This window comes from Leptospira perolatii, assembly GCF_002811875.1.
In the GTDB taxonomy this organism is placed as follows: domain Bacteria; phylum Spirochaetota; class Leptospiria; order Leptospirales; family Leptospiraceae; genus Leptospira_B; species Leptospira_B perolatii.
This window is the reverse complement of the sequence record NZ_NPDZ01000014.1, coordinates 1-57,671: the sequence shown is the minus strand read 5'-3', so window position 1 is coordinate 57,671 and position 57,671 is coordinate 1. Positions and strand designations below refer to the sequence as shown.

50 protein-coding genes and 1 tRNA gene (1 of these 51 running past the window's edge) are annotated in these 57,671 nt (G+C 42.7%); 11 read left to right on the top strand and 40 right to left on the bottom strand.

Annotated elements, in window-relative coordinates:
* The 14 genes from priA to rfaE1 all read right to left on the bottom strand — a co-directional run.
* A protein-coding gene (gene priA / locus CH373_RS16455; RefSeq protein WP_100714097.1) for a replication restart helicase PriA crosses the window boundary here: on the bottom strand, window positions 1-323 show its 5' end (the start). It extends 1,621 nt beyond the left edge of the window; only the first 323 of its 1,944 coding nucleotides appear in the window; the start codon lies at window positions 321-323; its stop codon lies beyond the left edge, outside the window.
* Complete coding sequence (locus CH373_RS16450) at window positions 320-1,168, bottom strand: hypothetical protein (RefSeq protein WP_100714124.1); 849 nt, start codon at window positions 1,166-1,168, stop codon at window positions 320-322. Before CH373_RS16450 ends, priA begins: the two co-directional genes overlap by 4 nt.
* Entirely contained in the window at window positions 1,161-2,504 is a 1,344-nt protein-coding gene (locus CH373_RS16445; RefSeq protein WP_100714096.1) for a sigma-54-dependent transcriptional regulator, read from the bottom strand. The genes CH373_RS16450 and CH373_RS16445 overlap by 8 nt, the downstream gene beginning before the upstream one ends.
* Before the next feature lie 6 nt (window positions 2,505-2,510).
* Window positions 2,511-4,304 (bottom strand): LIC_11548 family sensor histidine kinase, encoded by a 1,794-nt coding sequence (locus tag CH373_RS16440; protein WP_100714095.1) that lies wholly within the window; start codon window positions 4,302-4,304, stop codon window positions 2,511-2,513.
* Complete coding sequence (locus tag CH373_RS16435; protein ID WP_100714094.1) at window positions 4,301-4,567, bottom strand: HPr family phosphocarrier protein; 267 nt, start codon at window positions 4,565-4,567, stop codon at window positions 4,301-4,303. The genes CH373_RS16440 and CH373_RS16435 overlap by 4 nt, the downstream gene beginning before the upstream one ends.
* On the bottom strand, window positions 4,542-5,504 hold the full coding sequence (hprK, locus tag CH373_RS16430) for an HPr(Ser) kinase/phosphatase (RefSeq protein WP_100714093.1): 963 nt from the start codon (window positions 5,502-5,504) through the stop codon (window positions 4,542-4,544). The genes CH373_RS16435 and hprK overlap by 26 nt, the downstream gene beginning before the upstream one ends.
* Before the next feature lie 4 nt (window positions 5,505-5,508).
* On the bottom strand, window positions 5,509-6,939 hold the full coding sequence (rpoN, locus tag CH373_RS16425; RefSeq protein WP_100714092.1) for an RNA polymerase factor sigma-54: 1,431 nt from the start codon (window positions 6,937-6,939) through the stop codon (window positions 5,509-5,511).
* Window positions 6,936-7,661 (bottom strand): LPS export ABC transporter ATP-binding protein, encoded by a 726-nt coding sequence (lptB, locus tag CH373_RS16420; protein ID WP_100714091.1) that lies wholly within the window; start codon window positions 7,659-7,661, stop codon window positions 6,936-6,938. The genes rpoN and lptB overlap by 4 nt, the downstream gene beginning before the upstream one ends.
* 6 nt (window positions 7,662-7,667) lie before the next feature.
* Entirely contained in the window at window positions 7,668-9,047 is a 1,380-nt protein-coding gene (locus tag CH373_RS16415) for an LptA/OstA family protein (protein ID WP_100714090.1), read from the bottom strand.
* 5 nt (window positions 9,048-9,052) lie between these two features.
* Entirely contained in the window at window positions 9,053-9,697 is a 645-nt protein-coding gene (lptC, locus tag CH373_RS16410) for an LPS export ABC transporter periplasmic protein LptC (protein ID WP_100714089.1), read from the bottom strand.
* Window positions 9,698-9,704: 7 nt separating this feature from the next.
* Window positions 9,705-10,559 (bottom strand): 3-deoxy-8-phosphooctulonate synthase, encoded by an 855-nt coding sequence (gene kdsA / locus CH373_RS16405; RefSeq protein ID WP_100714088.1) that lies wholly within the window; start codon window positions 10,557-10,559, stop codon window positions 9,705-9,707.
* Window positions 10,556-12,175, bottom strand: a complete 1,620-nt coding sequence (locus CH373_RS16400; RefSeq protein WP_100714123.1) for a CTP synthase — start codon at window positions 12,173-12,175, stop codon at window positions 10,556-10,558. The genes kdsA and CH373_RS16400 overlap by 4 nt, the downstream gene beginning before the upstream one ends.
* Before the next feature lie 70 nt (window positions 12,176-12,245).
* Complete coding sequence (gene rfaE2, locus CH373_RS16395) at window positions 12,246-12,725, bottom strand: D-glycero-beta-D-manno-heptose 1-phosphate adenylyltransferase (protein WP_100714122.1); 480 nt, start codon at window positions 12,723-12,725, stop codon at window positions 12,246-12,248.
* Between the two features lie 23 nt (window positions 12,726-12,748).
* Window positions 12,749-13,759: a D-glycero-beta-D-manno-heptose-7-phosphate kinase gene (gene rfaE1 / locus CH373_RS16390; protein ID WP_100714087.1), complete on the bottom strand. Its 1,011-nt coding sequence runs from the start codon at window positions 13,757-13,759 to the stop codon at window positions 12,749-12,751.
* Between the two features lie 53 nt (window positions 13,760-13,812).
* Here rfaE1 and CH373_RS16385 point away from each other — a divergent pair, with 53 nt between their 5' ends.
* On the top strand, window positions 13,813-14,436 hold the full coding sequence (locus tag CH373_RS16385; protein WP_207761474.1) for an LON peptidase substrate-binding domain-containing protein: 624 nt from the start codon (window positions 13,813-13,815) through the stop codon (window positions 14,434-14,436).
* 28 nt (window positions 14,437-14,464) lie between these two features.
* Here CH373_RS16385 and CH373_RS16380 read toward each other — a convergent pair whose 3' ends face one another.
* From CH373_RS16380 to CH373_RS16370, 3 genes are read right to left on the bottom strand one after another with little or no spacing between them, the layout of a single operon-like run.
* Window positions 14,465-15,736 (bottom strand): C40 family peptidase, encoded by a 1,272-nt coding sequence (locus tag CH373_RS16380; RefSeq protein ID WP_100714085.1) that lies wholly within the window; start codon window positions 15,734-15,736, stop codon window positions 14,465-14,467.
* Entirely contained in the window at window positions 15,733-17,025 is a 1,293-nt protein-coding gene (locus tag CH373_RS16375) for a peptide MFS transporter (protein ID WP_100714084.1), read from the bottom strand. Before CH373_RS16375 ends, CH373_RS16380 begins: the two co-directional genes overlap by 4 nt.
* On the bottom strand, window positions 16,998-17,555 hold the full coding sequence (locus tag CH373_RS16370) for a cob(I)yrinic acid a,c-diamide adenosyltransferase (protein ID WP_100714083.1): 558 nt from the start codon (window positions 17,553-17,555) through the stop codon (window positions 16,998-17,000). The genes CH373_RS16375 and CH373_RS16370 overlap by 28 nt, the downstream gene beginning before the upstream one ends.
* 317 nt (window positions 17,556-17,872) lie before the next feature.
* Here CH373_RS16370 and CH373_RS16360 point away from each other — a divergent pair, with 317 nt between their 5' ends.
* A complete protein-coding gene (locus CH373_RS16360; RefSeq protein WP_100714081.1) occupies window positions 17,873-18,724 on the top strand; it encodes a flagellin N-terminal helical domain-containing protein in 852 nt (283 codons plus the stop codon).
* Between the two features lie 97 nt (window positions 18,725-18,821).
* Here the strand turns inward: CH373_RS16360 and CH373_RS16355 are convergent, their stop codons facing one another.
* Window positions 18,822-19,130: a hypothetical protein gene (locus CH373_RS16355; protein ID WP_100714080.1), complete on the bottom strand. Its 309-nt coding sequence runs from the start codon at window positions 19,128-19,130 to the stop codon at window positions 18,822-18,824.
* Window positions 19,131-19,235: 105 nt separating this feature from the next.
* Window positions 19,236-20,330, bottom strand: a complete 1,095-nt coding sequence (locus CH373_RS16350; RefSeq protein ID WP_243393448.1) for a CehA/McbA family metallohydrolase domain-containing protein — start codon at window positions 20,328-20,330, stop codon at window positions 19,236-19,238.
* A 234-nt stretch (window positions 20,331-20,564) separates the two neighbouring features.
* Between CH373_RS16350 and CH373_RS16345 the strand changes: the two genes are divergently transcribed.
* Window positions 20,565-21,509: a glycosyltransferase family 2 protein gene (locus tag CH373_RS16345; RefSeq protein WP_100714078.1), complete on the top strand. Its 945-nt coding sequence runs from the start codon at window positions 20,565-20,567 to the stop codon at window positions 21,507-21,509.
* Window positions 21,510-21,596: 87 nt separating this feature from the next.
* Here CH373_RS16345 and CH373_RS16340 read toward each other — a convergent pair whose 3' ends face one another.
* Together CH373_RS16340 and CH373_RS16335 are read right to left on the bottom strand one after the other, a co-directional pair.
* Window positions 21,597-23,261: an ArnT family glycosyltransferase gene (locus CH373_RS16340; RefSeq protein ID WP_243393447.1), complete on the bottom strand. Its 1,665-nt coding sequence runs from the start codon at window positions 23,259-23,261 to the stop codon at window positions 21,597-21,599.
* Between the two features lie 319 nt (window positions 23,262-23,580).
* Window positions 23,581-24,429 (bottom strand): flagellin N-terminal helical domain-containing protein, encoded by an 849-nt coding sequence (locus CH373_RS16335; protein ID WP_100714077.1) that lies wholly within the window; start codon window positions 24,427-24,429, stop codon window positions 23,581-23,583.
* 254 nt (window positions 24,430-24,683) lie between these two features.
* Between CH373_RS16335 and ispH the strand changes: the two genes are divergently transcribed.
* Window positions 24,684-25,622 carry a 4-hydroxy-3-methylbut-2-enyl diphosphate reductase gene (ispH, locus tag CH373_RS16325; RefSeq protein ID WP_100714075.1) on the top strand — a complete coding sequence of 313 codons (939 nt, stop codon included), beginning with the start codon at window positions 24,684-24,686 and terminating at the stop codon, window positions 25,620-25,622.
* 292 nt (window positions 25,623-25,914) lie between these two features.
* The gene (locus CH373_RS16320) at window positions 25,915-26,274 is read left to right on the top strand and encodes an STAS domain-containing protein (protein WP_100714074.1); all 360 of its coding nucleotides are present in this window, start codon (window positions 25,915-25,917) and stop codon (window positions 26,272-26,274) included.
* Window positions 26,275-26,357: 83 nt separating this feature from the next.
* On the opposite strand, the gene CH373_RS16315 is transcribed toward CH373_RS16320, so the two are convergent.
* The 5 genes from CH373_RS16315 to CH373_RS16295 all read right to left on the bottom strand — a co-directional run bounded on the left by CH373_RS16315 (window position 26,358) and on the right by CH373_RS16295 (window position 34,305).
* On the bottom strand, window positions 26,358-29,102 hold the full coding sequence (locus CH373_RS16315; RefSeq protein WP_100714073.1) for an ATP-binding protein: 2,745 nt from the start codon (window positions 29,100-29,102) through the stop codon (window positions 26,358-26,360).
* A 5-nt stretch (window positions 29,103-29,107) separates the two neighbouring features.
* Window positions 29,108-30,760, bottom strand: coding sequence for an acyl-CoA carboxylase subunit beta (locus CH373_RS16310; RefSeq protein ID WP_100714072.1), 1,653 nt, complete (start codon window positions 30,758-30,760; stop codon window positions 29,108-29,110).
* A 120-nt stretch (window positions 30,761-30,880) separates the two neighbouring features.
* On the bottom strand, window positions 30,881-31,210 hold the full coding sequence (locus CH373_RS16305; protein WP_100714071.1) for an STAS domain-containing protein: 330 nt from the start codon (window positions 31,208-31,210) through the stop codon (window positions 30,881-30,883).
* A 17-nt stretch (window positions 31,211-31,227) separates the two neighbouring features.
* On the bottom strand, window positions 31,228-33,900 hold the full coding sequence (locus CH373_RS16300; protein ID WP_423789820.1) for a SpoIIE family protein phosphatase: 2,673 nt from the start codon (window positions 33,898-33,900) through the stop codon (window positions 31,228-31,230).
* Between the two features lie 96 nt (window positions 33,901-33,996).
* Window positions 33,997-34,305 (bottom strand): hypothetical protein, encoded by a 309-nt coding sequence (locus tag CH373_RS16295; protein ID WP_100714069.1) that lies wholly within the window; start codon window positions 34,303-34,305, stop codon window positions 33,997-33,999.
* A 65-nt stretch (window positions 34,306-34,370) separates the two neighbouring features.
* On the opposite strand from CH373_RS16295, the gene CH373_RS16290 reads away from it, so the two are divergent.
* The 4 genes from CH373_RS16290 (at window position 34,371) to CH373_RS16275 (ending at window position 39,091) form a co-directional block, all read left to right on the top strand.
* A tRNA-Ala gene (locus CH373_RS16290) sits at window positions 34,371-34,443 on the top strand.
* A gap of 65 nt (window positions 34,444-34,508) precedes the next feature.
* Window positions 34,509-35,174, top strand: a complete 666-nt coding sequence (locus CH373_RS16285; RefSeq protein WP_100714068.1) for a hypothetical protein — start codon at window positions 34,509-34,511, stop codon at window positions 35,172-35,174.
* A gap of 8 nt (window positions 35,175-35,182) precedes the next feature.
* Window positions 35,183-35,719, top strand: a complete 537-nt coding sequence (gene def / locus CH373_RS16280; protein ID WP_100714120.1) for a peptide deformylase — start codon at window positions 35,183-35,185, stop codon at window positions 35,717-35,719.
* A 39-nt stretch (window positions 35,720-35,758) separates the two neighbouring features.
* Window positions 35,759-39,091 (top strand): efflux RND transporter permease subunit, encoded by a 3,333-nt coding sequence (locus tag CH373_RS16275; RefSeq protein WP_100714067.1) that lies wholly within the window; start codon window positions 35,759-35,761, stop codon window positions 39,089-39,091.
* Between the two features lie 3 nt (window positions 39,092-39,094).
* Here the strand turns inward: CH373_RS16275 and CH373_RS16270 are convergent, their stop codons facing one another.
* Both CH373_RS16270 and tyrS read right to left on the bottom strand, forming a co-directional pair.
* Window positions 39,095-40,294 (bottom strand): polysaccharide deacetylase family protein, encoded by a 1,200-nt coding sequence (locus CH373_RS16270; RefSeq protein ID WP_100714066.1) that lies wholly within the window; start codon window positions 40,292-40,294, stop codon window positions 39,095-39,097.
* A 22-nt stretch (window positions 40,295-40,316) separates the two neighbouring features.
* Window positions 40,317-41,534: a tyrosine--tRNA ligase gene (gene tyrS / locus CH373_RS16265; protein ID WP_100714065.1), complete on the bottom strand. Its 1,218-nt coding sequence runs from the start codon at window positions 41,532-41,534 to the stop codon at window positions 40,317-40,319.
* Between the two features lie 175 nt (window positions 41,535-41,709).
* Here tyrS and CH373_RS16260 point away from each other — a divergent pair, with 175 nt between their 5' ends.
* Entirely contained in the window at window positions 41,710-43,323 is a 1,614-nt protein-coding gene (locus tag CH373_RS16260; RefSeq protein WP_100714064.1) for a glycerol-3-phosphate dehydrogenase/oxidase, read from the top strand.
* Window positions 43,324-43,362: 39 nt separating this feature from the next.
* Here the strand turns inward: CH373_RS16260 and rpoD are convergent, their stop codons facing one another.
* The 7 genes from rpoD to CH373_RS16225 form a co-directional block, all read right to left on the bottom strand.
* Window positions 43,363-45,126, bottom strand: a complete 1,764-nt coding sequence (gene rpoD / locus CH373_RS16255) for an RNA polymerase sigma factor RpoD (RefSeq protein WP_100714063.1) — start codon at window positions 45,124-45,126, stop codon at window positions 43,363-43,365.
* 10 nt (window positions 45,127-45,136) lie between these two features.
* Window positions 45,137-46,924 carry a DNA primase gene (gene dnaG / locus CH373_RS16250; protein WP_100714062.1) on the bottom strand — a complete coding sequence of 596 codons (1,788 nt, stop codon included), beginning with the start codon at window positions 46,922-46,924 and terminating at the stop codon, window positions 45,137-45,139.
* 13 nt (window positions 46,925-46,937) lie between these two features.
* The gene (locus CH373_RS16245) at window positions 46,938-47,387 is read right to left on the bottom strand and encodes a GatB/YqeY domain-containing protein (RefSeq protein ID WP_100714061.1); all 450 of its coding nucleotides are present in this window, start codon (window positions 47,385-47,387) and stop codon (window positions 46,938-46,940) included.
* Between the two features lie 43 nt (window positions 47,388-47,430).
* On the bottom strand, window positions 47,431-47,640 hold the full coding sequence (gene rpsU, locus CH373_RS16240) for a 30S ribosomal protein S21 (protein WP_008591132.1): 210 nt from the start codon (window positions 47,638-47,640) through the stop codon (window positions 47,431-47,433).
* A gap of 359 nt (window positions 47,641-47,999) precedes the next feature.
* The gene (locus CH373_RS16235) at window positions 48,000-48,467 is read right to left on the bottom strand and encodes a DUF6789 family protein (protein WP_100714060.1); all 468 of its coding nucleotides are present in this window, start codon (window positions 48,465-48,467) and stop codon (window positions 48,000-48,002) included.
* Window positions 48,468-48,566: 99 nt separating this feature from the next.
* Window positions 48,567-48,782, bottom strand: a complete 216-nt coding sequence (locus CH373_RS16230) for a hypothetical protein (protein ID WP_100714059.1) — start codon at window positions 48,780-48,782, stop codon at window positions 48,567-48,569.
* Window positions 48,783-48,845: 63 nt separating this feature from the next.
* The gene (locus tag CH373_RS16225; protein WP_100714058.1) at window positions 48,846-49,256 is read right to left on the bottom strand and encodes a hypothetical protein; all 411 of its coding nucleotides are present in this window, start codon (window positions 49,254-49,256) and stop codon (window positions 48,846-48,848) included.
* 273 nt (window positions 49,257-49,529) lie between these two features.
* Here CH373_RS16225 and fbp point away from each other — a divergent pair, with 273 nt between their 5' ends.
* On the top strand, window positions 49,530-50,552 hold the full coding sequence (gene fbp, locus CH373_RS16220) for a class 1 fructose-bisphosphatase (RefSeq protein WP_100714057.1): 1,023 nt from the start codon (window positions 49,530-49,532) through the stop codon (window positions 50,550-50,552).
* A gap of 60 nt (window positions 50,553-50,612) precedes the next feature.
* On the opposite strand, the gene CH373_RS16215 is transcribed toward fbp, so the two are convergent.
* From CH373_RS16215 to CH373_RS16195, 5 genes are all read right to left on the bottom strand, one after another.
* On the bottom strand, window positions 50,613-51,083 hold the full coding sequence (locus tag CH373_RS16215; protein ID WP_100714056.1) for a cupin domain-containing protein: 471 nt from the start codon (window positions 51,081-51,083) through the stop codon (window positions 50,613-50,615).
* A gap of 118 nt (window positions 51,084-51,201) precedes the next feature.
* A complete protein-coding gene (locus CH373_RS16210; protein WP_100714055.1) occupies window positions 51,202-51,951 on the bottom strand; it encodes a response regulator in 750 nt (249 codons plus the stop codon).
* Entirely contained in the window at window positions 51,945-52,442 is a 498-nt protein-coding gene (locus tag CH373_RS16205; protein ID WP_100714054.1) for a response regulator, read from the bottom strand. Before CH373_RS16205 ends, CH373_RS16210 begins: the two co-directional genes overlap by 7 nt.
* A complete protein-coding gene (locus tag CH373_RS16200; RefSeq protein ID WP_207761473.1) occupies window positions 52,439-53,611 on the bottom strand; it encodes a histidine kinase dimerization/phosphoacceptor domain -containing protein in 1,173 nt (390 codons plus the stop codon). The genes CH373_RS16205 and CH373_RS16200 overlap by 4 nt, the downstream gene beginning before the upstream one ends.
* Window positions 53,595-57,671, bottom strand: a 4,077-nt coding sequence (locus CH373_RS16195; protein ID WP_100734107.1) for a HAMP domain-containing protein, incomplete at its 5' end; no start/stop codon positions are given. The genes CH373_RS16195 and CH373_RS16200, both read right to left, overlap by 17 nt.

The window sequence follows — 57,671 nt, the reverse complement described above, 5'->3', positions numbered from 1 at the left end:
GGAAGTGACTGCACATGTCTTTTTCCGCTCGGAACCATTTTGTGCACGCATTCACCCAAGGACGCGAGGTAATGTTCCTTCATCCATTTTGCGAGTTGGATCTGTTCCGGGGTAAGAATCGGAAATTTGTCTATGATCTTTTCTACAGGAAGAACTTCGTAGGTAGGTTCGTTCGAGTGTACGGAGAGAACAATTCCTTCTTCTTTTCTTCCCCGAAGTGAAACTTTGACTCGAACACCGACTTGAGTTTCGGGTGGAACTTCATAGGTAAAAGTATCCTCCAATAGGGGAAGATCTAGTGCGATTTCGCCATAACGGATCAAATCCGATCTTTCACCGATTCGTGAAAGATTTTAAGCTGGGAGAGTACGCCTTCCTTCACTTCTATTTCTTTTTGCTTTGCTTCCAAAAATTCGCTGGATTCGTTTTTTCCGGAAAGCGACTTTCTTTTTTGCTCGGAAGCTAAAATTGCCTCCGGGGATCGCAAAACTATCATTGGAATTCCGGGTAAAAATTCGAAAGTCTTGCCCATTCTTTTGGAGGCTTCCTCTTTTCCATACACCAAGGCTGCACTGGTTCCTAAAAGTACGATTCCTTGGATTCCTTCTTTCTCGATCGTATCTTTTACCTGTACTTCGCAATTCTCAACTCTAGTTTTCCAATCTGCAGTCGAAGATCTGTCCTGAGAAAAAATACAAGCCGGATATTCCTGGTAGTAAAACTCTCTCATGGAAAATCCGAATTCTTTTTGGATCATTCTATCGAATAGATCTTCTGCTTCTGCAGTTCTAAAGATTCTTTGCGGAGATGTTTTTACATAGGCCGGCTTTCCTGTTTGAGTTTCTCCGGTGTAGTGAAGTACCAGAACTTTCTTTCTTCCCTTGATTAGAAAATGCCGAATTGCGCTCAATCGGTCCGAGCATAATTTACATATAAAATTTCGGTCTTGTTCTTTCGGCGCAGTTCGCACTGGAGCATTCTCTTCTTTTTTGCCCCCTGTGAGTTGTTTTTGGCCCCAATTCCAGTTTTCTTTCCAGACCAAATCTAATTCATGGGGCTCCGGTTCTCCCTGGTATTTTAGAATCTGGAAGGAGTTCCTCTGTAACAAGAATCGAAAATCTTGAAGGATTCCTTTTAGCTCTTTGAGAATTTCAGTTCTATCAATCATGGATCTCATCCACTTGAATTCCCAAGCCTTTCATTTTTCTATAAAGGTGGGATCTTTCTATTCCTAAGGCCTTGGAAGTTTTGGAAACATTTCCCTCGTTCATCTGCAACGTTTTTATAATATACTGTCTTTCGAATTCTTCTTTTGCTCTTTTGAAGTCTCCCTTCTCGACCAAATCGTTTGCGTTTCTAAAACCAGTAAGCGAATCTTTCACATCTTGGGCGCGAATCGTTTCTCCGATCGTCATAATGCATAGCCTTTCGATTACGTTTTTTAGCTCACGAATATTTCCGGGCCAAAAATGGTTTTCTAACAAAGCCAAGGCCTCGTTCTCGATCGTTTTCGGCGGAAGATTGTTCTCTGATTGAGTCAATCGTACATAATGATCAACAAGAAGAGGTATATCCGACTTTCTATCTCTGAGTGGCGGAATAATGATCGGGATTACATTCAATCTGTAATACAGATCTTCTCTGAACTTTCCTTCCTTGATTGCGTCTTCTACAGGGATATTTGTAGCAGCAATAATGCGAACATCTACAGAAATCGTTTCCGTGCTTCCTAGTTTTTCGAATCTTTGCTCCTGCAGAATTCTCAGTACTTTTGCCTGCGTGGACAAGGACATATCGCATATTTCGTCCAGAAATAGTGTACCAAAATTCGCGGCCTCGAACTTTCCGATCCTAGTCTCAGTAGCTCCAGTAAAAGCTCCCTTTGCGTAACCGAAAAGTTCTGATTCGATCAATTCTTCCGGAATTGCAGCACAGTTCACTTCTACGAAAGGCTGATCTTTCCGTTTGGAATTTTTGTAGATCGTTCGCGCGACTAGTTCTTTTCCAGTGCCATTTTCTCCATAGATAAAGACTCTCGCGTTGGTGGCCGCAGCCTGAGCGATCGCGAACTTTACTTTTTGGATGGCTGGAGAATTTCCAAGAATATCATCATATTCTAATTTTACATCCGGAATTTCCGGTTTTGCAGTTTGCGCAATCGCTGATTCAATTGCCTCTAGGACTTTTTCGATCGAAAGCGGTTTTTCTAGAAAATCCACTGCGCCTTTTTTTGTCGCCTGAACCGCGAGCTCTATGGTTCCGTGTCCGGAGATCATTAGAACCGGAACAGTCGGATACAATTTCTTGCATTCGTTTAATATCGAAAGACCGTCTTCCTTTCCCAGCCATACATCTAACAATACCAATCCCGGTCTTTCCTGTTTGAGTTGCTTTAAAAAGGATTTTCCGTTGGCAAAATGTTCCACCTCATAATTTTCATCTTCCAAAATATCCTTTAAGGACTTCCGGATTTCCGGTTCGTCGTCAACGATGAAAATTTTCATGGGTCTTTAAGCTACAGGGAGTTCGATGCGGAACTTACATCCGCCTAATTCCGAAGAATCTACTGAAATATGCCCATTATGGTCAATCACACTTTTTTGTACGATAGAAAGGCCGATCCCGGAAGTGTGCTCATCCTTTGTGGAGAAATACGGTTCGAACACCTTTGTTCTGTAATCTTTCGAAATTCCGGTCCCATTGTCCTCTATTGTAAGTACGATGGACTTCCTCATAATTCTCCTTTCTAAACGAGTGGATACTTGAACCTTTCCTACGTAATTCGTTAACTTTTCCTTTGTTTTTTTTCGCTCTATGGCTTCTACCGCATTTTTTAGCAAATTGCTCATGATCCCTAAGAACAATTTCTTATCCAGAAATATCTCCGGGAGATTTTTTGTTAAGTGTAGTTCGAATTGTATTCCAGGAGTATTTTCATAAAGTTTAATGCTTTCTTGTAGAATCGGTTCCAGATGCTGGTTGATCAGTTTCGGAGCGGGCATTCTTGCAAATTCAGAAAACTCGTTCACAAGATGTTCCAGGATTTTTACCTGGCCTACGATTGTTTCAGTTCCTTTGGTTACGATTTCCTTAAATTGTTCTGAATTACTGGATTCTAATTTTCTACGGATTCTTTCCGCAGAAAGTTGGATAGGAGTTAAAGGATTCTTGATTTCGTGCGCCATTCTCTGTGCGACCTCTTTCCAGGCGGCGATCCTTTGAGAATGCATCAGTTCTGCATTTTTGGATTTGAGATCCTTTACCATTTGGTTAAAAGAATCGATTAAGGCTCCAATTTCTCCGGTTTCCTTGATCGGCAAATTAATATCTGTATCTCCTAGCGACACTTTATGAGTCGCGTTGGCCAACTCTATGATCGGTCTAGAAATTTTTCGAGCAAAGACTAAGGAAAAGAAAATGGATAACAAAAATACAAAAATAGTCAGCAAGCTGATTGTTAAGCGAAGTTCGTAAGGTAATTTTTCTTTGGCCAAATCCGCCTTGTGATAGTTCTTTCGAGTATTTAATAGAGAATAAGCCCTCTCCTCTTCTCCCACAAAAATTCTCTTTCCTAGAATAAGAAAGCTACCTTGTTTTAACGAAGGTAATTTTAAGAAATAATAACATTCTCTGGGCAAAAGAGATACTGACTCTTGAATTTTTTCTCCTGGTAAAGGAAAAAAGGAACTCTGCTCGGGCTTTCTCCGCAAGTTTCTATTTTCCAAGATAGGATTTTCGGATTCGTACCACCCCACATAGTAGTGGGAACTTTTCAATAGATCTAGTTCGTGAGCACGTAGTGTTAAAAGATTTGAATCAGGATTTTCTGTTCGGACCAGATTTTGCAAAAGCTTCGCTTTTCCTAGTAGATCCGCCTTGTCCGGTTCCATCTGCTTGCGGACAAAGTATTCTCCAGAATCAAGAGCTTGTGCGATATCCAATCCATAGAATCCTTCGAACAATCTTCCGGTCACATTCGATGACAGAAAAAAAACAGGGATAGATGGGAGCAAGGCCACAAACAGAAATGCCAAAGAAAGCCGGTACCGAATCGAGCTTTTGAGCCTACCGGTTTCTAGATTCCGTTTGTTTCTGTAGAGATAGGAGATGATTAGAAAAAGCGAAAATAGAGGAATCGTGTAATAGATATAGACCAAAATTCGATCTACGAAGGTAGCATCGGCGTTGTTCCGAAAATGTATAATTTCCGCAAAAAAAATAGCGAGTATGATTACAGCGGATAATATCCACAGATCACGGAAGTAATATCGATTTTCTTCGCTGCGAAAGAAAAAGAAATTCATGACGCAAAATCGCTCTGTACCAAACGAGTCAGGGCGGAAAGTGCCTCATCCTCCCTTTCTCCGGAAGCTTTGATTACGAACTCTTGGCCTGGTGCAAGCGCTAACATCATGAGTCCCATAATGCTCTTTCCGTTGACTTCTACGCCTTCCTTGGTCACTAAAATCTCACAAGGAAATTTGGATGCGCAGTTTACAAATACCGAAGCGGGTCTAGCATGCATACCCGTACTATTCTCGTTAATTCTGAGGAGGATTTCTCTCAAGTTTTCCCTGTTGTAAATAAACACCAAGCTTTTGGTTGAATTCAGAAGCCGCGTTCTTTCCTAATTTTTTTAGTCTTTGGTTCATTGCAGCTGTTTCCACAATGATCGGGATATTTCTACCGGGTCGGACAGGAACTTTGATCAACGGGATATGAACTCCCAAAACTTCCTCGGTCAGATTTTCCAATCCAGTACGATCAAATTCCTTGTTTTCGGTCCATTCTTCGAGGTGAATGATCAATTCGATCAGTTTGTGATCCCGAACTGAACCGATACCGAAAATATCCTTTATATTAATAATTCCTAATCCTCGAATCTCCATATGATGTCGTAGTAGATCCGAGCAAGTACCGATCAGGTAACTTTCGCTAAGTCTCCGGATTTCCACCATATCATCGGCGACCAATCTGTGGCCCCTTTCGATCAATTCCAGTGCGGTTTCGCTTTTCCCCACGCCACTTTTACCGGAAAGTAATATACCGATTCCGAATACTTCAATGAGCACCCCGTGCCTCATCGTTCTTGGAGCTAGGCTTCGATCTAGAATCTGAGAGATCAATGTGATGAATTTATGCGTAGAAACTTCTGACCCAAGTAAAGGAATATTGAGCCGATTGCAATATTCTATGAATATCTCCGGCGCCGGATTTCCGTGAGTGAAAATGATACAATTTAAGTGAAAGTGAAAAAACTCCGAAGCGATTCTTGCGAGATCGTCTCCATTCTTAGATGTGATGAAAGCCCACTCCCCTTTTCCAAAAATCTGGATTCGATCGTGTGCAAAGCTTTCATAAAACCCTGTGAGAGAAAGTCCCGGTCGATTGATCTCCGAACTATGAATTCTATTTTGAAGTCCGGCCTCTCCTGCAATTAGAACCAGACCCAACTCTGGATGATCTTTTAAGATATTAGCAACATTGATTCCGGGAACTGACATCGAATCACCTGGATTCTAAAGATTTGACTTTCTTTCTTTGGCTAGAAGGAAGAATTCGAAGGATCTTCCGATATTTTGCTACCGTTCGTCTAGCGATTTCTATCCCTTTTTGTTCCATGTATTCGACGATCTCTTGGTCGGATAGAGGGTTTTCGGGATCTTCGTCCTTTACTAAAGTGCGAATCATATCGTGGATTTTCTTAGAGGATTCCATTCCGCCTTCGGAAGATTTCGACTTAATTCCGGATGAAAAGAACCATTTTAGTTCTAGTATCCCCCAGGACGTCTGCACATATTTGTTGGAAGTGATCCTTGATACAGTGGATTCATGCAGATCCAATTTTTCTGCGATATCCCTGAGTGTAAGAGGACGCAAAAATCTTACTCCCTTTTTGAAAAACTCCTGTTGCAATTCAATAATCGCAGAAACCACCCGAAACAGTGTATGCCTTCGTTGATTGACAGATCGGATCAGCCATTCAGCGGAGCTCAATTTGGTAGAAATAAATTCTTTATCCGAATCCTTGGCTCCCTTCTTTAGGAAACCTTTATATTCCTTATTAATCTTTAATCTAGGAAGCCACTCGTCGTTTATGAAAATATTGAACTCACCGCCGATTTCTCTTACGATCACATCCGGAATGACATAGTCCGGTTTTTTGGGAGTGTACAGAGTAGCTGGAAATGGCTCTAGCTTTTTGATCTCGGCAGCCATTGCTTCTACATTTTCCACTGGAATTCCCATTTTCTTGGAGATTCCTTTGTAATCTAGTTTTTCCAAATCCTTGATATAGTTCTCGATTAGGTCATGGAGTTTTGTATCTCCCGGCCTAAGGATTCTAGATTGTATGAGTAAGGTTTCCTGAATATCTTTTGCACCAATTCCTAATGGATCCAATTGATGCAACTGTGAGAGAACCTTTTTTAGTACCTTCGTGCTAACTCCGATTTCGGCGGTCAGTTCTTCGAGTGATTTTGAAATGAAGCCCCGATCGTCGAGCATTGAAATTAGAATTTCTGCGATCTCAATTTCTTTTGGTTTCAAGCTAGAAATTCGCAACTGCCAGAGAAGGTGTTCGGATAAAGACTGTGTATTCGGAGAAGATTCGATGTATTTTTGATTCCGGTCAGAGGCGTCTGTTCCTCTGGATCTAGGTCTTTCTAAGCTAAAAGAATCTTGCCATCCCTGGTCTGAGTTCTTTAGAAAATCATTTTTTTCTTTTCTTCTTAAATCATCCAAGGAATACAGATCTGGATTCTTACTTCTTTCGAGAGAAGGCTCTTCTTCCAGCATTGGATTTTCGATCAACTCCGCGCTGATTCTATCTGCTAATTCTACGGTAGAAAGTGGTAACAACTCGATGGACTGGCGAAGATCTTGGGTCATCACCAGTTTTTGCGTCTGCTTTTGTACGAGTTGCTGGTTTAAGTTCACAGCTTGAAATCCTCTCCCAGATACATACGCTTTGCTTCAGGATCGTTTACTAATTCCTTAGGCGTTCCTGCGATCAAAATTCTACCGCTGTGCATAATGTATGCTCTGTCCGTGATTTTCAAGGTTTCTCTTACGTTGTGATCCGTTATTAGGATTCCCAACCCTTTCTTTTTAAGGCTATTGATCACGGTTTGTATATCCTTAACAGCAATAGGATCCACTCCCGCAAAAGGCTCGTCAAGAAGGATAAAGTCTGGATTTGTAACTAGAGCTCGTGCGATTTCGCAACGTCTTCTCTCACCCCCGGAAAGTGTATAGCCTTTTTGATTGGCAACTCTCATAATTTGGAGTTCTAAAAGGAGTTCATCTCTACGCTGAATAATCTCCGCTCTCGGAAGTTTCATCGTTTCTAAGATAGACTCTAGGTTTTCTGCTACAGTGAGCTTTCTAAAGATTGAGGCTTCTTGTGCTAGATAGCCGACACCTAATCTCGCACGAGTGTGCATTGGAAAATCTGTAACATCTTCTCCATCAATGAACACATGTCCCGAATCTGGCCGCACGAATCCCACAGACATGTAAAAAGATGTAGTCTTTCCAGCTCCGTTCGGTCCGAGTAGTCCGACTACTTCGCCTTTCCGAATGTCAAAGCTGACCCCGTCCACAACCTTGCGCTTGTTGTAGACCTTAACGAGGTTTTCCATTCGAAACCTAGTTCCCATGCGATATCAATTTCCTAGATGGACTCCTTCCGTCAAAATCGCGCGGCCTTCTCTAGGATAAAAGAGGATTTTTCCGGCTCTCAAAATTCTTCCGTTCCTTTCCATTCTAGGATTTCCTTCTAGATGAACCGTTTCTTCCTTTTCGTAATAGGTAGCGTATTCTCCTTGGGCCTGGGTGCCTTTGCCTTGTATGGTAATATTGCCTCGAATGACTGTTTCGTCTCGATCCAAAAATCTTTCGAATTCTTGTGCCAAGATAGTTGTAGTAACTTCTCCTGACTTAGCATCCAAGAATTCCATTTTTCCGTTATCAGTTAAATGGAGGTAATTTTCCTTTCGAAAAAAATCCAAAATATTTCCGGTAAGTACAAGATGATTTTCTCTATCTTCGATTTTGATGGAATCTCTTCCTTTAATCGTATGGCCGTCTGCACCGATCGATTCCAATTTGTTCGCGTTAATTTTTAGATTTTCACGAAGCACAGATGCATTTCCTTTCAATACTGTACTTCTTTCGCCAGATTCTCCGATCGAATTTTCTAAGTTGTCACCTTGTAAAATGGTAATGATTCTTTTTTCTTTGGACTTTCCTTCTTCGCCTTCACTGGTAACTGACTCGGTACTTCCCTGGATCAAAATGGTTTTTGAATCTAGCACGATTCTATTATCGCTCGTATAAAAGGACAGATTTCGACCTGTAAGATATCGATCTTTGGAGAGTAAGAATGGATTCTGATCTGTCGTAATTACTTCTTCCGATTCGTTGAATGTAGCTTCTTTGCAAAAAATAGTCACTTCAGGATGAGAGACTGTGACTCCGCCCTTTAGCTTTGTGATTTTTGTATTGAGCTGCCTTTCTATCGTTTGCGCATAGATGATAGTAGTTTTGGCGTTCTTGTCCTTAAAGAAAAGTCTGGGTCTATCCTTTATGATGACTGTTTCTTCGTACTTGTCATAATCTCCGCTCCCTGCTCTGAGAGTGGTTCCATTCTCCTGGTCCTGAACGGTGACTCCGTACTTTAAATAACCTTTATATGCTTCCTTACCAATGACCTCGATCGTGTTAGCTGACAATCGGACCTTCTTATGTTGGATCCAAGCCCCTCCTTCCAAAGTGAAAACAGTGACTTTTAGTCCTTGGTACAACCTATCTTCCTGAGTAAGTGCATTCCCTCCCCAAAAAGTCGGAAAGCTTTCTTTTCTAGTCGGGTCCGGCTCGCCGATTCCAGTGACCGGTTTTCTCTCTAAAGTATCTGGAGAAAATAAAAGAGGAGGTCTTACGTGGGAAGACGAATCCGAAACTACCAAGAATATTACAAATACGGCCAAGATCGATTTGCTCCAAGGCAAAGTACTGATTGCTGTACTCGGAGGAAATGATTTCATTTTGACTAGCGATTCTTCTTGGGAGAAAGTGGGTTACTCCCGCCGTGGGTCACTGCAGTAGGACGCAAAATCGTGTACTTGTTCAGGTCTTTGTCTGCTCTCAAGCCTACACCTCGAATTGTAGTTCCATCTGCTTCGATGATTACCTCTTCGTCAGAAGAAACTTTCTTGGTCTCAGTATTGTACTCCAAAGATTTTGCTCGTAAAATTCTATTTCCGTCTGTCTTGAGTAAAATATTTCCATTTAAGAGCATCATTTTTGTCTTATGATTGATTTCTCCCTTATCTCCGACCAGAGCTGATTTGAATTTGCCGTCTTCGAATTGTTCAAAGTCTATATCGTAAAATACTGTTCTGCCCTCTCCTACAAATACGAAGGATTCTTTCGCCTTCAATTTCCAGAGAAGTTTTCCTTGCTCGTCGTATTGATCTCTTTTGAAATTTCGAAATGAAATCGTGGAGCCTGTTTCTCTCTCGCTTTCTACTCGAGTGTATTTCGCTTCTTTTTTGGAAGCTAAGGTAAAGAATAGAATCAACAGTGAGACACCGACCACAGCTGCCAGGATCAGTCTGTATTTCTGTATCGTTTCTCTGTCTAAACTCTGAAGAAATTTTCTGAGTCTTTGGTACAAGTTTCCGAAGGAAATCATTACAGATTTAGTTACGGTTCAGAATTTCCTTTTTAACGTAACGATCCAATCCGATCAGTTCTTTTAACAAATCCTTGATTTTATCGATCGGATACTGGGTGGTTGCATCCGAAAGAGCTTTCTCTGGATCCGGGTGTACTTCCATAAAGATTCCTTCGATTCCGAGAGCCACTGCACTTCGGACGATACTCGGAATGTACTCCCTCTGGCCTCCGGTAATATTTCCTGCAGCACCTGGAAGTTGCGCGGAGTGAGTTCCATCGAACACCACTGGAATATCATAATTATGTAATATAGGAATCACCCTTCCGTCGAAAACTAAATTTCCATATCCGAATGAGGTTCCGCGCTCTGTCACCAGATATTTTTCGGAACCAGATTCTTGGATTTTTGTCTTGATATGTCTGCAATCCTGAGGAGACAAAAATTGCCCCTTTTTGACGTTTACCCATCTTCCGGTCTTAGCCGATTCTGCGATCAAATCTGTTTGTCGGCAGAGGAAAGCAGGGATTTGATAGACGTCGATTACGTCCCTTAACGGTTCTATTTGAGAAGTTTCGTGAATGTCCGTTAGAACTGGGACCTTGTACTTCTTTTTGATGAATTCGAGATGAGAAATTCCTTCTTTTAGTCCAGGTCCACGATAAGAGTTTACGGAAGAACGGTTCGCTTTATCGAAGCTGCTTTTAAACACATAAGGAATTTTTAATTCGCTGCAGATTTCGACCATTTCGCCGCATACTCTATCGAGTAACTCTCTGTTTTCCATGACGCAAGGTCCGGCGATTAGAAAGAAAGGTTTATCTCCTCCTATCTCCGTTTCCCCTATGAATTTGCGAATCTTTGCGGTACTATCGCTCATAAAATCTTCCTGGAATTTTTGACAGCTGCTCGAATGAATCCAGCAAATAAAGCATGAGGTTTCGTAGGTTTAGACTGGAATTCTGGATGGAATTGCACTCCGATAAACCAAGGATGATCAGGAAGTTCTACAATTTCCACGAGGTTCTCATCAGGTGAAGTTCCCGAGAAAACCATTCCGCCTTCTTCGAACTTTTCTCTGAAGCGATTTGTGAATTCGAATCTGTGTCTATGTCTTTCTTTGATCAATTCTTGTTTGTATTCTGCAAATGCTCTGGTTCCTTTTTTGACTTTGCAAGGATAGGAGCCCAGTCTCATGGTTCCGCCCATCTGATCGATTTCCATCTGCTCTTCTAAAAGCGAAATCACTGGATGAGGAGTGTCCGGTCTGATTTCCGTGGAATTTGCGTCTTTTAATTCCAGCACATGTCGTGCAAATTCGATCACAGCGCATTGCATTCCGAGGCAAATTCCAAAGAAAGGAATTCCTTTGGTTCTAGCGAATTGAATCGCTGCGATTTTTCCCTCGATTCCTCTGTCCCCAAAACCCCCAGGGACCAAGATGCCGTGAACTCCTTTTAGGACGTCCTTCACATTCGATTTATCTAATTTTTCCGGATCTACTTTTACGAATTCTACATTCGCCTCGTTTGCGATTCCACCGTGAGAAAGCCCTTCATATACCGAGCGATATGCATCGTGCAAAGAAATATATTTTCCAACGACTCCAATTTTCACACTGGTCTTTGCAGAATGTAGGTTCTTTATGATCTTGTCCCATTCTGTGAAATTGGCCCTTCCCAGATCCATGCCCAAGGTCTTTAGCACGACTTGGTCTAGTTTTTCCTCTTTATACATTTTAGGAATTTCATAAATAGAAGTACTGATATCGGAAGCGGAGATAACATTTTCTTCTTTCACGTTACAGAAGAGAGAAATCTTACTCTTCATGTCCTTGCCCATCGGTTGGCTCACTCTACAGATTAAGATATCTGGCTGTATTCCAAGAGCCAAAAGTTCCTTCACAGAGTGTTGCGTAGGTTTTGTCTTAGCTTCTCCCGCCACGGTGATCGTTGGCACCAAAGTAACGTGAATGAATAGAACTTGAGAAGGACCGTGCTCGTATCTCATTTGTCGAATCGCTTCTAAGAAAGGAATGGATTCGATGTCGCCTACCGTTCCTCCTATCTCAACGATCACAAAGTCTGTAGCATACTCTCTCGCAAGTGTATACATTCTGTTTCGGATTTCGTTGGTAATATGTGGAACTACTTGGACAGTTCTGCCCAAGTAATCTCCCTTTCTTTCTCTTTGAATGACAGTATTATAAATTTGTCCGGTAGAAACAGAGTTCTTTCTAGTAAATTTGGATTTCGTGAATCTTTCGTAGTAGCCTAGATCTAAGTCTGTTTCTGCACCATCTTCGGTGACGTAGACTTCCCCGTGCTGGTACGGACTCATTGTCCCAGGATCGATATTGATATACGGATCCATTTTTTGCAGAGAAACAGTATAACCCCTACTTTCCAGCAGGCAGCCTAAAGCGGCAGCAGATACTCCTTTTCCCAGGGAGGAACACACTCCTCCGGTGACAAAAATAAATCTAGTCTTGGACAATGACCTCTCCCTTCCCTTCTGGAACAGGGTTTTCTTCGGTTCCGGAAAAACCAACTCCGAAATTCCAGTTTTACTTGGTTTCAGAGTGTGAGCGGATTTTCTGGATCAGTTTGGTACTGGAGAATCCAGGCACAAAGGGCAATATTTTTACTTCTCCACCCAGCTCTCTGACTAAGGGAGTTTCGGGAAGTGCTTCCACATCGTAATCACCGCCCTTCACGTGCACATGAGGTCGTATTCTGCGGATCAATTCCAGAGGAGTATCTTCTCCAAAGACTGTGACTGCGTCTACGAATTGCAGACAAGAAAGAAGCAAGGCTCTGTCTTCTTCCGAGTTCATCGGACGACTCGGTCCTTTTAGCCTTTTTACAGAAGAATCCGAATTGACCCCAATCCAGAGGAAGTCCCCCAAATCTCTCGCTTGGGTCAGATAGGTCAAATGTCCCTTGTGCAAAAGATCAAAGACTCCGTTGGTAAATACGATTCTTTTCCTGCTTCGTACGGAATCCGAAAATGCACTAGAATCAGAAAATGGAATCACCTTCTCAATGCAATCGCGCAGTGAATCGTGAATCAAATTAAGATTCCTTTAAGATTCAAGGCGTCTGTTAATTCTTCGATAGAAGTAGTTTCTGCGCCTAACTTTCCTACTACGATGCCAGCTGCGACATTCGAGATAACCGCTGCCTGGATTTCATTGAAACCTGCCGCCAAAAAAGCCGTGAATGTAGAAATTACCGTATCTCCGGCTCCAGTTACATCGAAAACCGCCTGAGCTACCGTTGGAATATGAGTCGTTTTATCGAATTGTTTTGAGTATAGGCTGAGTCCTTTTTCTCCGCGTGTGATCATCATCATCGGAGAGTCCAGTTGTGCCGCGATTTCTTTTGCAGCAAATTCCACATCTGCATCGGACTCCAATTTTCTACCTAAGGCCTTACCTGCCTCGTGATGATTTGGAGTCATAATGCTCGCACCATTGTACTGAAAAAAGTGGGACACTTGCGGATCAACCGTTACGATCTTTCCTTGTTTGATCGAAAGATCGATTACTCCTTGGATCAACTTAGGAGTTAGAGTGCCTTTGTCATAATCAGACAATATTACTGCGTCTGCTTGTGCAATCCTTTCTTCGAATGCCTGCAGTAGTTCATTTTCTTCGGAAGCTGTTAATGGAAAAGTTTCTTCTCTATCGATTCTACAAACCTGTTGGTGTCCTGCAATCACTCTCGTTTTCAAAATTGTGGGAACGTGAGTTGACTTTACAATTTTATTATCTTTCGCAGAAGTGTTTTCTTGTTCTAATAAGCGAAGTAGCAACTTGGAAGTTTCGTCTTCTCCGCATCTTCCTAAAACTACGGATTTGACTCCGAATTTAGAAAGGTTTTTGATTACGTTTCCGGCTCCGCCCAAAGTGGAATTTTCACTACGGACCCAAACCACGGGCACCGGTGCTTCCGGAGAAATTCGATTTACTTCTCCGATTAAATATTCGTCCAGAATCAGGTCGCCGATTACGATCACTTTCAGTTCCGGAAGTCTTGAGATTGCTTTTGCGTAAGTATGAGGTTCTATCGTGTACAATTTCGCGCCGTATATGCAAATTCGTTTGCGTTTTCACTTCAAAAGGTTAGGATATTTTCTCCGTGTCAACTACTACAATCCCCATTTTTCCTCTACCCGAGGTGATCCTGTTTCCGGGGACATTTTTGCCTCTGCACATCTTTGAACCTAGATATAGAATGATGTTGGATTACTGTTCCGAGTCGGGGGAAGAAATGGCTGTAGCTCCCATCAAGTTGGACAAGCTCAGAAAATCAAATCCCTATCCAGAAATTGAGACCATCTTCGGGTGGGGAAAAATCATCCGAAGGGACCCCTTACCGGACGGAAGATCAAATATCTTACTCGAAGGAAAGGGAATTGCTAGATTAGAGAACTATGAAGTAATGGATCCTTTTCGGATCGGAATTGTCGAGAAGATAGAATCGAACCTAGACTATATCGAATCTCCGGAATTTATAGAGACATTTGACAGAATTCTTTCTCTCACAAAACGAATCCTACTCTCAGAGGGTGCGCAAGACAACCTGATCATTCGAATGAACGAACTTTGGAATCATCCTTTTCCACTCGATTTTATCTCTTCCATATTAAACTTCGATTTCAATAAAAAGCAGGAGATCCTCAGCCAAATGGATCCGATCCTGAAAGCAAAAACTCTATTAGAGATCGTGGAGGACATGAATCTAAGAGAGTAAAAGCTTTCGCGGTTTCAGAATCCCTTTTTTAGGGCACGATTTTTTTAAAAGGTCTTCTAGACAGTACGTATCGATCCACCCACCACTTGGATTGGATCTTATCAATTACCACACCTCTCGTTGAAGAAGCGTGAGAAAATTCTGTTGTGGAAAGAATAAGCCCTACGTGGGTGATTTTCGACTGATTGGGAGACGCAGAAAAAAAGATCAGGTCTCCAGAGTTTAGCTGAGAGTGTTGAACAGAGGTTCCGATTTTCAGCTGTAGACTAGAACCATGAGAAATGATTTTTGTAGGAACTCCTATCCTTGGGTCTATTAAAGTCTTATAAGTAAAACCAGAACAGTCTACTCCGGATTTACTTTCCCCTGCCCATTTATAAGGAGAGCCAACCCATTCTTTCACTACTGTTCTCAGTTTAGAAGTAGAGACAGTGGTCCAATCGCCCGTATAATCGCTGTCAGTCGGAACTGGTTGGTCCGGGGGCGGAATATCTGGAACCAAAGGCGGATCTTGAACCGGTTCGAACTTTGGCCTTTCTCCGATGGTAATACTTCCTACATCTTCCAAAGAGGATTCTACAGAGCGAGCATGTGAGAATACGCTTTCTTTTCTAGAGATCGCGCCGTTCATATCCTCTGCATGAATTTTTCTTAAATTAGAAAGTAAGGCAGCAGATCCACCTTCCGATTTTCCCTGCAAGGAATCGTTCCAAGCAGATTCAATTTTGGAAAACGGAACCTTTTTGCCCTTGGAAGGAAAGGTATTCAAAACTCTATAAGCAAATCTGTTTTCCGGAAAATCCAAAAGTTTTCCCGCGGCCAAGGCTCTTCCTCCAGCTAAAATAGAAAGACCGTCCCATTTTTTCTCCAGAGCCGCTTCTAAGAATCGATTTCGAATCGGCTCTTGGATTCCGGCAATCTTTGCTTCTCGGAAAAAAAGCCCGATATAGGCAAAGTCCTCATTGGACAAATCTCGCTTCACTGAAATCGGAATCGTATCTTCGGCGTCTTCAAAGGAAACACCTAGTTGTTCCGCATAATCTACTTTTACGATCAGGTCGGCTACCTTTTCCGGAACCATTCCTTCCATGATCGCCCAGGGAATTAGGTTTTTTGTGATTGTTCTAACACCAGAAGTTTCTGCACGAGATCCCAACTTTTGAAAAACAGAATTACGAATCAGTAATGTTTGCCCAGCGTTGAAATCTTCCTTTAACAAATCAGAAAAAGGATCCGAAAAAATCGGAGCGGAGAGTAAGAGGCAAATAAAAAAGGTCGAGGTTTTAAAAAAGAATTTCATCGTACTCCGTGCATCCAAGCTTGTAATTGTTTTCTAATTAAGAATAAGACGAATCCTATCACTCCAGGAATTCCTACAAAAATCAAAAAGAATCCAGGCAGATCTTCTCTTTTTCCCATCAAACCGGCCAATTCTCCGGCGAGCAAATGCCCAAAGAAATTCGCCAAGAACCAGATACCGAGCATCATAGATACAAAACGAATCGGGGAAAGCTTTGTGACTAGGGACAGGCCCACAGGAGAAACAAAAAGTTCACCGATCGTATGCAAAAGAACTGCGCCGAAGATCCACCAAATCGACAACTTTTCCGTCGGAAGGAAAGTACCGATGGAAAGTAGAGCGAAGCCCAGAGCTAAAATCCACATTCCAAAAGAGAACTTTAAAGTAGTTTCCGGGTGTAAATTTCGAGTTTCCAGAAATTTCCAGAACCAAGCGACTATTGGAGCCAGAGCAATGATCAACAGAGGATTCAAGGATTGAAAAATCGAAGCCGGAATTTCATAACCGAAAACGTTCCGGTCAAGATATCGGTCTGTGAATAGATTCAACGAAGAGCCCATTTGTTCAAAGCAGGCCCAAAAAGCCACGCTAGAAGCTGAAAACACCAAAATCGCAAAAATTCTATCCCCATCGATCTGGAGATTCAAGTCTGCATTTTTTTCCTGATTCTGGGGAAGTGAAATTCGGAATGCATCTTGAGGAATATTATTATTTTGGAATGTAAACATCACTAAACCAAAAAGCATTCCGATTGCTGCTGCTCCAAAACCGAAATGCCAGCCTATCTTTTCTCCCAAGAAACCGCAAATAACAGAGCCAACAAACGCACCTAAATTGATTCCAATATAGAATATCGTAAATCCTGCATCTTTTAGATCGATCTTTCCTTCTAATTCGTAGATTTTTCCGACGACTGTAGAAATGCAGGGTTTAAAAAATCCATTTCCCAAAATCAAGAAGCCTAGTCCCAAGAAAAAAATTCCGGAGCGCTCGATTGCAAGAGAGATATGACCTAGCATGATCAAAATTCCACCGATATAAATGGAAGATTTGTAACCCAGGTATCGATCTGCTAAAAATCCACCCAGAATGGGGGTTACATAGACTAACGCGGTATAGATGCCGTAAATTCTTCCAGCTTCGGAGTCAGAGAGCGACCAAGATTTGGTCAGAAATAAAATAAGAAGAGCACGCATCCCATAGTAGGAAAATCTTTCCCACATCTCGACGAGAAATAGAATCCGGAGACCTTTCGGATGAGTTAATTTCCCTTGGCTCTCGATTTCCACTGTGGTTCCTCTACTTTCTCCTCGAAGTTGGAATACCTTGCGGCTACAAATAGGAAGTCCGACAACCGGTTTAAAAACCTAAGATTTTCCGGAAAAATTTCTAGGCCGCTTTCCTTTTGCAACACAACTTCTCTTTCCAATCTCCTCGTAGTAGTTCTCGCAACGTGCAAAAAGGAGGCAGATTTTGTGCCACCCGGAAGTATAAAATGTTTTAAAGGAGTTAAAGATTCCTGCCAGCGATCAATGCAGGATTCCAATTCTTTAATATCCTCGTCTAGGATACACGAGGAACCGTCTTTTTTCCGGTAACCGGCCAGTTCGCTACCGAGTTCAAAAAGCAAATTCTGCACTTTTTCCAGATGGGATTGCAGCTGTGAATTTTTGGGCAAAAAAGAAATCGCGACTCCGATCTGAGAGTTGAGTTCATCCGAAGTTCCATACAGTTCCACTCTTGGATCTGCCTTGGAAACCCGAAGCCCAGATGCTAAGGAAGTACTACCGCTATCGCCCTTTTTCGTATAGATTTTCATCGTATTGTCCGCGTTTTACGGGACAGAATCTCCGGAACGCTCGGTTTTTTCCCTAGGAAAAGAAGAGAAGTCAGGAAAAAAAGTTGCAAGCGCAACTGTTTGTTGTAGGATGAATGCGGTTTTTCCTGTATTTGGATTATCGTCGCTATGCGCTTTAGTCTTTAGGAAAAAACTGAAAAAAAAGTCCACCCCATTCGGACAGGGAGTGGAAATCGCAGTGGAACCCGAGTAGCCAGATGGGGCTCCCTCCCCTCGAAAGCTCGGAAATATAGGTTCGGACGGATCCGAACCTCACTACACACAGGGAGGTTGTGTCTATGATTATCAATCACAACATCAGCGCTCTTCGTACGAACAACGTATTGAAGACAGTTAATAAAGAATTAGACAAAACTATGGAAAAGCTCTCCACCGGGATGCGAATCAATCGCGCCGGTGATGATGCATTAGGTTTCGCGGTCTCCGAAAGAATGAGGACCCAGATTCGTGGGTTGGCTCAAGCTGAGAGAAACGTAATGGATGGAGTTTCTTTTATCCAAGTTACCGAAGGAAATTTGGAACAAGTAAACAATATCCTGCAACGCTTGAGAGAACTCTCGATCCAAACTTCAAACGGGATTTATTCGGACGACGACAGAAAACTAGTGCAGCTAGAAGTGGACCAGTTGATCGACGAGGTGGACCGACTAGGAAAAACCGCGGAGTTCAATAAGATTCGCCCTCTGAGTGGAGCGTATTCTAAGGAATCCAAGAATCCAGTACAACTGCATGTGGGACCAAACCAGAACGAAAAGTTAGAGATCTTTGTGGATGCAATGAATGCATCGGCTTTGAAGCTGGAGACAAATGGAAAGAAACAAACTCTTTCTACTCCTGCGTCTTCCAACACGATGATCGGAATTCTGGACAACGCGATCCAAAGGGTAAACAAACAAAGATCTGATCTTGGTGCGTACTATAATCGCTTGGAGATTACCGCAGAAGGTTTACAAGCCAACTATGTAAACATGGTATCTGCAGAAAGCCGGGTGAGGGACGCGGACATGGCAGAGTACATCGTGGACTTTACAAAGAACCAAATTCTTACTAAAAGTGGAGTCGCTATGCTGGCTCAAGCGAACATGAGGCCAGAACAAGTCGTGAAGCTTTTGAGTGAGAGGTTTGGTTAAACTAAATCTCTTTACTCTGAAAATAGTTTCAGAAACAAAAAGACCCGTCAATCAGGCGGGTCTTTTTGTTTAGAAATGAAAAGTGAATGTTAGTAGATTAATACTTAGCTGCCTGCGCTTCGTACTTTTCTGCTTCTTGAACGCAATGATCAGCTAATTTTTTGTATTTCTTTTTCTCTTCATCTTGAGCATTCGATTTTCCACCGGTTCCATGAGCAGCCATTGCCTTATAGCGCTCAGCTAGGTCTCTGTGGTCTTTCGCTTTTTTGATGAAGAATTCTTTAGCAATCTTCTTTAATTCGGGTGTAGTTGCTTCTTTCATAAGCAGCTCATCGGTTTCGCTAAATGCAAGCAAGCAAGCGGGCAACAGTGAAAGGTACAGTATTATGGTGAATATCTTTTTCATTCAGTGACTCCTAAGGAAATGAAGGCCATATTATTAAACGAAGTGGACAAATTGTCAATTTGATTTAAATCAAGTTAGAAAGGATTCATAGCTGTCTGATTAGATTCACTTCGGATAGAAGGGATTGCTCAAAACAACAGCAGTCGGAAAGTAGGCCTGGATTCTCACGAAAGTATCATCATTTCTGAATTCGTAATTACCTTCTCTTACTCCAGAGAGCCTTTGCAAGATCACTCCATTGGCTCCAATAAAGTCCACTTGCATTGCTAGATCACCGAACGAAAAGTATACGATCTTTTTATCCTTAATCCCAAAACTTCCAAGAACAGGATCTTCCAACGACCTTTCCATCTTTCGAACACAGGCATAATTTCCAGACTTTAAAGCGCGAACTACATCCTCTGTTTCCAGTGAATCGGTATTCAAAAGAATGAACCTAGTAAGCGACTCTCCTTCTTGCCCATACAGGAGAGAAGTAAGTTGCTGAAAGCTAGGCAATCCTGCCCTTTGAATTTTACGAAACTCTTCTTTTGGTAAGTAGTGTAAATCGTCACTGGCCATACAAAAGGAAGGAAGTCCGGCGCTCAGCAGTCGATCCCAGAATGCGGGTATATCTCCGAATGGAGAGAATACTTCGATGGCGTCATACCCCGAAAGTTTTTGTACAATTTCCAAGGGAAAACTTTCGTTCAATTGAGGATGATTGATTGTGATAAAGTTTCCCAGTTTTTGTTGTCGATCGATTTCCCACTGTACATTTTCGGGATTCGCATATAAAGGAAAGAAATCGTGATCCGGGGTCTCGGTACCCAGGATCATTAAGTGTCTTTTTCTAAAATTCCTGCCCCATTCGTAACCAGGAAGCTGGGCAATGACCTTTTCCTTGGATTTTGTAACAGTTTCGTAGTCAGTAAAACCGATGAGCTTGTATCCAAATTTAGAATATACCTTTTGGATTTCTTCTGGAGTGTTTCTTCCGGGAGTGAACCATGCGGCATCCGTATGAATATGCAAGGCAGCTTTCACCCATTTCAGTTTTGTAGAAGATTCGTACGGATTGTATATTCGGTTTTTTTGTATAGAACCATCAGATTGATTAGAAGCCAGATCTGACCTGAGAAAGATTAAGGTCCAGATATTAAATGAAACAAGTAGAGCAAAAAGCCCCCCGGTAAAATATATAAGCCTCTTAAGCCACACTTTCATCTCGTTCTACCAAAGTTTCATTTCTGTCGAATCACGAAACAACTTCATTTTGATTACAGCGTTTATGAAGGAAGTTTGGGATCGAGTAAATTTAAAGTCCTAATTACAAAAAATAAAAGATTCTTGCAGATAATTCGACTCCCGGCTTTTGGTGATCGTTAGAAGATAAAATATTTTTTTCACTCTTTACAATTATTACAAAAATGTGAATTGCTCACGTGAGTTTATATGAAAGACAAGAAGATCGCTGTTATCCTACCAGCTTATAATGAAGAATCTACATTAGAGGACACGATAGCCGCTTTTGGTAAAGAGTTACCCAAAGCGGAATTCCTGATCATAGACAATAATTCCAGTGATCATACAAAGCGGATCGGTCTGGAATCTATTCAAAAGCACTCTGTCCAAGGCAGGGTGATTACTGAATACAGGCAGGGAAAGGCAAATGCAGTTCGCAGGGCATTTGCCGAGCTTGATGCGGATTTATACATTCTTTCTGACGCTGATACTACTTACCCAGCTAGTGAAGTTCACAATTTGATTGAGATGTTGGAGAAGGAATCTTTGGATATGGTTGTGGGCGATCGCCTGAGCCAAGGAATCTACGGGAAGGAAAACAAAAGACTGCTCCATTCTACCGGGAATAATCTCGTAAAGAAACTGATCAACTTTCTATTCGATGTAAAACTTAGAGATGTGCTTAGCGGTTATAGAGTCTTTTCTCGCAAATTCGTAAAAAATTATCCTGTACTATCTTCTGGATTTGAACTAGAAATAGAGATGACCTTGCATGCTCTTGATAAGAGATTTTTGATTCGAGAAATTCCGATTTCTTACAAGGACAGGCCTGCTGGTAGTTTTTCTAAACTGAGAACTCTTAGAGATGGGTACAGAGTCCTAAATACTATATTCTGGATTTTTAAAGATTACAAGCCTATGCATTTTTTCGGATTTCTTTCTGGTTTGGCCTTTGTCGCTTCCATTCTTTCCGGAATCCCGTCTATTTTAGATTACATACAGTATAGATACGTGTATCACGTGCCTTTAGCAGTGCTGGCGGTAGGTCTTATGGTTGTTTCTATATTATGCTTTTCTATAGGATTAATTCTGCACACTGTAGCAAAGATACAAAGGTTTAACTTTGAGTTGCAGCTTCTAAAAGAGAAGTTCTAATTCAGCTACTATAGAGCAGGTTCTTCAGGAAATGCTAATAGACTAAAAATATTGTCTAAATAGAGAAAACTGGACGCAAATTAAACTTCAGTCCACCCTTAATAGAATCAGATCCCCTTCTTGTGAGATCGTTTCGAATTTTCGATTTGGATAGATTAATTGTAGCTCTAACAAACTGTTTCGGTTACAGAGGATAAATGTATTTTCGAGTTCTCTTTTTTTCAAAAGTTCTGATTCGTCTTGGAACTTATAGCTTCCTATAATATGAATTTTTTCTTTCCGGTAGAACATCGGATAAAAGGACAAATATTTGTAAAATATAACCTTCCCATTTTGAGAAATGGCAGTATCAAATAATCGTAATGTTTTGCTCTGAAGCAAGTCTATGATTTTGGGCACTGCCGTCACTGACAGAGATACGAGGAAAATCTGAAGGACTGCCCAGGTTGGTAAGATAAACCTTGTGACTAGATCGCTTTTCTTGGTTTTTACAAATAGAATGCAGACAAGTGAAATCCCGACTCCTAACAAAATACCCGGAATCGAATCATAGAAGTTAAAGTGCGGAAAGTTCCCTGTAAAATCAGGAATCGATTGGTGCAAATATCCTGCGAAAAACGGAATCGAAGCAAAGAGGCCCCCGATAACAATTGCCCCCAATGAAAGTGCAAATCGAAGTTTTCTTTCTTGTAGGAACTCTTCTCCGAAACGATACACAAGAATTGCCGTGAAAAACGAAAGAGGAAAGTAAACCGAGGCAGAATAATGTGGAAGTTTGGTTTGCACAAACGAAAAAACCAAGAATACAAAGGCAGCCCATGTGGCCATGCCGAAGGCTAACCTCTGTGCTGGATTTTTTGTCCCCTCCTCTGTTCCAATCTCGAAGATTTTTGATCTAACTTGTTTGCTAAAATAATAAACTAAGAACGGAGTCCAGGGAAAAAATCCAAAAATGACTACAATCAAGTGATAAAACCAAGGACCCGTATGTGATTCCAAAGATTTGGTCAGTAGTTTATTCTGGAAATCGATGAATCCAAGAAGGAACTCCTTCCCGTACAGCAAATAATTTGTGAGATAGTAAATAGAGACAAAGCTTAGAAAGGAAATGGCGAACAGTAGAAGATCCACAATCGGAATCCGAAATCTTTTTCCAAGTAACCTCATTCCGAACACCGAAATAACAGGCATCACTAGGCCAAGAGGCCCTTTGGCGAGTACTGCCAGTGCAGTGAAGAATCCAGCGGCAACTAACCATCTTCTGGCCTCCTTCCCTCCTTCCGGGAATTCGAAATCATATTCAAAGAGAGATAAAAAACCTAATAGTATGAAAGTATTGAATAAGTGATCGATATAAGCGGTCCTCGCGAGAACCAAAGGCAGCAATGAAGAGGAATAGATTAGCGCCCAGATCAAACCGAATTTGAGGCCAAAATGCTTTTTTCCAAAAAGGACCAATGCTGCAAACGAAATGACAGCGCTTAGAACGGAGGGAATCCTAGTAGCGAATTCATTGATTCCGAAAATTTCGTAGGCCAAATTCGCCAGCCAAAAGTAGAGAGGAGGTTTTTCTATAAACAACTGACCGTTGACAGTAGTACGGAAATAATTTCCCGAAAAGAACATTTCTTTAGATGCGGTTCCGTAGATATTTTCATCCCAGTCGATCAATGGAAATGCTCCCAGACCAAGCAACAGAAAAGCAGAGTATATTATAATAAGTAGATATGCTTTTTTAGAATTCTGTAGCACTTCAATCTCCGGACCATGAATTAAAAAATATATTGCATCGTTAGGCTCTCGAAGATGCTCCTGACGATTCAAGGATTAATTGACCAATGTAAAACGGAGTGATTTAGAAAAAGCGAAATTGCTCACTGAAGATTACAATCTGGATAAATTTCGGAAGAAAAAAAAGCCTAAAAGTTCTGGAGAACCTTAGGCTTCAGAGTCGTACGGCGATTTATAATAAATATAAATCCTTCAGTTCCCGTCGAAAGAACCTACATTCGCGTTGCAATACTCCCCTTACCGATTCCAAAATTTAGGAATCGGTAAGGATGCTAAGAAATTACTTCAATAGCTGGAGTACTGTTTGCGGCTTCATGTTCGCCTGAGCGAGCATCGCGGTAGCCGCTTGAGTCAGGATTTGATACCTGGTAAAGCTGGTCATTTGCTCAGCCATATCGGTATCTCTAATTCTGGACTCAGCTGCTTGGATGTTCTCATAAGCGTTCATGAGACCCTTAGCGGCGTGTTCCAATCGGTTGTAGTAAGCACCTAGATCCGCTCTCTGTTTAGAGATGATTCTAAGCGCGTCATCGGCAAGCCCGATTACAGAGTTTGCCTTTCCCGCCGTAGAGAGGGAGATGAATGTCAAAACGGTTGGATTCCGCAATCCCAAGGATGCGGTATTCATTGTCTCGATGTACACTCTTTCTCTCTGGTGCATGTTTGCACCCATGTGGAACCACATACTTGCAGTTGGATTCAAACGAGCGAAAGCACCAGTAAGTAGTTTCATCTTGTTGAATTCAGCCTGAGAAGCGATTCGATCGATCTCGTCGACCAGCTGAGAAACCTCAACTTGAATCTGCTGGCGGTCTTCCTCGGTGTAGATACCGTTTGCGGCTTGTACAGCGAGAACGCGGATCCTTTGTACAACTTCATGGGTTTCTTGCAGATACCCTTCCGTTGTTTGGATCAACGACATACCGTCCTCAGTGTTCATCTCCGCTCTCCGCAATCCTCCGACCTGAGTTCTCATTTTCTCGGATACTGCTAGACCGGAAGCGTCATCACCGGCGCGATTGATTCGCATCCCTGACGATAGCTTCTCGATATCTCTGTTCATGCTTTCGCTATTGAACTTTAAAGTCCTATGAGCGAAAATGGCACTGATATTGTGGTTAATAATCATTCGGTTCCTCCTTGAATCCGAATCCCCCAAAAATTGGGGGCGTGATTTTCTTAGAGGTCTTCCTTGACCTCTTCACATTCAAAATCGGGAAGTTCGGAAAATAGGAAGAGATACTTTTTCAGAGAGAGATGGATAAAAGAAAGCTTCCCTCGGTGAGCGGATATGTCGCTTTTTATACCGGTAAATCGAAACGGATTTTCGGCCAAAAAAGGAATGCTAAAAAATCGAAACCCGCAGTTCCATACCAATAGAGCATGCTTCAGAAAATCTACCTGGCAAATCCCCGAGGCTTCTGTGCCGGCGTAAAATACGCAATTTCTTACGTAGAACAGGTACAAGCCCAAACTCCCGGGCAAATCTATGTCCGTAAGGAAATTGTTCACAATCGTCGCGTGGTAGAAGATATGAAGAAAAGAGGGATCAAGTTCATCAACGAACTGGATGAAGCCCCCGATGGTGCCACTGTGATCTTTTCAGCTCACGGTGTTTCTCCCTCAGTCGTGGAAAACGCAAAACAGAGAAACATGAAGATCGGAGACGCTACCTGCCCTCTGGTGACTCGTGTCCACCGTAAGGCTAGAAAGTACAAGGACTCCTACCAAATCATCTACATCGGTCACCAGGGACATGACGAAGCGATTGGAACCATGGGAGAAGCTAAAATGTTCCTCGTGGAATCCCCAGAAGACGTAGAAAAACTGGCAGGAGTCATCAAATCCGACGAACCGATCACCTACCTTATGCAGACCACACTTTCAGTGGCCGATACAAAGTTGATCGTGGAAAAGATAGCGGAAATGTTCCCTACGGTAGAACACCCCGCAAAAGACGATATTTGTTATGCGACTACCGAACGCCAAGAAGCGGTAGCTCAAATGATGGATGCAATCGATGCGATGCTAGTGATCGGAGCGGATAACAGCTCTAATTCTCTTCGTTTATTACAACTGGCACGCAAAAATAGGCTGAATTCTTTTAAAGTAACCTCGGCGGACGATCTGAGCAAAGAATATATAGAAGATCATAAAATTAGCATATTAGGAATTACTGCAGGCGCATCTACTCCCCAGATCCTTGTGGACGAGATTATCGGAAAGCTAATGCAGTTTTACCCAAATGCCAGTGTAGAGTTATTTCCAGGTTCAAGGGAGGACTCTATGAATTTTAAACTTCCTGCAAAGCTCCTTAGTTAGAAGACATATTTTAGCTTTTGCCGATTGAGCAAAACGCCTCTCCATTCGATTTCCATTAATAACTTTGAATATACGATTCGTTTTATGTCCCTCTCGGTGCTTCATTTCGAATTTTCCAGATTTTCCAGTGCTTTTTCCTCTTTCCGTTGACGAACCCAGGGATAATGTAGAATCTTTGTCAAATAGTTCCAGAATTGAGTCAAATGGACACAAATGGACTCAGAGTTGTCATGTTATCTGAATACCCGTGAAAAATAAAGTTTAGATAGAATGAAGAAGAGGCGAAGCGACTATGGAGATTCAAATTTTTAGTTTCACAAGTTCTAATGGAATTTCGAATACAGTAGCTTATAAAATTATTCTCGAGGGAGATGCGTCGGAATGCCTGAAATCGGAATGGAAGAGCGTACTCTCCTCAGTTCTGGCTAGTTCTCCTTCGCGGATTGAAATAGATCTAGCTAGCGTTCGAAAGGTAGATTCTTCTTTTATACAATCATTGATCGTTCTGAAAAAACAATCCTACAGAAAAGGCTGGAGCCTTGTCCTTTCCAACCACTCCCCTGCGCTTTTGGAGTATTTTAACCTATTCGGACTGATCGGGTATTTTCGGGACGTGATCAAACTTTCTAAGAACGAGTTGGCACCGTATTAGCTTCGAGTCACCGTATTCGCCCCGGGCCACAGATTCGCCTCGAGCCCACACCGCGGCTCGAGACTTCATTTCAAACTTTCTGTTTACAGTACGGAGCTAGTGATCTTATTTTTTCTTTCCTGAATTTCTTGTGGAGATTCCACTTTAATCACTTCGTCCGGAACGATCTTAAAGATAGGTTGTCCTTTCTGGATGATCTTTCCGTCACTATCCGGAAGCAGAGATTGTTTAATCGTACCGGAGAATGGAGCGGTAACCTTATTAAACATCTTCATTACTTCGACGATAAATAAAGGCTGCCCTACTTTGAAATGATCTCCTTCTTTTACCATCGGAGGTAAATCTGGGGACTCTTTCGAGTAGTACATTCCACCCATTGGAGCAACAATTTCATCCGAGCTTGCTTTTGGAGAAGGAGCCAGATTCTTGATCAAAGGATCTCTGGTTTCCGGTTTGCGATACACTTCCGGAATCACAGGCTCCAAGTTCTCGTCCATTGTTAGTTCATAAAACCCGGATTGGTTTCCTAGATTCGGAACGAGTTTCAGCATATCCAATCCGATCTGGAATCCAAGGTGGGCGCTTTTCGAAGCAGTCCATAATTTTTCATCAAAACCAGCTGGAGCCTTTGCTTGATTAAAGAAAGCATCCCACTCGCTAGATTCAGCTGTAATACCAGTTCTTTTTTCTAACTCTGCGTAGAATGCTAGCGCTGATTTCAGGATCTGATCGTCATGGTCCCAAATTTTTTCCGAAGGAGATTGGTGGGGTTCTCCTTCCATATTCAGGTAATAGTAAAGGTCGTTCAAAATGTGGATCGGGTTCTTGAGCCAAATCACATTTCCCTTTTCGACCTTCCATGAATGATTCAAATGGTAACCCAAGAACCCTGCGAGCAGATGCGCGTCTGAAAGCAGGTCTGCGAGAGGCCTAGTAATCAAAGTAAGTTTTCTAGATAAAACCTTGTGACCTGCCGCAGGGGTTTTCGCCATCGTTTTTCCCCAAGCTACTTCTAGATCTACATCTTTGGAAATTCCTTCGAGTGCTCCAACAGCCGCGAGATACGAAATCATGAAAGCAGTTGAAGGTTTGAACATTGGATCCTTTCCTAGAATCCAGTTAATCAATCCGTAATGTACAATTAGGTTGGTCTGAAGGTCTTGTCCTCTTAGTTCAGTTCTTCTTAGAATATTTCCTAGCCTACGAAGATTATCTTCACGGGACTCGCCATACGTGATCAATAGCGCAATATTGGAATCGTATGCTCCGGCGACTCGGTAGTGCACGAACAAACCAGTATCAGGATTTCGAATGGAAATTCCTTGGTCGTCTCTAATTTCTTCCGGAAGAGGTTTGGACCAATTTAGGATAATTCCTCCCGCGTGAGGTTGAATTGCTTTGTTGGTAGCATTGATACGCACTTCTGCACCGGAAACATGGCGAACCTGTCTTTCCGGCTTCGGCACTCTTTTTCCGTGAACCGAAATCAGGGCCATCGCTTCGATCAAGCTATCTAGAATAAAGAATTCGCTCTTGTTTTCCGGATTCACGAATTTCAGAGTATAAGCCATCTCTGTAACTCTGTGTTCTACCTGGATCCGAGTATTCATCTCCATGAAGAAGTGATTCGTTCCCTCTACAATCAATTCGAAGGTGGAGACGCTGTTCAGCTTTACTGCTTCTCCGAATCTCTCTGATTGTTCTTCCATCTCTTGGAGAACTTTCAGATCCGCTTTTAGAATTTCTGCCTTCTTAGGATTGGTTTTGCTGGCGTTTTCAATCTCTTCTTTGAGTAGCTCTTGGGTGAGAGAGATTTCTAACAATTTCTGCTCGTGCATTTGCACGGAGCAATCCCTACCGCCTAAAGCCAGAGACCATTCGCCATTTCCGATAAGTTGTATTTCGTTGTGGCGGGTTTTTTCGATATTCAACTCGATCAAAAAGTTTCTGTTAGAACCAGGAACAGTAACCTTGGATTCAGAAAGAATTTCTTGGACTGCGGCCTTGATGTCTGCTGGCTTGGAAACTACACGTTGCCCTTTTCCACCGCCACCGCCGACGTATTTGAATCTGATTCGATTGCTAGGAAATTTTTGCCAGATCTGAGTGCATTGGACTTCTGCTTCCGCCTGCAATTCTGGAATTGTAACTAGTTCTACAATTTTATCGTAACCTGCGTATAACAACTTTTCCGCGTTATCCGAAAGGCTTTTGGAAGAATCGTAGGTAAAGTTTAATCCTTTCTCCTTGGAAAGAGATTCTAACGCCTTTTGGTCCGGATGTTTCTTCAGCAAACAAAGAGCGGAGATGTTTTCCACTCCGGGAGTTACGGATACATTTAACTGGCGAGCGAGCTTTTTGGCCTCGTCCTTAGAGCCTGCTTGGTGAGCTACGTAAGATGCAGGTCCCATGAATGTGACCCCGCTCTTTTCGATCGCTTCGATAAACTCGGCGTCTTCGGCCATAAATCCGTAACCGGCAAAAATATGAGTGTAATGATTATCTTTTGCGATCGAGATGATCTGCTTGATTCTCGCCGCTTTTTCTTCCGCACCGGAACCCATATAATCAGGAACTCTATGAATATTCGAAGGGAATCTAAATCCTCTAAGTTCAGGAGCCAAGGACATCGGATACACTACCGAGTCTTTTTCGGAGAGTAAAATACCGTATTCCTTAATTCCGAGGAGATCAAAGATCTCCATCGCTTCTTTTCTAACTGGCCCGCGACAAACGATCAAACATTTGACTGATTCCAGAGAAAAAGATCTGATCCACGGCGAAGTAGATTCGTGAAACTTAATGCGTCTATTCTGATAATCGATCATGTTTATTATTCAAACTCCCTTTGAGGACCGGACATGGAATCCGGTTTGTAATGCTTGATTAGATAATCCAAGTTTTGGAATAGAATCTTGCGAGTGGTTCCAGGTAATACGATTCTGGAAACTGAACCCAAAGAGAGGGCCTCTTTCGGGTTCATCAGATCCTTTTCGTACTTTTGAGAAAGAGTCTGTAGCTTTTTATCTCTGTCGATTGCAGCTTCTCTTTCAGGAACCCCTTTCTTCAGTTTTTCTAGATATTCTTTTTGAATCGCTCCGATCTCGTCTTTATAGACGTAGTCCTTACCCGCGGAACCCATCACCGCGATTCTTGCGGTAGGAAGTGCAAACACCATGTTTGCTCCGGTATGGTAAGAGTTAAACGAAGCGTAAGCTCCGCCAAACGCATTACGAATGATTAATGTAATCCTTGGCGTTCTAAGGTCGATGATCGAATCGAGCATTTTGCGACCTTCTAAAACGATTCCTCCGTGTTCTTGTTCTTTTCCAGGAAGGAACCCGGTAGTGTCCTCAAGGAAGACCATCGGGATATTGTAGAGGTTACAGAATCGAATGAATCTGGTCGCTTTTCTTGCGGCGCCGATATCGATCTGACCAGAAGAAACCGCGGAATTATTCGCAACGAACCCGATCACATGACCACCTAATCTTCCGAATGCGGTGACGATATTTCTGGATCTTTGCGGTTGTAGCTCGAAATACTGTCCGTGGTCGCAAATGTTTTGCAGATATAGAGTGATATCGAACGGGGTGTTCATTCCGGTAGGAGAATTGAAGGTCTTCTTAAACAGAATTTCCTCTTCATAAATGAATCTGTCCGTAGGATCCGATGTAGGATGAAAAGGTGCAAGACTGTGGTTATTATTCGGAATATAGGATAATAAACGAAGTGCAGTTCTGAGAGATCCCAATTCGTCGTGAGTGGTCAGGTCCACTACCCCGCTATTTCCGTGTACTTTTGGTCCACCTAAATCATCCGCGGAGATATCCTCTCCCAAAACTGATTTTACGACTCCTGGTCCGGTCAGACCAAAAAACGTATTATCACATTGGATCATGAATGATCCTTGGCGAGGTAGATAAGATCCTCCACCGGCATTAAAACCGAACATCAACATAATGCTCGGAACCACACCGCTGATTTTTCGGAGTGCAGTAAATGCCTCCGAGTAACCGTCCAGACCGCCTACTCCAGCTGGAACATAGGCTCCAGCGGAGTCGTTCATTCCGATCAACGGAATCCCGTGTTCCCCCGCCATATAAATTAAACGGGCTAGCTTATTCCCGTTCGTTGCATCCATGGATCCGGCGCGAAGTGTAAAGTCGTGTCCGTAGACTGCTATGTCTCTGCCGCCTATGTTGAGAATTCCGGTGACTAAAGAAGCACCGTCTAAATTCTTTCCCCAGTTTTGGTATAGGATATTTGGTTCCGACTCTGTGAGTACTTTGATCCGTTCCCAGACAGTCATTCTGCTTTTAGAATGTTGTACTAGGATTCTATCTGTTCCTCCGCCTTGGAATGGTTTTCCAAGAAGGTCGGTTCCCATTGCTACCGCTTCCTCGTAGATTCCTTTGGGAGTCGTGGAATCGGGCGCTTCTTGACTTTGAAATGGATTTTCGATTGAGTATGATTGCTCAGACATACCTGGTCCTTAAGCTTGAGTTGCCGTTGCCCAGTTTTTACGGCCTAATTGCCTGGGAAAGCTTAATTTACAGGAATGATTTATGTACTTAAAGGCGGGAAAATTCGGGGAATCCTACTTTTACTTTAGCGCTGCCTCTAAGGTATCATAGATTTTAAACAAGGAATCCATATCTATGATTTCGAAAACTTTACGAACCGCAGGCTTTAACGCTGCCAATTTTAACTGAATATCCTTTTCTTTCGAAATTCTGAGAGATCCTACGATGACCCTGAGTCCAGCAGAAGATACAAATTCAACATTGGACATATCTAGGATAACGTTCGGTTCGGTAGATTTGCGTATATGGTCCATAAAGGCCGACTCGATACGATGGGTGTTATGTACATCCATGTTTCCGATCAAATGAATGATCCTGGAGTTGCCCTTAATTTCTACCGTAAGTTCCATGTGTAACCAACCGCCATTTAGCGAAAATATTTTCTAAGTGTCAGAATATTTTTATCCTCTTCTACCAGATACTCTACGGAATCCATCAGTTTTTCGATCAGGTAGACTCCAAAGCCGCCTTTTCGTTTTCCGGTAAGATTTTCTTCGATAGAAGGATTTTGGACCGAGGACCTGTCAAAACCTGTCCCCGAATCGGTTAATACAATGGTAATCGAGTCATCCGTAAAGCGGATTTTACAATCGAACTTTGGATTCCGCAGAATTGTATTTCTGTAACCGTGCATTACGATATTCGTCGCGGCTTCATCACAAGCAAGCAGTATATCGTCTCTTAAGGATTCTCCTAAATTTCTGACCTTGATCGTATCATAGATAAATTCTCTAAAAATAGGAATCTGAGAAGTATGTGCGTCAAAGGTTCTATAAAACTGAAAGTCGTCGTTGAACTTGAGTAGAAGTACGGTAAAGTCATCGAAAGGCTCTTTTCCACTGGAATAGTCTCTTAGGATTTCGAGAAGTTCGGATACGATTCTTTGGGAAGAATAGTGCCTTCTCTTTATGATTTCTTCGATCATCCTTTCTAGACCGAACTCCACTCCGTGAGAATCCTTTTCTTCTACGGCTCCATCCGTGTACAAAACTACGATGTCTCCGGGGCGCACCCTGAGTTTTCCACCTTTGTATTTTGCGGTAGGGATGACTCCTAGCGGGGGTCCGCTTCCCTTGATCAATTCGTACGAGCCATCTTCTTTGATCCAAACTTGGTCGTTGTGTCCCGCGGACGCATATTCTACCGTAAAGAGTGACGGGTTGTAGTGAACAAAGAATGCAGTGACGAACATCCCGAAATGGGAATCTTCAAAGATTAATTCGTTTCCTTGTCTGAGAATTTCTTCCGGAGATAGATCATGGTTTCTGGCTAAAGTACGGATGATAGAAGAGCTCATCGCCATAAATAAAGCAGCCGGAAGGCTCTTTCCGGAAACATCGGCGACTAAAAAGGAATACTGACCGTCGCTGTATTGGTAGTAATCATAAAAATCCCCGGAGACATCTCTTGCAGGTACGGACAAGATTCCCAGGTCAAAATTTGAAAGAAATACCTTCTCGGAAGGCAGAATATTCTGCTGTATCTTTCTAGTAATTTCGATCTCTTGCTGGATGGTCTTACTCATAATCATCTCAGTTCTGAGTCGAAACGCCTCAAATCCTTTTGTGATCTGAGAAGCCATCGTTTGCAGTAACCGGAAATCCGACTCCCTAAAGGATAGTTTGTCGTTTCGGTCCGCTACTGTCACAGCACCATACGGTTCTCCACTGGATAAAAAGAGCGGCACAATAATATAAGAGCCTTTCAGAAACTTTCTATCTATCGGATGTGGAAAAGGTTGGTCCAAGATATCCCTTTTTAATACAGGAAGACCCTCTTGGATGCACGCAAGGATTTGAGTTCCCTCCAATTCTTTATAAAGTACGCGATCTATACTCTCCTCTTCTCCAGTAAAGTACGCGCAATTGATATGATTGTCCTTGGTGAGACTAAAAAGGAATATTCCGGCGACTGTGGCGCCTAACTCCCGATGTACGATCCGAATTGTTTTACGTACTAGAGAAAGTCGATTCCTGGACTGAGTAACTGCCTGGGTGAGATCGAATAGTGATTCTAGTTCCGAGACTTTTTTCCGCAGATCTCGGTTTGCCATTTCAAGATTTTGTAATAAGCCAGTCTTTTGGATCGCCAAAGCCGAGGTCGCAGAAAAACTTAAGAAAAGTTCCAGGTCTGCCCCGGTAAAGGATTCCCTGTCCACTGTATTGATTGCCTCGATGACTCCTATGACTTCGTCGTTCGCCAAAAGCGGAGCCGCCATGATATTCCGCGTAGTGAATTTGGAGGCCTTGTCGACCTCTTTGTAAACCCTAGGATCGTTCTGGGCGTCGTTGATGATCATGGGCATTCTTTCCCTGGCGACCATTCCGGCAATTCCCTTGCCGATTGGGACTTTCATCTTGGTAACTGCTTCGCTCTTTTCTCCTAGTACTGTGTGGAAGTATAGATTCTCTTTGGACTCGTCTAACAGTAGTACGCTGCAGGCTTCTGCTCGAAACACGGATTTGGAAGAGAGCATGATCGCTTCGAGTAATTGGGAAAGATCTAGAGAAGAATTGATCAGTCCGGAGACTCGGATCACTTCGGTTAACAAAAAGTCGAATCTTTCTGATTGTCTTTTTGCTTGGGCGGCTTCTAAAACGAGCTGAGTCGTTGCTAGAAGAGAAAGAGTAACCAAGGAAGCTTCCCCGGAAAGATATGATTCTTTTAACAATCTCCCGATAGTTCTGCAAGTAGTTCTGAGTAGTTCGAAATCCGTTTTGGCAAATTTATCGGAAGTTTCTTTTCCTCTTAATACTAGAACCGCATAACATGTGTTTTTTGCAAAATTGCTATCTTCTACTTTCAGTCTGCACACGATCAAAGGTGTGTTCGTAGGAGATTCCGACCACGACAGTGGCATTCCGTTTTCTAGTAGAAGGTCTTGGCCTTCTAAGGAAAATGCCCAGTTTCCTGCTTCTCTCAATTTGTGGCTTTCTGATCCGGAAACCAGTCGAATTTCTCCGGATTCGGTTCTGGAGTATACTGCGCCTTCTTCGGCGTGAGTGAGAGCTAAAGATTCTCGTAGAAAACTCTCAAAGATCGCGGCGACGCCCTGCCCTTCTTCTAAATAAAGGGTTCCATCGGCTCCGCTTCTGAGTAGGGTCTCTTGTTTCTTTAGCTGGGTCAAGGTCGCGGATTAGCTCGACTGAAACTTCAAAGCTTCTTCACGAAGTTTTCTATTTGCGAGTTCTAATTCTTTAATTCGATTCATTGCTGCAATCAATTCTTCTCTAGACAAATTTGTCACGATAGAAGTTGCGTCAAAAGCTTCTTTTACATTCTTCAATTCTTGTCCTGAATACTGAATGATGGTTTCGTACATTCTAATAATTTCGTCGGCGTTCTCGAGTTCTTGCTCATTCAGTCTTAGGACTTTTTCGTAGCCCTTGATGATATCATTTTGGATCTTTACTTTTTTCTTTAGTTCCTCAACGGTTTCGCTCATCCAATCGCTCCTAACAATTCCGGATTGACAGCACGCCTTTCCGTGGAACCCTAGGATTCTCGAACGGGGACGTAGCTCAGTTGGGAGAGCATTTGAATGGCATTCAAAAGGTCGGGGGTTCGATTCCCCTCGTCTCCAGTTGCCTCCCACTCCTCAAATAGATAGTTTCTTTTTACCGACTCTGTCAATATCTTTTGGGAACCATGAAGAATAAGCGCTGGCGTTTTACGAGTTTTGGTCCTGCGAGCGGAGCCCTCGTACTTTGGATTCGGAAGGAACCCAGGAAATACTTTGATTTCGATTCTGCTTTCCTTGGAAAAAGAATTTTATTAGCCGAAAAGATTTCGGAAGAAGAGGAAGATTCCACCGAATTGATCCAGTGGATCCGCTTACAAAAGGGAAAAATTTCTATCGTAGCCGAAGGATTTTCAGCGAGAGAGGCATGGAAAATTGCCGGTGAAATTCCGAATTCGCTTTCTAATATTTTCTTAATTTTCCCAGAGCCTTTTCCCTTTGAGAGTTATCCTTTTACTTTGATCGAAAAGATAGATTGGTTTTTTAAGAATTTGGATCTTTTGCCTAGCTTTATTTTACATCCGTTTCGATTTGAAAGTACTTTAAGAAATCTAGATCGTTCTGGATTGTATGAAGCACAACTCTCAGTTCCTTTGGGAGTACTCGCACCGAGCGGTAGCGATTCTATTACGAACCAAGCTCTTACTTTATCCCATCTTTCTACCTGGACTGCAGTCTATAGATGGGAAACAAAAAACGATAAATACCTAGAACCGAGTTCAGAGAAGCTTGCGAAAATCTTGGAAGTATTTTGGAAATCTTGTGGGCAAAAAAAGTCCCGAAGAATGGATTAGAACTATCTATGTCCGTACGTAAAATTCTAAAAATCGGAGATCCAATTCTTCGAAAGGTAAGCGAGCCGGTTCATCCTGACGAATTGCAAACAAAAGAATTCAAGAAGTTGATCCGAGATATGTTCGATACAATGAGATTTGCGGAAGGCGTTGGTTTGGCTGCTCCGCAGATCGGTGTACTCAAACAACTTGTGGTTGTGGGCACGGATCCTAAAGAGGATTTTCCTGAGGAGTCAAAAGTTCCTGAGAAAATCATCATCAATCCAGTGATCACACCTCTAACGGATAAGGTGGACGGAAATTGGGAAGGATGCCTTTCCGTCCCTGGAATGAGGGGCCTGGTAGAAAGGCCGAATAAGATCCGTATGAAGTGGATGGATGAAAAGGGAAATGAGCACGACCAAATCATCGAAGGCTACCAGGCAGTCGTGTACCAACATGAGTGTGACCATTTACACGGAGTACTTTACGTAGATAAGCTGAAAAGTACGAAGCTTTTTGGATTCAACGATTCCTTAGAGCACTCTGGCCCGATCCTAGATTAGTTTTTAAGAACAGAACTTTCTTATAGGGAGGTTTTCCTAATGAAATCATTAATCGAATATTTTCTTTCTAAAAGTATTTTTGTAAATTTACTCACTGCTCTGATCATACTCGCGGGCTTATTTACCGCATTGAGGATGAATCGGGAAGCATTTCCGAATATCAACTTTGATATAGTCACGATATCTACTGTGTTTCCGGGAGCTTCTCCACAAGAAGTGGAAAAGCTAGTGACCAATCCTCTGGAAGAAGCAGTGAAAGAAGTAGATGGAATCAAGGAATTCAGATCTGCTTCTATTGAAAGTCGCTCAGGAATCGTAATCACTATCGATCCGGACGCAAGGGACTCTCAGAAGGTAGTAGATGATATAAAGTCTGCAATTGATAGAGTCGAGGACCTCCCAGAAGACGCAGAGGACCCTTTGGTTACAGAGGTAACAACTTCCAGGCAGCCGGTCATCGAAGTAAACGTAACCCTAAGAAAAGCCGACGATAGCGTAGAGGCAGAAAAGAGATTAAGGGCTCAGGCCAAAATCGTTGAGCAAGCTTTGTTGGATATTCCTGGAGTTGCTAAAATTGCAAGAAGGGGCTGGAGAAATACCGAGATGCAAGTGGATTTGCATCCTTCTCGTCTATTGTCAAAATATCTGACCGGCCAAGACCTAATCCAAGCATTAAAGAATCGGAATATAAACTTCCCCGGTGGAAATATTACCGGTAGCGACAAGGAAGTGATTCTCAGAACGATCGGTGAATTTGATACGGCTCAGGAAATTTCCAGAGTACATGTACGAGCCAATGAAATCGGAAATTCGATCCAAGTGGGAGACGTAGCTCAAGTCACCGAAGGTTTGAAAGAGGCAGACTATCTGGATAAAACCAATGGTCGCAAAACAATTGCTTTAACTGTAATCAAAAAGGAAAGCGCGGATGCGATCTCGGTGGTGGACGAAACCAAAAAGATCGTAACGAAGTTCCAGGAAACATCTCCTGAATTCGAGTATGCATTTGTAAACGACCTTTCTAAGTACATACGCCGTCGTCTCGGAGTGCTCCTTTCGAATGCTACGATTGGAATGATCTTGGTAACGGGTTCTCTCTTCATGTTCCTCGGATGGAGAGTGGCATTGATGACTGCACTCGGAATTCCGGTGTCATTTGGCGCGACTTTCGTGTTAATGAACTTTTTTGGAATGACCTTGAACTTAATTTCCATGTTTGGTTTGGTCATCGTCGTAGGGATATTGGTAGATGACGCGATTATCATCTGTGAAAACGTGTACAGGTACATTGAAGAAGGAGTTCCTCCTTACGAGGCTGCTCTAAAAGGAGTTACCGAAGTGGTTTCTCCGGTTACGGCCACGGTCACAACGACGATAGCAGCGTTTGCTCCGATGCTATTCATGTCCGGAATTTTTGGGAAGTTCGTGTTCAGTATCCCGTTGGTGGTGATTATTGCTCTCACTGCCTCGCTCGCGGAGGCGCTCTTTATTTTACCTTCCCACTTGTATGATATCAACAAGCATAAAGTTCACTCTGGAGAGATCAAAGGAGAAAGCGGATGGTTTGGAAGATTCAAAAATAATATATACCTTCCAGTACTAGACTATTCTCTCCGTCACGGAAAGATGATGACTTTCTCTTTGATCAGCTTGTTCGTATTGTGCATAGCGATCTTTATCATCTACCCGCGTAAAAAACTATTTCCTGGATCAGTAGATATTTTTCAAGTTAAGATTTCTGCCCAGACCGGATCCAATTTGGAAGAGACCAGCAGATATTTAAAGGTCATAGAGCAGGAAATCGCGAATCTTTCCAAAGATGATGTGGAAAACTACGTCACTCGAGTCGGTATCATACAAAAGGATCCGAACGATCCATTTACCAAACGTGGAAAGCACTATGGTCAAGTCATGGTCTATCTTTCTCCCGAGGAAAATAGAAAAGTGGCAACGGAAGATCTGATCTCTGAACTCAGATCCAAAACAGTATGGTTGTTAAACGAAAAGGGACTCAAGCTCTTAGAAGAGCAAAGAAAGAAAGAAGCTGAGTCTTTGGGCGAAGAATATGTTCCAATTGCGAATTTTGAGATAAAACCTGAATTTGTGAGCCTAAAAGGAAAATTGGTAAATCTAGAATACGAAAAAATGTCGGGTGGACCGCCGGTGGGCAAACCTGTTGCGATCGAGATTCGAGGAAATGAGTACGCAACTCTGATTGAGATAGGCAACAAGTTTAAGGAAATTCTTGCAGAAAATCAAAATGCAACAGATGTCTCTGACGATTTTAACGAAGGAAAGGATGAGGTTCGAATTAAGGTCAGCGAATCCATGGCTTCTACCACAGGTGTCTCTGTAGCAAGAGTAGCGCAGGCTATCAATACCGCTTTCCAAGGTACAGTCGCGACGAAGATAAAGAGAACCGATGAGGAAGTGGAAGTCAAAGTCCGATTCCCGAACGAATTTAGAAAATCGGTGGATAGTCTCAATCATGTGTATGTTACCAATTCGCTCGGGAAATTAATCCCAGCTTCTAAGTTGGTTACATATGTACGAGAGCCGGGATTTTCCAATATCAATCACCTGGACGGAAAAAGGGTCTTGACGGTAACTGCAAACTTGGTGGGCCAAAAATCAAACTCTTCGGAAGTGAACGCTTTTGTTAGAAAGAAAATGGAAGCTGCAGGATTCATGAAGAATTACCCTGCTTATTCAGTAAGATTCGGAGGAGAAAACAAAGACACCGAAGAATCTATGAAAAGTTTGGGATTTTCATTCTTGCTTGCGTTCATCATTATTTTCATGATACTCGCTTCTCTATTCAGCTCTTTCTTGCAACCTTTGATTGTAGTGAGCGCAATTCCGTTCTCTCTCATTGGGGTAATCTTGGCTTTCGTATCCCACGGAGAATACTTCGGATTCCTTTCTTTCTTAGGAATCGTAGGATTGGCCGGAGTTGTCGTAAACGACTCGATCGTTCTAGTAGATTTTGCGAATACTTTAAGGAAGGAGAAACCTTTAGAAAGTATTCATAATATTCTTTTAGAGACAGGCGCACTCAGGTTGAGAGCAGTCACTCTGACTTCGGTTACTACAGTGCTGGGACTATTGCCCACTGCGTATGGAATCGGAGGAAAAGATCCGTTCTTGATTCCGATGGCACTCGCTTTCGGCTGGGGATTAGCTTTTGCTAGTATTCTTACGCTCGTGATGGTTCCAGTCTTCTATCTGTTCATCTATCGTCTGCAAGAAAGGATTCAGAATTTCTGGAAGAAAAAAGAATCTTTGTCTATCTTGAGCGATGGAGCAAACTACATCTCTATTGCAATGAAGAACGGAAAATCGAATCGTAAGAAGTCGGTAAAAAACTTTTAGAGTTTAGTTCTCTTGGTCGTTTAGGATCTCTGGGACGGTGACAAATTTATAGCCTTTCTCCAGCATAGACTGGATGAATTCAGGCAAAATATAAATGAGTTTTTCCGTTTGTCTCGGAGATCCTAAGTGCATCAAAATGATTGCACCATTCATTCCGTTCTTGTCGGATTTTTCCCATTTATAGAGAAAATCAAGCATCTCGGTTTTTGTTTTGTAATGCGGATTCGGGATTAGCCTTGTTTTTCCGGATACCAAGTCTTTCCTAGTTACGAATTTTTTATAAACGAAGTCCGGAACATCCAGGGAGCCTACACTATTATTGCTCCAAAAAATATGGTTCTCGAAACCGTGAGCTGCATAGGTATCCAGTAAAATCTGATCGATCGCTCCATATGGAAGTCTGTAAAACTTAGTAAGTTCCTGCCCGGTCAGAGCGCGAAATTTTTCCTCTACGGATCTCATTTCATCTAACAGAGAATTTAAGTCTATAATCTCGTCCGAAACATAGTTCAATAGTACTCTTTTTCGGTGAGAGGCTTCTTTCAGACTTCTGGGAAGATTATAGTGACTCCAGGTGTGATTTCCGAAAACTACCCTACCTTCCATACTTGCTAGTTTTTTAATATAATAAATGTTTGTTTTGGAAAAGAGAGAGCCGCTTTTCTTTTCTGGGTTTTCGTTAGACACGAATAGAGTTACTTTGATCGGATATTTTATTAAAAGATCATGGAGTATTTGTAAATCTTCACCCGTTCCCAAGTCGAAGGTTAGCGCGATTTCCGGAAATTGAACGTTTCCGCGGGTGATATTTTTTCCCTGAATATTCTTATCTAAAGACTGAGAAAGAATTTTCAGATTTTGGTCCACTTCTTCGGACAGATCCGCATCCGGAACATCTTCCAAAATGGAGGATTTGAAACGTAGGAGTTCCTCTTCCCTTTGTTGTTCATCCAGTCTTAAACTGTAGATATCCTCTGAGAGAACCGCGATCACTTCGTTTTGTTTCTCAACGGTATTTTGGAGAGAGTCTAGTTTTCTAGAAAGTGCGAATATGGTGGTGATCGCTAGTATGAGAAAGAAGACCCCGGAAGTATAACGCCTGATCCTTAGAAATTTGTGTTCTAATACCTCAGAAGCGACCTCGGTTTCTTGTATTTCTTTGATCGTTTTAGAAAGTACTGAAGATTCTTCGTCGCTGAGCATGCTGTCACACTGATATGCAGGATTAAGTTACTAATTTGAGAAATTTTCCCTTTTTACCTTGTCGTACTAGATACTCTTTTTGCAGGGAAAGAGTAAATTTTTCATCCGAAATTTGCTGCTCGTCAACGTAAATTCCACCCGATTTAATCAATCTTCTACCTTCCGAGACTGATGGTATAAAGCCGATCTTGGCCAAAACCCAGACCAGTTGCGGAGTTTGAGATTCTTCAAAAAATTCTTCCCCCAGTTTAGATACAGGAATTTCGTCCGGGATTGACCTGGATTTTGGGTTGTGAACCCGATTCCATTCTTGGATCGCTGCCTCGTTCTTTTGAGGATCGGAAAACTGGTCCATGACCAATTTGGCGAGTTCCGTTTTCACCTCTTTAGGATGCAGTGAACCAGACTGGATTCCATTCTTTTTCTCCGAGATTTCCTTCATTGGAATGTCGGTTAATAATTCGAAGTAATTCCACATGAGTTCATCGGAAATGGACATGAGCTTTCCGAACATGTCGATCGGCTCTTCGGTAATTCCAACGTAATTGCCTAGAGATTTGGACATTTTCTTAGAACCGTCTAAGCCTACTAACAGAGGCAAAGTGAGAACGCATTGAGGTTCCTTTCCGTATTCCCTCTGTAAATCCCTCCCAACCAGTAGATTGAATTTCTGGTCGGTTCCGCCCAATTCCACGTCTGATTCCATCTCTACGGAATCGTAACCTTGGACCAATGGATAAAGAAATTCGATCAAACTGATGGGCAGTCCGGATTTGTATCTTTTGCTAAAGTCGTCTCTCTCCAAGAGCCTTGCTACGCTGTACTTAGAAGAGAGTACTAGGACATTCTCGAAATTCATACCGGAGCACCATTCCGAGTTATAAACGATTTTGGTCTTTTTCGGATCTAGAACCTTAAATACTTGGCTCTGGTATGTTTTAGAATTTTCTAATACCTCTTCTTTAGAGAGACGTTTTCTAGTTTCGGATTTTCCAGTCGGATCTCCGATCATCGCGGTAAAATCTCCGAGCAAAAAACTGACCTCGTGACCCAAATCTTGGAAGTGTCTCATCTTTCGTAACAGAACGAAATGTCCTAGATGCAGATCCGGTGCGGTCGGATCGAAGCCTGCTTTTACCTTTAAGGTCTTCTTTTTTTGAAGTTTGGAGATCAGCTCTTCTTCGCTGATTACATCGACGCATCCTCTTTTCAGGATTTCTATTTGTTGTTTAGGTTCCATGCGTGTCGTTATTGGGTTGTTTCGAAAACATTAGGAAACCGGCAAAAAGGAGTTTTCTACTGGGTAAAAAAGAAACGAATGTCATTTATACCCGACATCGAAGTGACCCTTCAAAAGGTTCCTCGAAAGCAGAATTGTAGTCGGAAACGTACCTGTAAAGCAGGAAGATACCCTAATGCAAAAAGACGATCGTAAAACCGCATTTTCAAAACTTTCCCAGGAATCCTTTGATATCTTAATTATAGGAGGAGGTGCAACAGGCGCAGGCGCTGCCCTGGACGCCGCGCTCAGAGGACTAAAAGTTGTCCTGGTAGAAAAGTCCGATTTTGGTTCTGGAACATCTTCTCGCTCCACGAAACTGATCCACGGAGGGGTCCGTTACTTGGCTCAGTTTCACTTCAAGCTGATTCATGAGGCTCTCACCGAAAGACAAAGGTTGTTGGAGAACGCTCCTCACCTAGTAAAGCCACTTCCCTTTGTACTCCCTACATACAGGTTTTACGAAAAGCCGTACTATAGTATTGGAATGACGATGTATGATGCTCTTGCCTGGAGAGGAAAACTTCCCTCCCACAAAAGAATTTCCGTAAAGGAAGTCTTAAAGGATTTTCCCGCATTAAAGAAAGAAGGATTGGCAGGCGGAATTTTATACTACGACGCTCAATTCAACGATTCCAGATTGAATGTTCTACTCGCTCGTTCTGCCGCAAAAGAAGGGGCTGCAATATTAAACAAAACGGAACTTGTATCCTTCCAAAAAAAGAACGGCAAGATCGTAGGCGCCCAGATCAAGGATCAACTCACCGGTTACACTGCCGAGATAAAGGCGAAAATCATCGCGAACACAACCGGGCCCTGGGTAGATCAGATACGTTTCAAGGATGACCCTAGGACCTACCCGGTTCTTTCTCCGAGCCAAGGAATCCATCTTGTCTTTAAAAAGGAAACCATTCCTTGCAATACTGCGCTGATCATACCTAAGACAAAGGACGGCAGGGTCGTATTCATTATTCCTTGGGAAGATCACGTGATCCTGGGAACTACTGATACTCCGATCGAATCCGTTTCCGAAGATCCGATTCCTTTGGAATCAGAGGTGGACTTTTTATTGCAAACAGGATCCGACTATTTGGAAAAACCTTTGAGCAGAAGTGATATCATATCTACTTTTGCCGGGATTCGTCCCCTGATTTCTCCGGAAGGAAACCAAGATACTAAGAGCATTTCTAGAGAAGAAGTCATACTAGTTTCACCTTCCGGTCTGGTCACGATGGGAGGAGGCAAATGGTCTACCTACCGAAAAATGGCAGAAGATCTGGTGGATCGCCTCGTATTGGAAGGCCAGCTCAAAACCAAATCCGGTTGCAGTACGGACCGATATTCCTTTCCCGGAAAGGAAGGTTATTCGGACAATCTCCACTCCGAAATTCAGAAGAAATACAAAATATCTGCGGAGAATGCAAATAGATTACAAAACTCTTATGGAGGGGAAGTCTTCCGAGTTTTGGGCGAAAAACCGAAGCTTCTACTTAAAGGAGCGGACTATTTCCAAGAAGAAGTAGAATGGTTTGTTTCGCAGGAGTTTGCAAGAAGTATCACCGACGTGATAGCTCGTAGATTCAGAATTCTGTTCTTAGATCTAAAGCTTTCGGCAAAACTTGTCGGGCCGGTTTCTCAGATTCTAACGAAATCCTTAGGTTGGAAGGAGTCGTTCAGGAAATCGCAGGAAGATGAAACTAAAAGTCTAATCGCATCACTCTCAGGGACTTACGCAACCAATCGAAAGTAAGGGCATTCGATTGAATGCCCCTTCGTAAGCTAAGTTGGATCAGTCTATATAATCTCTTAGCTTCTTAGAACGAGATGGATGTCGCAATCTTCGTAGTGCCTTCGCCTCGATCTGACGGATCCTTTCGCGGGTAACCTTGAATTGATAACCGACTTCTTCTAACGTTTGAGGATAACCGTCGTCCAAACCGAATCTCATTCTGATTACCTTTTGTTCGCGAGCAGGAAGAGTGTGAAGGACTTGGCGAATTTGCTCCGCCAAGATGCTGGAAGCCGCAGAATTAACCGGAGATTCCACATCCTTGTCTTCGATAAAATCTCCGAGTTCTGAATCTTCTTCGCTACCGACTGGAATTTCCAGAGAGATCGGTTCTCTTGCAACGTTCTTGACTGCTTTTACTTTTTGCACCGGCCAGCCGAGTCTTTCCGCGATCTCTTCGTTGGAAGGATCTCTTCCGAATTCTTGCACGAACAATCTGGTTTCTCGGATCACTTTGTTGACCTGTTCGATCATATGAACCGGGACTCTGATCGTTCTTGCCTGGTCCGAAATTGCGCGAGTGATTGCTTGGCGGATCCACCAAGTGGCGTAAGTCGAGAACTTGTATCCTTTTTTGTACTCGAATTTATCGACCGCTTTGATCAGGCCAATGTTTCCTTCTTGGATTAAGTCGAAGAAGTGCATTCCACGATTCGCGTATCTTTTCGCAATGGAAACCACAAGGCGCAGGTTCGCTTTGACCAATTCTTTCTTGGCCTGGGCGATTTCTCGCTCTCCTTTGATGATCTTTTCTCCCCAGTCCTTGATTTCTTGGACGGAAGATCCAGCCTCTTGCTCCATACGACGCAGCTTGCGCTCGTTGTTTCGGATATCTTTAATGACTTCACGAACTTCATCGATGGAAACTCCCATCATTTTTTCGATATCTTCTAGCTTCTCGTTCTTTTCTATAAAACGGTTGAATGCTTTGATATCTCGAACGTCGTAACCGTACTGAGCTTTGATTTTTAGAAAATGTCTGTCTATTTCCTTGATGCGGAAGACCATAGATTTGATCTTCTGGGAAATCTTTTGTATCTCTTTTTGAGATACTCCCAGTTCGCGCACCGCCTTATCAATGATCCCTTTCGAGATATCTATTTTTTCTTTAAACTCTTTGTACTTTTTGGAGTTCTCGGAATATTTGCGGATTCTAGATTGAGCTTCTTGTAATACTTTTTCTTGCTCTTGAATGACCGAGATGTTTTTGAAGAAAAGTTCTTCTAGTTTCTTCGCCTCATCCGCGTTCATCGCGTACATTTTATCCACGCGGACCAAGTCGTACACCTTGGTCTTTTTGCTTCGGATCTTAGGAAGAAGCTTGATGAAGTTTGCTCTCAGGATAGAAGAACCAAGGATGGTCTCTTCTATGATTTTCTCGCCCTTCTCTATTTTTTTAGCGAGGAATACTTCGGTTTCCCCGGAGATCAGATTTACTTTACCGATTTCTTTTAAATAAAGTCGGATCGGATCTTCGGAACCTCCGGCAGTGGCCGCCGATTCTTTCTTTTTCCTAGCAGGCTTTGCGACTACGGCCTCTTCCTTCGGAACTAGAACTGAAGCAGGTTCCATGGATTTCCGAGTATATTCTTCTACGATCTCGATTCCCATCTCGTGAAGTAGTGTGAAGACGTCGTCTATCTTCTCGGAGTTTAAGATTTTATCCGGAAGTATTTCGTTAATTTCGTCGTAGGAAATCTCGCTATTCGCTTTTCCTATCGCGATAATCTTTTGCACTTCTGGCATACTTTGCAGGTTTTCCATGGTCGGTCCTCTATCGTTTGGCGGAGTTCTTACTCCGTAAATACTCAAGACGTTTTTCTTTATTCGCTCTGTGATATGCTAACTTGGTTAGCTTTTCTAACGGATCCAAAGTGGAATCCGATTCCAATTCTTGCATTTTGCTTTCTTCTACGAAGATGGCTTGTTTCGTTAAAAGGTCGTCGAATATTTCCTTTCCCTCCTCGGGACTAATATCACCTTCTTCTAATAGAAAAGGAGCTATCGCTTCCTTAAATTCTCCGGGTATCGGAGAGGATAATACTGCTGCCGGAGAGATTTCTTCTTCTCCGGCGTATCTGGTATATAGAAAATCCCAGAGAAACGCACTTTTGGGATCCAAGTATTCTAGTCTGGAAAGTTCCTCTGAAAATGAAAAAAGAGAGTTCTGTTTCACAAGTAAGGAAATCAATTTTCGTTCGCAATCCTGTGCCGGATTGGGACCTCTAGATTGTACTGGATCCTTTCCTTTAGTATCGGACCCGGTGCGTGCAAACTTGGCTCCCTCTCCACGATAATCTCTCAAAACTGCATCCATGCTGATGCCTAATTTCCTGGCACCTAAACCCAGGAAGAATTCCCGGTCAGAATCTCTTTGCAAACTTCTCAAGAAACCGTAAAGATTATCCAAGGCTTTTCTTTTCTTCTCAGGGAGCGCCCTCGAGTCGGTTTTATCGAGTAGCTCGTCCACTACAAAGGAAGAAGCAGGAGATCCTGTTTCTAGGACCTTCTGAAGTTCCTGGCGAGTCGCTTCTTTACTTAGATCGAAAGGATCTTTTCCTTCCGGCAATAGTACGACAGAGCATTCCATTCCTTCTTTCAGGCAAAGTTCTGCCGCGTGCAGTGCGCCCTTTCTTCCGGCATTGTCTCCGTCCAAAACGAGCTGGAATCGATCCGCAAATTTCTTCATGGTACGAATATGATTTTCAGTCACCGCAGTTCCCATGCAAGCGACCACATTTTCGAATCCCTTGGTAACCAGACCGATCACGTCCAAATATCCTTCCACCAAAATCGCTGTTCTAGTTTTCTGGATGCCCTCTTTCGCTTGGTAAAGATGATAAAATGTCCTGCCCTTGTCAAAGATCGAAGACGCAGGGCTGTTCACGTATTTTGCTTCCTTCCCAGGGCCAAGAATTCTACCCGAAAAGGCGATCACTCTACCCGATAAATCTAGGACAGGAAACATGATCCTTTCTCTAAAAAAGTCGTACGGGTCTTTGGCTTTTTCGGATTCTCTGATTAATCCGACTTCCAAAGCAGCACGAAGTTCCTCTTTTGTAGAAAATACTTTTTGGGTCAAATTTTGGTACCCTGGCAAAGCGAATCCCAATTGAAATTGCGCTTGGATTCCTGCTTCTATCCCTCTGGATTTCAAATATTCTCTAGCTTCCAATCCTTGCGCCGACCGAAGGTTCTCCATATAAAATTGGAGAGCCTTCTTGTTGACTCGGTAGAGTAACTCGGTCCTTTCCTGGTCTTCTTTTCCCTTTTCTTGGATCGGAATCCCAGAGTATTCAGAGAGGATCTCCTTCGCTCTTTGGAAATCCACCTTATCATAACTCATGACAAACTGGAAAATATCTCCAGAAGCCTTGCATCCGAAACAGTGATAGAACTGCTTTTCGGAAGAAACGTTAAACGAAGGAGACTTTTCCTGATGGAAAGGACAAAGGCCTACTAAGTTCTTTCCTCGCTTTTGCAAAGGTACAAATCGACTGATATAGCTTTCGATAGGTACTTCCCTACGTATGCGGTCGATGAACTCCCTTTGATACAACAATGAGTCAACTCGCTTAGGATAATTTGGATTTAACGAGTGCGGATACTTTTGAGCCGTCTATGTTTTTACCTTTAAACTCGGCCATTACTTTCCCCATGACCTTACCGATATCCTTAGGGCCCGACGGTTTTAATTCCAATATTACTTTTTCTAGAACTTTTAGTATTTCTTCTTCCGATACATCAGGCGGTAAGTATGATTTTAGAACTTCCGATTCTACTTTTTCTTTTTCGGCTAAGTCTGTACGATTCGCCTTTTCATACATTTGGATTGCATCCATTCTCTTCGCATAACCGCGCTTGATCAGCACAATGACTTGTTCATCCGCCAAGTCCTGCGCGCCGGTCTTCGTGAGTTCATACTGGATGTCGGCTTTCAAAAGCCGCAGTGTAGACAAAAGAGGTTCCTTTTTGGATTTGATCGCCTCTTTTAGATCTGAATTGATTTTTTGTTGGAGGGACATGTTTCCCTAATCCTAAAAATTTCCAGAGCGGAAATTCGCGGAATTAACCGCGATCTTTCCGAGAGAAAAGGCGCTTTTTCTTTTCTAATTTCCGTTTTGCGGATTCGAGTGCCTTCTTCTTTTTAATGCTTGGTTTTTCGTAGAATTCGCGGCGCTTAATTTCGCTCATGATTCCAGCGTTTGCACAGTCTCTCTTAAAACGTTTGAGAGCGGATTCGATGGATTCTCCTTCCTTGACGATAATTCCTACCATTCGGTGGCTCCTATTCGGATTGTTTGGGAATAAAATACAGTTCCCTAGAGTAAACGCGATTCGCCCCATAGAAACTTTTTATCATTTCGATTGGGGGGACCTGGGGACAAAATGCCCCTGATTTACTAATTTCTTGCACCCAGGTAGTTCGTCAAGAAATTTGCCTAGTTTTTGGCCAACTGTGGTCAAAATGAGGTGTTTTTTTGAGGGCCCCGCCCTCATTGGGTGGGGGCCGGTGCGGTGGTACCTTCGGTCCCCTTCGCACAAATCTGCATTTAAAGCAAGTGCTTTTCTCGGGTGAAATCTTTGTAGGAACTCCTACAAAATGATCATAAGAAAAGGCGATTCAGGAAATACAGCTATTTTATTTCTAGGATGAAACTGTAATCCAGATTCGTCAATCCGACCACGAGTCCAATCGAAACTCCATACACCATATGTCCGAAAACGTGAGCGGCTGCCACTCCGATTCCTGCTTGGCGGAATTCGGGAAGTGGATGGTGCTGTGCTACCAGCGCTACTAACAAGAAGCCTACTACGTATCCATGCATGAAGCCGAGCACTCCCCCCGTTAGGATAGAGGCAGTGAGTATATGAGGAGCGAGACTAATGATAAATGTATAAGGGAATGCGAATATAAATCCAATGATCAGGTGGGTGACAATTCCAGGAATTAGCGCAGAATCGAGTCTCTTTGTAAAAAAACTTCCGATTGCCCGAACCATGTCTGCGTTGATCGAACCTGCGTAGCTAATCGACCACATCACGACCGACATCGCCGAGGTTCCGATCGTTCCAGCAGCGAGAACCAATCCTATCGTTTCCATAAACAGCCTCTTTTTCTAAAAATCCGCCATTGACAACGGCTAGAATTTTAAGAAAAAAGCAGACTTTTTCAAGAAATAAAATAGGATATTTTCTCAGAGCTAAGCGGCAAAAAAATCCGCTTTTTGTATTTTAGAAATTTCTATCGTCGCTTCGATTCCAAAATCTCCATTTTTGATCACCACATCGCCGTCTAAGCGTCTATTTTTGTCCAACTCGACAACTGTTCCATCCTTTAAAGTCAGGATGATATCGATAGCTCGATAATTAATGTACCTTTCTAAAGTCCTTTTGAACATCTCCTGTTTCTCTTCCATCCCACTTCTCCCGTACGATGTAAATTACGGTACAAATGTTCATTTTCTATAGAGAGTTTTTTTCTAGAGTAGTAGATTTTCGTAAACAGATTTGAAAGAATCTAAGGGGCCATCAATTTCCATGAATTTAATTTCATAGTCGATGATTAAATGGTTCACTTGAAAGATAACGTCGTTAAAGCGGCTTTTTACTATTTCCAATCTGCAGTCAGGGCAAAAGGTCATGAAGGATCTAGTGCTCAACATATAGAGTTTATCGTACGGCCTCAAATGGGCGTGTATCACAGATTTGAGTTCTTCGATGATTTCTCCGGACTTTTGCTCTCCCAGCAATTTAAAATACTGAGATAGATCTTGAAAATAGAAATGGGTGAGTACCATTTCGTGACTCAAGGAGTTTTTTACATCCCTTAGAAACTGGTTGGTAAATTCCTCGAATACATCTGGGATCTGTGATTTGAGCTTAGGGTCCATTCTATTTATCTCTTGGCCTTACATTCAATATCGGAAACAATAGAATCGATTTCGAGAAAGATTTATAGTTAATTTATAAAAGTCTTCCATAGGCCCTTACTAGTGATTTGAGGGCTTCCCTGCCACGGAATCCTAGAGATTTTTTATTGAGAAATATCGCCAAAAGCATAGATCTATGCCCTTCCGAATTCTATCAAAACAGACTTGTCACCTTCGCTGCATGGAATTTTCTATACGGTACATCTATTCTTATACTTACTTAGGAGTCCTTTCGTGTCCGCACATCCTACTCAATTGATGAGTCTTTCCCAGTATTTAATCGAAGAACAGCTGAAACTCCCACAGGCCACCGGTGATTTTACCGCGCTTATGAGTCACTTGGTGTATGCCGCCAAAGTAGTTTCGAGAGAGGTTCGAAAGGCTGGGCTTCTAGATAATATTCTTGGCGCGACAGACCAAACGAATGTCCAGGGAGAAACTGTGATGAAGTTGGATGAATACGCTGATAAAATATTCACCCACACTTTGACTCGTTGCGGGCACCTTTGCGTTATGGGTAGTGAGGAGCAGGAAGAGATTATTCCGATTCCGAATGGATATAAAATTGGAAAGTATACGATCGCGATCGATCCTTTAGATGGTTCTTCTAATATTGATGCAAACGTTTCGATTGGTACGATTTTCTCTGTCCATTTAAGGAGTTCACCTCAGGGAACTCCTGGAACCAAAGAGGATTTGCTTCAAGTTGGTTCCAAACAAAGGGCAGCAGGCTATATCGTATATGGTTCTTCTACGATGCTGATACTTTGCACAGGCAAGGGTGTTTCCGGTTTTACGTTAGACCCTTCCTGCGGGGAATTCCTACTTTCTCACGCGGAAATGAGGATGCCAGAGCAAGGTGGAATCTATTCGATTAACGAAGGTAATTATAACTACTGGTCGGATGAAGTGAAGAATTATATCCGAGACATTAAATCTATCGAAGGAGGCAAAAAGCCTCAATCGGCTCGATATATCGGTTCTCTGGTGGCTGATTTTCACAGAAACCTCTTGAAAGGAGGAATCTTTTTGTACCCGAACGATACAAAATCGCCCAAGTATCCAAAAGGAAAACTCAGGCTTTTGTACGAAGTGGCCCCGATGGCATTGATCGCAGAACAAGCAGGCGGAATGGCCGTCACAGTGGAAGGCAAAAGGATTCTAGATTTACAACCTTCCGAGTTGCACGAAAGAACTACATTTGTAGTTGGTTCTAAAAAGGAAGTAGAACACTTTCTGACCTTCGTCCAAAAGTAATTCGAATATCTTTAAAAGGTGCTTTCGAATTTCGGAAAAAGAATGCTCTCCTTGTTTTTATCAAGCAACCGGAGAGCCGTCTTTTCGTGTAAATAGATATTTACCGTCCTGTACTTTTACCGCCAAGTCCACCTCGGAATAATGCACTACTTCTCCCGGAGTTCTATCTCCGATTTCTAGATACACTGCTTTTTGGTTCGATCGATTTACCAACTGGTGTCCGTTTTCTGCGCCTGCAGGAAATCCAACGAATTGCCCCTGCCTCAATGTCTCTTCTCCCTTGTCGGTTCTGAGTAAGATTTCTCCGCTTAATACATAGATAAATTCGTCCTGCTTTTCGTGCCAGTGCTTGAGAGCAGAGCTTGCGCCTGGCTCTAGTTCAGTGATATTGACACCGAAATTCTTGAGATGAAATGCATCCCCTACTCTTCTTTTTCTCCTTCCTGTTACTACTTTTTGAAATTCTGCAGGATAGTTGCTAGTTGTTGTACCTTCTACTTCACTCGCGGTTTTAGAAAATTTGGAATCCACTCTGGTTTATCCTCCGATGCGGGAATCCTAATTTCCGGTTTTGAAAACGCAAGCTTAGAAATTCGATCTATCTAAGTATGTAACATTTTTCTGTAGTCGAATTTTATAATGTAAGGTTTCAGGAATCTCGAAGTACAAGTATAGAACCCAGTCTAACTCCGTTCGTACTCAATACTGGTTCGTTTTTGGCAAATACTTTTGTGATATTTCCGTCCTTGGACAGTACCAACCCCTCCGAGTAAATTTCATTCATACTTTCGAGTCCATTCTCAGAGTTTGTCTCGTTAGGTTCTCTGAAAAACGGACGCGCAAACCGAACAATTTCTGCCATAGGCTTTCCGCAAGCTTCCATCTCCTTCCACCCTGTAAATTGCTGTGCTACTCCGTTCATGAAACAAATATTTCCAGAGGTATCAGATGCGATCACTCCTTCCGACAAACTATCCAAGGCAGTCCTTAGCCATTTGTCCTTTCTTCTGGTTTCCTTTTCGGACTCGTGTTTATAAAGAGTCAGTTCAATCGTGATTTGCAGCTCTCTGGTTTGAAACGGTTTTAAGATATATCCGTCTGGTTCCGTGGCCTTGGCTCTGACTAAAGTGCGAGTATCTGAAGATGCGGTCAGAAAAATGATAGGTGTATCCAAGAATTCCCTAATTTGTTTTGCCGCGTCGATTCCATCCATAAAACCCTGGGCCAATATAATATCCATGAGTATGAGATCCGGTTGAAAGATCCTGGATTGTTTTACTGCGCTTTCTCCGGTATTTACCACGTGGAAAGTGGAGTAACCCATTTTGGAAAGCCTTCGTTTTAGGTCCTGCGCGACCAAACCTTCATCTTCTACGATCATTATCTTTGTAGTCACCATGATACGATTCCCAAGCCTAGTCGCTCTGCCTCGGTTTTGTTCGAGCGTTCCTGCAGGCTTTCGAGTGCAAATTTTAGTAGTTCTCTGTTTCTCTTTTGCGATTCTTCCTTTTCTTTTTTGTTGAGCGCCATTTCTAAAGCAATAGATAGTTCCTTAGTTCGAACCGGTTTTAATAAATAGCAAAACGGTTCGGTCTCTCTTGTTCTAGAAAAAGTGCGAGTATCTGCATAAGCGGAAAGATAAATGATTGCAGTATCGATTCTTGAACGTATCGCACTTGCGACTTCGATTCCATCTAAAGTGCTTCTAGAAAGCATGATATCCAGGAGCACTAGATCCGGTTCATACTCTATCGCTTTTTGGACAGCGTCTTCTCCGGTGTACGCGATTGCAGGTACGGAGTATCCTAAATCGATAAGTCTAGTGCGAAGGTCTTTTGCTACGATGCTTTCGTCTTCTACAATCAGGATCCGAGCGACTTGGGCTTTCATTTTCTCACTCCGTTCCTTTGCGAGAATGTCAGCGAAAACTTTGTCCCGTTTCTTCTGTCCAATTCCAAATGGGCTCCTATTTGCTCAGAGAGTGTAGTAACTAGTTGCAAACCCAACGAATCAGTATGCAGATAATCGAAGCCTTCCGGGATTCCCACGCCGTCATCTCCTACAGTTAAGACTGTATCACCTTCATAAGTTTTGATCGAAATTGTTATTTTTCCCTGATCCCTTCCCTTAAATCCGTACTTCAGCGAATTCGTGACCAGTTCGTTGACGATCAAGCCGCAATGAATCGCAAGATCCAGGCTAAATTGCATAGGATCTGCTTCGATTTCGAGTTGTATCTGAGATTGCATTCTATAAGTACGTACTAGATTTCCTGCCAAATTATTCAGATACTCGGTAAAATCCATCTGCGCCAAATTTTCGCCCTGATAGAGCAGCTCGTGTATTAATGCGATGGACTTAATTCTGGACTGAGCATCTTCGAAGATCTCAAAAGATTTACTATCCGTAATATACCCGGATTGTAGGTTCAGAATACTTGATACGATTTGTAAATTATTCTTCACCCTATGATGTACTTCTCTGAGCAGAACTTCCTTTTCCTGCAAAGATACTTTCAATGCTGCCTCAACTTTTTCTCTCTCCATGATTTCGGTCTTGAGTTCCAGGTTGACCTTGTGCAATTCCCTGGTTCTTTCCTGGACTCTTTGTTCTAATTGATCATGGCTTTCTCGTAACAATTCTTCCTGAAGCTTCAAAATCTGATTCTTTCTGTGTAAGTCTACGAAGACAGAAGTCTTGGATTTTAAGATTTCCGGCGCGATTGGTTTGATCAAAAAGTCCACTGCTCCGAGGGAATAACCTTTGAACATTCCGGTCTCATTTTCTCCATACGCAGTCAGGAATATGATCGGAATCTGGGCACATTTTTCCCTTTGCCGGATCATGGAAGCAACTTCGAACCCGTCCATTCCGGGCATACGAACATCCATGAAGATCAATGCGTAATCGTCCGGTTCCAAAAGCGCTCTTAATGCAGCTTCTCCTGAATCGGCTTGGATCAGATTGAGATCGGGAGAAGTTAAGATTTTCTCCATGACCCACAGGTTATCGCGGTTATCGTCTACGATCAGTATGTTTGCTTTAATCCGATTTTCCATGCTTAGGCAACCATGTTTGCACCAGTGAGATTAATTGGTCTATATCCACCGGTTTTGTGATATAGTCTGAAGCTCCGGCCTCTATACATTTTTCCCTATCGCCTTTCATCGCCTTTGCGGTAACCGCGATAATTGGCGTCGATGCAAAACGTCCGATCGACCGAATGATCCGCATAGCCTCGTATCCGTCCATATCAGGCATCATTACGTCCATTATAATGATTTCTATGTCGGGAGAATTTTTCAGTAACTCGATTCCATCATTCGCGTTCTCTGCATGTGCGATTTGCATTCTGTAATGTTCGAAGATGCTAGTAAGTGCAAAGATGTTCCGAGCGTCGTCATCAACGATTAATACTTTACGACCTTGTAATGCATTTTCTTCTAAATCGTCGTGAATCGGTTTCGAAGTTTCTAAAGAAGTGTTTGTCTCTTTTTCCGTTTCACTCGAGACTTTCTTTTTATCCAGAATGCCGTTTAGGCTCCTTTGTCGCATTTTTTTCAGTTCTTCGACTAGTTGCGAAAAAGAATCACTCGGAAGCGATTTTGGAATTCTTCCGATCACTCCCAATCCTGTGCTAGTCTTGAATTCATCTCCTTCCGAAATAATAAAGACTGGAATGTTTCCAAATCTGGGTTCCTTTTTCAGCCAATTCAGTAGGAACCAACCGTTCATATCCGCAAGTTGGAAGTCCAACAAAACCGCGTGCACGGGATATTCCTGTACTAATTTCATCGCTGTCTTTCCGTCTAGAGCGACTAGTCCGTTATAGCCGCTACTTCGAGCCATTTGCAAGAAACGTTCTGATATATCGCTTTGGCTTTCTATAATCAGTATCACCTCTGAGTCTATGTTTGCTCGGTCATCAGTGATCACCCTTCTGAATTGACCGTTGCTCCTTCGAGTCAGAGAATTTCTGACCTGATTGCCTCCGTTGCCTCCGCCGTTCTCCCTTGCGCTCTCGGATAGATTCCACTGTTCCTGCTCCTGTTCTGGATTCGCGAAAATGGGAGAATCCTCTATTGGAATATACTCTGATGGAAGATAGAGTGTGAATGTGCTACCAATTCCTGGAGTACTTGTTAAGCGCAATTCTCCGCCCAACAAACGAGTGATTTCTTTGCTAATGGAAAGTCCTAAGCCTGTACCGCCGTACTTCCTGCTAGTACTTCCATCTGCTTGCCGGAATGCCTCGAATATTACATTTTGCTTATCTACAGGAATTCCTATTCCAGTATCGATCACAGAAAATCCAATCACAGATAGCGCCTGATTCAAGATTCGATGGTCAGAGCTCCAGCCTTCTTTCGCATCTGAGATACGAAGCTTAACCTCTCCTTTTTGCGTGAACTTGAACGCATTCGATAGCAGGTTCCTCAGGATTTGCTGCAATCTCTGCAAATCGGTGGTCATTTGAAATGGCAGCTCCGGATTGATGTCAACTTGAAACTTTAGATCCTTGTTTCTCGCGGTTTCCCTAAATGATCTTTCCAGGTATTCTCCCAAATCTTTAAAGGAAACCTCGTCCAGATCTATTGTCATTTTTCCAGATTCTATTTTAGAGAGATCTAATATATCGTTGATAAGCTGCAGCAAATCATTTCCTGAACTGTGCACCGTTCTTGCATACTCGATTTGTTTGCCGGAAAGATTTTCGCTCTCGTTGTCATACAACAATCTAGAGAGAATCAGCATATTGTTTAACGGAGTTCTGAGCTCATGTGACATGTTTGCCAAAAATTCTGATTTGTATCTAGAAGTAAGCGCGAGTTGTCTTGCCTTTTCTTCGAGGGAATGCCTCGCCTGCTCTACTTCCATGTTTTTGCGCTCTACTTCGTTGTTTTGCCTTGCGAGTAGACTTGCTTTTTCCTCCAGCTCGTCGTTCTTATCCTGCAATTCTTCTCTTTGTTCTTTCAAAAGATCTTCGGAGGCTTGTAATGATTTTGCTTGTTCTTCCAAACGTTTATTCGTTTTTGTAAGCTCTTCCTGACGACCTTGCAATTCTTCCGTCAAGGTTTGAGACTGAATCAAAAGTTCCTCTGTCCTCATACTCGCCGCGATCGTATTTAGCACGATTCCGATACTCTCAGTAAGTTGGTCCAAGAAATTCAAGTGAATCGGAGTAAAACTTGAAAAGGATGCGAGTTCTATAATCGCTTTTACTTCTCCCTCGAATAATACCGGTAAGACGACTATGTTGAGAGGAGGAGCTTCTCCCAGAGCAGAATTGATCTTGATATAATCCGAAGGTACGTTTGTTAATAAAATTCTTTCTTTTTCTATGAAGGTTTGGCCAACCAAACCTTCTCCGGGTTTGAATCGGTTGGAAACGTTCTTTCTTTCTTGGTAAGCATAGCTTACTAATAGTTTTAAGGATGGTTCGTTTTCTAAGCTTTCGGTGATGAAAAATGCCCCGTGCTGTGCTGCGACTAACGGTGCTAACTCGGATAGGATTAGCTTGCTCACGTTGACTAAATTTCTTTGTCCTTGCAGCAATCTGGTAAATTTTGCTAGGTTGGTTTTCAGCCAGTCTTGTTCCGTATTGATTCTTGTGGTCTCCCGAAGGTTGCGAATCATTTCGTTGATATTATCAGAAAGTGCGGCAACTTCTCCTGCGGCCTTCACCATAACCGATCTGGACAAATCTCCTTTTGTCACACCGGTTGCCACTTCAGCGATTGCACGTACTTGTGCGGTCAAGTTACTCGCCAATTGGTTTACGTTGTCTGTTAAGTCTCTCCACAATCCTGCAGCACCAGGAACGCTTGCTTGTCCGCCTAACTTACCTTCGATTCCTACTTCTCTCGCAACTGTCGTTACTTGGTCTCCGAAAAGTCCTAGTGTGTCGATCATGTCGTTGATCGTATCGGATAATTCTGCGATTTCTCCCTTTGCTTCTAAATATAACTTTTTCTTCAAGTCTCCGTTTGCTACCGAAGTAACGACTTTTGCGATACCGCGCACCTGAGTCGTCAGGTTGTTTGCCATGAAGTTTACGCTGTCCGTTAGATCTTTCCAAGTTCCTGCCACACCTCGCACGTCTGCTTGTCCGCCTAACTTTCCTTCTGTTCCTACTTCTTTTGCCACCCGTGTTACTTCGGACGCGAAGGAATTCAGCTGGTCCACCATCGTGTTGATCGTGTCTTTTAGTTCTAAGATCTCTCCCTTTACATCAACTGTGATTTTCTTGGAAAGGTCACCTCTTGCTACTGCAGTCGTTACATCGGCGATATTCCTGACTTGTCCGGTGAGGTTGGATGCCATAGAGTTCACACTGTCCGTTAGGTCTTTCCAAGTTCCTGCCACACCTCGCACGTCCGCTTGTCCGCCTAACTTTCCTTCTGTTCCTACTTCTCTTGCCACCCGAGTTACTTCCGAAGCAAAGGAGTTCAGCTGGTCTAGCATTGTGTTGATTGTATCTTTTAGTTCTAGGATTTCTCCTTTTACATCCACTGTGATTTTCTTGGAAAGGTCACCTCTTGCTACTGCAGTCGTTACATCCGCGATATTCCTGACTTGTCCAGTGAGGTTGGATGCCATAGAGTTCACACTGTCCGTTAGGTCTTTCCATGTACCCGCCACACCTCGCACGTCCGCTTGTCCGCCTAACTTACCTTCGGTGCCTACTTCCCTTGCCACCCGCGTTACTTCGGATGCGAAGGAGTTCAGTTGAACCACCATCGTATTGATCGTGTCTTTTAGTTCTAAGATCTCTCCCTTTACATCAACTGTGATTTTCTTGGACAAATCCCCTGTTGCTACCGCCTTTGTTACTTCGGCGATATCTCGCACTTGCCCTGTGAGGTTGGATGCCATTGAGTTCACACTGTCTGTTAGATCTTTCCAAGTTCCTGCAACACCTCGCACGTCTGCTTGTCCGCCTAACTTTCCTTCTGTTCCTACTTCTCTTGCCACCCGGGTTACTTCGGACGCGAAGGAGTTCAACTGGTCCACCATCGTGTTGATTGTGTTTTTTAGCTCTAGGATCTCTCCCTTTACATCAACTGTGATTTTCTTGGAAAGGTCACCTCTTGCTACTGCAGTCGTTACATCCGCGAT

Coding starts and splice junctions, on each gene's coding strand:
- lptB (WP_100714091.1), bottom strand. CDS start 7,661: ATGGGAACTAGGTTTCGAATGGAAAACCTCGTTAAGGTCTACAACAAG.
- CH373_RS16230 (WP_100714059.1), bottom strand. CDS start 48,782: ATGGAAGAGAAACAGGAGATGTTCAAAAGGACTTTAGAAAGGTACATT.
- CH373_RS16245 (WP_100714061.1), bottom strand. CDS start 47,387: ATGTCCCTCCAACAAAAAATCAATTCAGATCTAAAAGAGGCGATCAAA.
- CH373_RS16285 (WP_100714068.1), top strand. CDS start 34,509: ATGAAGAATAAGCGCTGGCGTTTTACGAGTTTTGGTCCTGCGAGCGGA.
- CH373_RS16210 (WP_100714055.1), bottom strand. CDS start 51,951: ATGGTGACTACAAAGATAATGATCGTAGAAGATGAAGGTTTGGTCGCG.
- CH373_RS16205 (WP_100714054.1), bottom strand. CDS start 52,442: ATGAAAGCCCAAGTCGCTCGGATCCTGATTGTAGAAGACGAAAGCATC.
- CH373_RS16415 (WP_100714090.1), bottom strand. CDS start 9,047: ATGAAATCATTTCCTCCGAGTACAGCAATCAGTACTTTGCCTTGGAGC.
- CH373_RS16225 (WP_100714058.1), bottom strand. CDS start 49,256: ATGGACCCTAAGCTCAAATCACAGATCCCAGATGTATTCGAGGAATTT.
- CH373_RS16235 (WP_100714060.1), bottom strand. CDS start 48,467: ATGGAAACGATAGGATTGGTTCTCGCTGCTGGAACGATCGGAACCTCG.
- hprK (WP_100714093.1), bottom strand. CDS start 5,504: ATGTCAGTTCCCGGAATCAATGTTGCTAATATCTTAAAAGATCATCCA.
- tyrS (WP_100714065.1), bottom strand. CDS start 41,534: ATGGAACCTAAACAACAAATAGAAATCCTGAAAAGAGGATGCGTCGAT.
- CH373_RS16440 (WP_100714095.1), bottom strand. CDS start 4,304: ATGAATTTCTTTTTCTTTCGCAGCGAAGAAAATCGATATTACTTCCGT.
- CH373_RS16360 (WP_100714081.1), top strand. CDS start 17,873: ATGATTATCAATCACAACATCAGCGCTCTTCGTACGAACAACGTATTG.
- CH373_RS16335 (WP_100714077.1), bottom strand. CDS start 24,429: ATGATTATTAACCACAATATCAGTGCCATTTTCGCTCATAGGACTTTA.
- kdsA (WP_100714088.1), bottom strand. CDS start 10,559: ATGAGCGATAGTACCGCAAAGATTCGCAAATTCATAGGGGAAACGGAG.
- rpoD (WP_100714063.1), bottom strand. CDS start 45,126: ATGGAAAACCTGCAAAGTATGCCAGAAGTGCAAAAGATTATCGCGATA.
- CH373_RS16345 (WP_100714078.1), top strand. CDS start 20,565: ATGAAAGACAAGAAGATCGCTGTTATCCTACCAGCTTATAATGAAGAA.
- CH373_RS16450 (WP_100714124.1), bottom strand. CDS start 1,168: ATGATTGATAGAACTGAAATTCTCAAAGAGCTAAAAGGAATCCTTCAA.
- CH373_RS16320 (WP_100714074.1), top strand. CDS start 25,915: ATGGAGATTCAAATTTTTAGTTTCACAAGTTCTAATGGAATTTCGAAT.
- lptC (WP_100714089.1), bottom strand. CDS start 9,697: ATGATTTCCTTCGGAAACTTGTACCAAAGACTCAGAAAATTTCTTCAG.
- CH373_RS16315 (WP_100714073.1), bottom strand. CDS start 29,102: ATGATCGATTATCAGAATAGACGCATTAAGTTTCACGAATCTACTTCG.
- def (WP_100714120.1), top strand. CDS start 35,183: ATGTCCGTACGTAAAATTCTAAAAATCGGAGATCCAATTCTTCGAAAG.
- CH373_RS16270 (WP_100714066.1), bottom strand. CDS start 40,294: ATGCTCAGCGACGAAGAATCTTCAGTACTTTCTAAAACGATCAAAGAA.
- CH373_RS16445 (WP_100714096.1), bottom strand. CDS start 2,504: ATGAAAATTTTCATCGTTGACGACGAACCGGAAATCCGGAAGTCCTTA.
- CH373_RS16310 (WP_100714072.1), bottom strand. CDS start 30,760: ATGTCTGAGCAATCATACTCAATCGAAAATCCATTTCAAAGTCAAGAA.
- CH373_RS16260 (WP_100714064.1), top strand. CDS start 41,710: ATGCAAAAAGACGATCGTAAAACCGCATTTTCAAAACTTTCCCAGGAA.
- CH373_RS16355 (WP_100714080.1), bottom strand. CDS start 19,130: ATGAAAAAGATATTCACCATAATACTGTACCTTTCACTGTTGCCCGCT.
- ispH (WP_100714075.1), top strand. CDS start 24,684: ATGCTTCAGAAAATCTACCTGGCAAATCCCCGAGGCTTCTGTGCCGGC.
- CH373_RS16370 (WP_100714083.1), bottom strand. CDS start 17,555: ATGAAAATCTATACGAAAAAGGGCGATAGCGGTAGTACTTCCTTAGCA.
- CH373_RS16200 (WP_207761473.1), bottom strand. CDS start 53,611: ATGGAAAATCGGATTAAAGCAAACATACTGATCGTAGACGATAACCGC.
- rpsU (WP_008591132.1), bottom strand. CDS start 47,640: ATGGTAGGAATTATCGTCAAGGAAGGAGAATCCATCGAATCCGCTCTC.
- CH373_RS16295 (WP_100714069.1), bottom strand. CDS start 34,305: ATGAGCGAAACCGTTGAGGAACTAAAGAAAAAAGTAAAGATCCAAAAT.
- CH373_RS16305 (WP_100714071.1), bottom strand. CDS start 31,210: ATGGAACTTACGGTAGAAATTAAGGGCAACTCCAGGATCATTCATTTG.
- CH373_RS16275 (WP_100714067.1), top strand. CDS start 35,759: ATGAAATCATTAATCGAATATTTTCTTTCTAAAAGTATTTTTGTAAAT.
- CH373_RS16380 (WP_100714085.1), bottom strand. CDS start 15,736: ATGAAATTCTTTTTTAAAACCTCGACCTTTTTTATTTGCCTCTTACTC.